The organism is Ensifer sp. ENS02 (assembly GCF_014851885.1).
GTDB classification, from domain to species: domain Bacteria; phylum Pseudomonadota; class Alphaproteobacteria; order Rhizobiales; family Rhizobiaceae; genus Ensifer; species Ensifer adhaerens.
Map to the genome: position 1 here is coordinate 230,687 of NZ_JACVAO010000004.1, position 55,330 is coordinate 286,016.

At 62.9% G+C, this 55,330-nt stretch carries 56 protein-coding genes and 1 pseudogene (2 of these 57 cut by a window edge); 29 read left to right on the forward strand and 28 right to left on the reverse strand.

Annotated features, from left to right (window positions below):
* Positions 1–491, forward strand: the 3' portion of a protein-coding gene (locus IB262_RS10660; RefSeq protein WP_034787950.1) for an aldehyde dehydrogenase family protein. It extends 925 nt beyond the left edge of the window; the window shows 491 of its 1,416 coding nt (coding positions 926–1,416); its start codon lies off the left edge, out of view; its stop codon occupies positions 489–491.
* Between the two features lie 133 nt (positions 492–624).
* On the opposite strand, the gene IB262_RS10665 is transcribed toward IB262_RS10660, so the two are convergent.
* Entirely contained in the window at positions 625–1,608 is a 984-nt protein-coding gene (locus tag IB262_RS10665) for a TerC family protein (protein WP_034787640.1), read from the reverse strand.
* A gap of 224 nt (positions 1,609–1,832) precedes the next feature.
* On the opposite strand from IB262_RS10665, the gene IB262_RS10670 reads away from it, so the two are divergent.
* From IB262_RS10670 to IB262_RS10680, 3 genes are all read left to right on the forward strand, one after another.
* Entirely contained in the window at positions 1,833–2,252 is a 420-nt protein-coding gene (locus IB262_RS10670) for a GNAT family N-acetyltransferase (protein WP_034787642.1), read from the forward strand.
* A 128-nt stretch (positions 2,253–2,380) separates the two neighbouring features.
* A complete protein-coding gene (gene yghU, locus IB262_RS10675; protein WP_034787644.1) occupies positions 2,381–3,295 on the forward strand; it encodes a glutathione-dependent disulfide-bond oxidoreductase in 915 nt (304 codons plus the stop codon).
* Positions 3,296–3,305: 10 nt separating this feature from the next.
* A complete protein-coding gene (locus tag IB262_RS10680; RefSeq protein ID WP_034787648.1) occupies positions 3,306–3,683 on the forward strand; it encodes a hypothetical protein in 378 nt (125 codons plus the stop codon).
* Between the two features lie 75 nt (positions 3,684–3,758).
* Here the strand turns inward: IB262_RS10680 and IB262_RS10685 are convergent, their stop codons facing one another.
* Positions 3,759–4,496, reverse strand: a complete 738-nt coding sequence (locus tag IB262_RS10685) for a glutathione S-transferase family protein (RefSeq protein WP_034787650.1) — start codon at positions 4,494–4,496, stop codon at positions 3,759–3,761.
* Between the two features lie 197 nt (positions 4,497–4,693).
* Positions 4,694–5,458 (reverse strand): SDR family NAD(P)-dependent oxidoreductase, encoded by a 765-nt coding sequence (locus IB262_RS10690; RefSeq protein ID WP_034787952.1) that lies wholly within the window; start codon positions 5,456–5,458, stop codon positions 4,694–4,696.
* 254 nt (positions 5,459–5,712) lie between these two features.
* Here IB262_RS10690 and IB262_RS10695 point away from each other — a divergent pair, with 254 nt between their 5' ends.
* The gene (locus IB262_RS10695) at positions 5,713–6,186 is read left to right on the forward strand and encodes a VOC family protein (RefSeq protein ID WP_034787653.1); all 474 of its coding nucleotides are present in this window, start codon (positions 5,713–5,715) and stop codon (positions 6,184–6,186) included.
* 241 nt (positions 6,187–6,427) lie between these two features.
* Here IB262_RS10695 and IB262_RS10700 read toward each other — a convergent pair whose 3' ends face one another.
* On the reverse strand, positions 6,428–7,123 hold the full coding sequence (locus IB262_RS10700; protein WP_034787656.1) for a type 1 glutamine amidotransferase domain-containing protein: 696 nt from the start codon (positions 7,121–7,123) through the stop codon (positions 6,428–6,430).
* A gap of 122 nt (positions 7,124–7,245) precedes the next feature.
* Here IB262_RS10700 and IB262_RS10705 point away from each other — a divergent pair, with 122 nt between their 5' ends.
* Together IB262_RS10705 and IB262_RS10710 are read left to right on the forward strand one after the other, a co-directional pair.
* Positions 7,246–8,139, forward strand: a complete 894-nt coding sequence (locus IB262_RS10705) for a LysR family transcriptional regulator (RefSeq protein WP_034787658.1) — start codon at positions 7,246–7,248, stop codon at positions 8,137–8,139.
* Between the two features lie 140 nt (positions 8,140–8,279).
* Positions 8,280–8,459: pseudogene (locus tag IB262_RS10710) on the forward strand (helix-turn-helix domain-containing protein); the annotation flags it as partial.
* Between the two features lie 19 nt (positions 8,460–8,478).
* Here the strand turns inward: IB262_RS10710 and IB262_RS10715 are convergent.
* Genes IB262_RS10715 through IB262_RS10725 form a run of 3 tightly spaced genes read right to left on the reverse strand, consistent with a single transcriptional unit; the run spans position 8,479 to position 9,467 of the window.
* Positions 8,479–8,694, reverse strand: coding sequence for a hypothetical protein (locus IB262_RS10715; protein WP_034787664.1), 216 nt, complete (start codon positions 8,692–8,694; stop codon positions 8,479–8,481).
* Positions 8,695–8,736: 42 nt separating this feature from the next.
* On the reverse strand, positions 8,737–9,147 hold the full coding sequence (locus tag IB262_RS10720; RefSeq protein WP_034787666.1) for an SRPBCC domain-containing protein: 411 nt from the start codon (positions 9,145–9,147) through the stop codon (positions 8,737–8,739).
* Positions 9,144–9,467 (reverse strand): metalloregulator ArsR/SmtB family transcription factor, encoded by a 324-nt coding sequence (locus IB262_RS10725; protein ID WP_034787670.1) that lies wholly within the window; start codon positions 9,465–9,467, stop codon positions 9,144–9,146. The genes IB262_RS10720 and IB262_RS10725 overlap by 4 nt, the downstream gene beginning before the upstream one ends.
* Positions 9,468–9,684: 217 nt before the next feature.
* Here IB262_RS10725 and IB262_RS10730 point away from each other — a divergent pair, with 217 nt between their 5' ends.
* Positions 9,685–10,263: a flavin reductase family protein gene (locus tag IB262_RS10730; protein WP_034787676.1), complete on the forward strand. Its 579-nt coding sequence runs from the start codon at positions 9,685–9,687 to the stop codon at positions 10,261–10,263.
* Positions 10,264–10,431: 168 nt separating this feature from the next.
* On the opposite strand, the gene IB262_RS10735 is transcribed toward IB262_RS10730, so the two are convergent.
* Both IB262_RS10735 and IB262_RS10740 read right to left on the reverse strand, forming a co-directional pair.
* A complete protein-coding gene (locus IB262_RS10735; protein WP_034787678.1) occupies positions 10,432–10,968 on the reverse strand; it encodes an invasion associated locus B family protein in 537 nt (178 codons plus the stop codon).
* Positions 10,968–14,018 (reverse strand): autotransporter domain-containing protein, encoded by a 3,051-nt coding sequence (locus IB262_RS10740; protein ID WP_167550708.1) that lies wholly within the window; start codon positions 14,016–14,018, stop codon positions 10,968–10,970. The genes IB262_RS10735 and IB262_RS10740 overlap by 1 nt, the downstream gene beginning before the upstream one ends.
* Before the next feature lie 256 nt (positions 14,019–14,274).
* On the opposite strand from IB262_RS10740, the gene IB262_RS10745 reads away from it, so the two are divergent.
* From IB262_RS10745 to IB262_RS10755, 3 genes are all read left to right on the forward strand, one after another.
* Positions 14,275–15,369, forward strand: a complete 1,095-nt coding sequence (locus IB262_RS10745) for a histidine kinase (RefSeq protein ID WP_210337622.1) — start codon at positions 14,275–14,277, stop codon at positions 15,367–15,369.
* A 119-nt stretch (positions 15,370–15,488) separates the two neighbouring features.
* On the forward strand, positions 15,489–16,577 hold the full coding sequence (locus tag IB262_RS10750; protein ID WP_051659116.1) for a histidine kinase: 1,089 nt from the start codon (positions 15,489–15,491) through the stop codon (positions 16,575–16,577).
* A complete protein-coding gene (locus IB262_RS10755) occupies positions 16,574–17,377 on the forward strand; it encodes a LytTR family DNA-binding domain-containing protein (RefSeq protein WP_034787682.1) in 804 nt (267 codons plus the stop codon). Before IB262_RS10750 ends, IB262_RS10755 begins: the two co-directional genes overlap by 4 nt.
* 10 nt (positions 17,378–17,387) lie before the next feature.
* Here IB262_RS10755 and IB262_RS10760 read toward each other — a convergent pair whose 3' ends face one another.
* Positions 17,388–18,281 carry a LysR family transcriptional regulator gene (locus tag IB262_RS10760; protein ID WP_192493551.1) on the reverse strand — a complete coding sequence of 298 codons (894 nt, stop codon included), beginning with the start codon at positions 18,279–18,281 and terminating at the stop codon, positions 17,388–17,390.
* 147 nt (positions 18,282–18,428) lie between these two features.
* Here IB262_RS10760 and IB262_RS10765 point away from each other — a divergent pair, with 147 nt between their 5' ends.
* The 3 genes from IB262_RS10765 to IB262_RS10775 all read left to right on the forward strand — a co-directional run bounded on the left by IB262_RS10765 (position 18,429) and on the right by IB262_RS10775 (position 22,455).
* Complete coding sequence (locus IB262_RS10765) at positions 18,429–19,040, forward strand: glutathione S-transferase (protein ID WP_034787691.1); 612 nt, start codon at positions 18,429–18,431, stop codon at positions 19,038–19,040.
* Between the two features lie 59 nt (positions 19,041–19,099).
* Positions 19,100–21,166, forward strand: coding sequence for a pyridoxamine 5'-phosphate oxidase family protein (locus IB262_RS10770; RefSeq protein WP_034787694.1), 2,067 nt, complete (start codon positions 19,100–19,102; stop codon positions 21,164–21,166).
* Between the two features lie 68 nt (positions 21,167–21,234).
* Positions 21,235–22,455, forward strand: coding sequence for an adenylate/guanylate cyclase domain-containing protein (locus IB262_RS10775; RefSeq protein ID WP_034787961.1), 1,221 nt, complete (start codon positions 21,235–21,237; stop codon positions 22,453–22,455).
* 10 nt (positions 22,456–22,465) lie between these two features.
* Here IB262_RS10775 and IB262_RS10780 read toward each other — a convergent pair whose 3' ends face one another.
* Positions 22,466–22,759: a DUF6074 family protein gene (locus IB262_RS10780; RefSeq protein WP_192493552.1), complete on the reverse strand. Its 294-nt coding sequence runs from the start codon at positions 22,757–22,759 to the stop codon at positions 22,466–22,468.
* A gap of 335 nt (positions 22,760–23,094) precedes the next feature.
* Between IB262_RS10780 and IB262_RS10785 the strand changes: the two genes are divergently transcribed.
* The 9 genes from IB262_RS10785 to IB262_RS10825 all read left to right on the forward strand — a co-directional run bounded on the left by IB262_RS10785 (position 23,095) and on the right by IB262_RS10825 (position 32,375).
* Positions 23,095–24,813: an ABC transporter ATP-binding protein gene (locus IB262_RS10785; RefSeq protein ID WP_034787702.1), complete on the forward strand. Its 1,719-nt coding sequence runs from the start codon at positions 23,095–23,097 to the stop codon at positions 24,811–24,813.
* 97 nt (positions 24,814–24,910) lie between these two features.
* On the forward strand, positions 24,911–26,473 hold the full coding sequence (locus tag IB262_RS10790) for a D-aminopeptidase (RefSeq protein ID WP_034787706.1): 1,563 nt from the start codon (positions 24,911–24,913) through the stop codon (positions 26,471–26,473).
* Between the two features lie 78 nt (positions 26,474–26,551).
* A complete protein-coding gene (locus tag IB262_RS10795; RefSeq protein WP_034787707.1) occupies positions 26,552–27,337 on the forward strand; it encodes a pseudouridine synthase in 786 nt (261 codons plus the stop codon).
* Positions 27,338–27,565: 228 nt separating this feature from the next.
* Positions 27,566–28,543: a tripartite tricarboxylate transporter substrate-binding protein gene (locus IB262_RS10800; protein WP_034787709.1), complete on the forward strand. Its 978-nt coding sequence runs from the start codon at positions 27,566–27,568 to the stop codon at positions 28,541–28,543.
* Between the two features lie 219 nt (positions 28,544–28,762).
* Positions 28,763–29,224 (forward strand): tripartite tricarboxylate transporter TctB family protein, encoded by a 462-nt coding sequence (locus IB262_RS10805; protein WP_034787711.1) that lies wholly within the window; start codon positions 28,763–28,765, stop codon positions 29,222–29,224.
* 10 nt (positions 29,225–29,234) lie between these two features.
* Positions 29,235–30,740, forward strand: a complete 1,506-nt coding sequence (locus IB262_RS10810; protein ID WP_034787722.1) for a tripartite tricarboxylate transporter permease — start codon at positions 29,235–29,237, stop codon at positions 30,738–30,740.
* A gap of 180 nt (positions 30,741–30,920) precedes the next feature.
* Positions 30,921–31,316, forward strand: a complete 396-nt coding sequence (locus tag IB262_RS10815) for a hypothetical protein (RefSeq protein ID WP_034787727.1) — start codon at positions 30,921–30,923, stop codon at positions 31,314–31,316.
* An 89-nt stretch (positions 31,317–31,405) separates the two neighbouring features.
* A complete protein-coding gene (locus tag IB262_RS10820) occupies positions 31,406–32,104 on the forward strand; it encodes a helix-turn-helix domain-containing protein (RefSeq protein WP_060582305.1) in 699 nt (232 codons plus the stop codon).
* Between the two features lie 55 nt (positions 32,105–32,159).
* Positions 32,160–32,375, forward strand: coding sequence for a hypothetical protein (locus IB262_RS10825; RefSeq protein ID WP_034787730.1), 216 nt, complete (start codon positions 32,160–32,162; stop codon positions 32,373–32,375).
* Positions 32,376–32,418: 43 nt separating this feature from the next.
* Here IB262_RS10825 and IB262_RS10830 read toward each other — a convergent pair whose 3' ends face one another.
* The 4 genes from IB262_RS10830 to repA form a co-directional block, all read right to left on the reverse strand.
* Positions 32,419–33,585, reverse strand: coding sequence for an RHE_PE00001 family protein (locus tag IB262_RS10830; RefSeq protein ID WP_060643619.1), 1,167 nt, complete (start codon positions 33,583–33,585; stop codon positions 32,419–32,421).
* A gap of 738 nt (positions 33,586–34,323) precedes the next feature.
* Positions 34,324–35,592 carry a plasmid replication protein RepC gene (repC, locus tag IB262_RS10835; RefSeq protein ID WP_060643620.1) on the reverse strand — a complete coding sequence of 423 codons (1,269 nt, stop codon included), beginning with the start codon at positions 35,590–35,592 and terminating at the stop codon, positions 34,324–34,326.
* A gap of 155 nt (positions 35,593–35,747) precedes the next feature.
* Positions 35,748–36,749 carry a plasmid partitioning protein RepB gene (repB, locus tag IB262_RS10840; protein WP_060582302.1) on the reverse strand — a complete coding sequence of 334 codons (1,002 nt, stop codon included), beginning with the start codon at positions 36,747–36,749 and terminating at the stop codon, positions 35,748–35,750.
* 3 nt (positions 36,750–36,752) lie between these two features.
* Entirely contained in the window at positions 36,753–37,952 is a 1,200-nt protein-coding gene (gene repA, locus IB262_RS10845) for a plasmid partitioning protein RepA (RefSeq protein ID WP_089043038.1), read from the reverse strand.
* Positions 37,953–38,236: 284 nt separating this feature from the next.
* On the opposite strand from repA, the gene IB262_RS10850 reads away from it, so the two are divergent.
* Both IB262_RS10850 and hutC read left to right on the forward strand, forming a co-directional pair.
* The gene (locus IB262_RS10850) at positions 38,237–38,428 is read left to right on the forward strand and encodes a hypothetical protein (RefSeq protein ID WP_034787749.1); all 192 of its coding nucleotides are present in this window, start codon (positions 38,237–38,239) and stop codon (positions 38,426–38,428) included.
* Positions 38,429–38,567: 139 nt separating this feature from the next.
* On the forward strand, positions 38,568–39,347 hold the full coding sequence (gene hutC, locus IB262_RS10855) for a histidine utilization repressor (protein ID WP_192493578.1): 780 nt from the start codon (positions 38,568–38,570) through the stop codon (positions 39,345–39,347).
* A gap of 64 nt (positions 39,348–39,411) precedes the next feature.
* Here the strand turns inward: hutC and IB262_RS10860 are convergent, their stop codons facing one another.
* On the reverse strand, positions 39,412–40,665 hold the full coding sequence (locus IB262_RS10860; protein ID WP_034787751.1) for an adenylate/guanylate cyclase domain-containing protein: 1,254 nt from the start codon (positions 40,663–40,665) through the stop codon (positions 39,412–39,414).
* Here IB262_RS10860 and IB262_RS36455 point away from each other — a divergent pair.
* On the forward strand, positions 40,653–40,778 hold the full coding sequence (locus IB262_RS36455) for a hypothetical protein (RefSeq protein ID WP_256385286.1): 126 nt from the start codon (positions 40,653–40,655) through the stop codon (positions 40,776–40,778). The two genes, IB262_RS10860 and IB262_RS36455, sit on opposite strands and share 13 nt — an antisense overlap.
* A gap of 30 nt (positions 40,779–40,808) precedes the next feature.
* Here the strand turns inward: IB262_RS36455 and IB262_RS10865 are convergent, their stop codons facing one another.
* The 6 genes from IB262_RS10865 to IB262_RS10890 all read right to left on the reverse strand — a co-directional run bounded on the left by IB262_RS10865 (position 40,809) and on the right by IB262_RS10890 (position 45,900).
* Positions 40,809–42,278 (reverse strand): HAMP domain-containing sensor histidine kinase, encoded by a 1,470-nt coding sequence (locus IB262_RS10865; protein WP_034787754.1) that lies wholly within the window; start codon positions 42,276–42,278, stop codon positions 40,809–40,811.
* Complete coding sequence (locus IB262_RS10870) at positions 42,275–42,949, reverse strand: response regulator transcription factor (protein WP_034787757.1); 675 nt, start codon at positions 42,947–42,949, stop codon at positions 42,275–42,277. Before IB262_RS10870 ends, IB262_RS10865 begins: the two co-directional genes overlap by 4 nt.
* 66 nt (positions 42,950–43,015) lie before the next feature.
* Complete coding sequence (locus tag IB262_RS10875) at positions 43,016–43,396, reverse strand: hypothetical protein (protein WP_034787758.1); 381 nt, start codon at positions 43,394–43,396, stop codon at positions 43,016–43,018.
* A gap of 244 nt (positions 43,397–43,640) precedes the next feature.
* The gene (locus IB262_RS10880) at positions 43,641–43,949 is read right to left on the reverse strand and encodes a hypothetical protein (RefSeq protein WP_051659110.1); all 309 of its coding nucleotides are present in this window, start codon (positions 43,947–43,949) and stop codon (positions 43,641–43,643) included.
* Positions 43,950–44,304: 355 nt separating this feature from the next.
* Positions 44,305–45,057, reverse strand: a complete 753-nt coding sequence (locus tag IB262_RS10885) for an EAL domain-containing protein (protein ID WP_234798792.1) — start codon at positions 45,055–45,057, stop codon at positions 44,305–44,307.
* Between the two features lie 90 nt (positions 45,058–45,147).
* The gene (locus IB262_RS10890; RefSeq protein WP_034787762.1) at positions 45,148–45,900 is read right to left on the reverse strand and encodes a hypothetical protein; all 753 of its coding nucleotides are present in this window, start codon (positions 45,898–45,900) and stop codon (positions 45,148–45,150) included.
* 278 nt (positions 45,901–46,178) lie between these two features.
* Here IB262_RS10890 and IB262_RS10895 point away from each other — a divergent pair, with 278 nt between their 5' ends.
* Both IB262_RS10895 and IB262_RS10900 read left to right on the forward strand, forming a co-directional pair.
* On the forward strand, positions 46,179–47,564 hold the full coding sequence (locus IB262_RS10895; RefSeq protein ID WP_034787765.1) for a sensor histidine kinase: 1,386 nt from the start codon (positions 46,179–46,181) through the stop codon (positions 47,562–47,564).
* Between the two features lie 5 nt (positions 47,565–47,569).
* Positions 47,570–48,211, forward strand: coding sequence for a response regulator transcription factor (locus tag IB262_RS10900; protein WP_034787767.1), 642 nt, complete (start codon positions 47,570–47,572; stop codon positions 48,209–48,211).
* Between the two features lie 53 nt (positions 48,212–48,264).
* Here the strand turns inward: IB262_RS10900 and IB262_RS10905 are convergent, their stop codons facing one another.
* Entirely contained in the window at positions 48,265–48,717 is a 453-nt protein-coding gene (locus IB262_RS10905) for a hypothetical protein (RefSeq protein WP_162727333.1), read from the reverse strand.
* A gap of 477 nt (positions 48,718–49,194) precedes the next feature.
* On the opposite strand from IB262_RS10905, the gene IB262_RS10910 reads away from it, so the two are divergent.
* A complete protein-coding gene (locus IB262_RS10910; protein ID WP_348646899.1) occupies positions 49,195–50,301 on the forward strand; it encodes a hypothetical protein in 1,107 nt (368 codons plus the stop codon).
* A gap of 40 nt (positions 50,302–50,341) precedes the next feature.
* Here IB262_RS10910 and ugpC read toward each other — a convergent pair whose 3' ends face one another.
* The 5 genes from ugpC to IB262_RS10935 form a co-directional block, all read right to left on the reverse strand.
* A complete protein-coding gene (gene ugpC / locus IB262_RS10915) occupies positions 50,342–51,424 on the reverse strand; it encodes a sn-glycerol-3-phosphate ABC transporter ATP-binding protein UgpC (protein ID WP_090426108.1) in 1,083 nt (360 codons plus the stop codon).
* Between the two features lie 3 nt (positions 51,425–51,427).
* Positions 51,428–52,474 carry an NAD(P)-dependent alcohol dehydrogenase gene (locus tag IB262_RS10920; protein ID WP_034787774.1) on the reverse strand — a complete coding sequence of 349 codons (1,047 nt, stop codon included), beginning with the start codon at positions 52,472–52,474 and terminating at the stop codon, positions 51,428–51,430.
* Between the two features lie 32 nt (positions 52,475–52,506).
* The gene (locus IB262_RS10925) at positions 52,507–53,328 is read right to left on the reverse strand and encodes a carbohydrate ABC transporter permease (protein ID WP_034787776.1); all 822 of its coding nucleotides are present in this window, start codon (positions 53,326–53,328) and stop codon (positions 52,507–52,509) included.
* Positions 53,328–54,188, reverse strand: a complete 861-nt coding sequence (locus tag IB262_RS10930) for a sugar ABC transporter permease (protein WP_034787778.1) — start codon at positions 54,186–54,188, stop codon at positions 53,328–53,330. The genes IB262_RS10925 and IB262_RS10930 overlap by 1 nt, the downstream gene beginning before the upstream one ends.
* A 90-nt stretch (positions 54,189–54,278) precedes the next feature.
* Positions 54,279–55,330: the 3' portion of a sugar ABC transporter substrate-binding protein gene (locus IB262_RS10935; protein WP_082936573.1), read on the reverse strand. 226 nt of this gene lie beyond the right edge of the window; 1,052 of the gene's 1,278 nt are visible here — the last part of the coding sequence; its start codon lies beyond the right edge, outside the window; its stop codon occupies positions 54,279–54,281.

Consider the following 55,330-nt stretch of genomic DNA (forward strand, 5'->3'; position numbering starts at 1 on the left):
CTTCGAGCGATCCGGCCTCCGACATCGGCCCGATGGTGAGCGCCCGGCAGTGGGAGCGTGTCCAGGCCTATATCCGCCTGGGGCAGGAAGAGGGTGCGACGCTTCTTGTCGGCGGCGAAGGCCGGCCGGAAGGGCTGCAACGGGGATGGTTCGTCCGCCCGACCGTCTTTTCCGGTGTGACCAACGACATGCGGATTGCGCGCGAGGAAGTCTTCGGCCCCGTGCTCAGCGTTCTTTCCTACGAAACGGAAGCGGAAGCGATCGCGATTGCCAACGACACGGAATACGGATTGCAGTCCTACGTTCTTGGCACCGACGCCGAACGTATGCGCAGCATCGCCCGACAATTGGAGGCGGGGCGCGTGGTGATCAACGAAACCCCGGCCGACGCTCAAGCGCCCTTCGGCGGGTTCAAGCAATCCGGCATCGGCCGCGAATTCGGTCCCTTCGGCCTCGACGCCTTCCTCGAACCGAAGGCGATCATCGGGTGATGCCTCGCCCGGACGGCTCGACCCGACGGGTCGTCCGGGCGAGGGTCAACCCCACGCTCGGCAAGGCCAAAAAGATCGCGGCCCCCTTTCGAAGGCCGCCGCGTTTCTCGTCACGGTCGGATGAGCCCGGGCGTTATGCCGGCAGTTGCTCTTCCTTGGTCTTGACCAGGCTCCAGACAACACCCGAAGCGATGATCGCGAAGGTGACACCGAGCGACAGGGCCGCGGGGAACTTCTCTAGCCCCAGGAGATCGGCGACGAAGATCTTCGAACCGATGAAGATCAGGACGACGGCCAGCGCCGGCTTCAGGTAGCGGAAGCGATGGATCATGGCAGCGAGCGCGAAGTAGAGGGCGCGCAGGCCGAGGATAGCGAAGATGTTCGAGGTGTAGACGATGAACGGGTCCGTGGTGATCGCGAAGATCGCGGGAACCGAGTCGACGGCGAAGATCACGTCGGCCACCTCGACCATGACGAGCGCCATGAAAAGAGGCGTGATGAACCAGGTCATCTTGCCGGTCTTCGGGTTGACGAGCTTCACGAAGAAGCGCTCGCCGTGATGTTCCTCGGTGACGTTGAAACGGCTGCGCATGAAGCGCACGAGCGCGTTGTCCGAAACGTTGGGCTCGGCCTCCTTCATCACCAGCATTTTGATGCCGGTAAAGACCAGGAACGCAGCGAAAATATAGAGAACCCAGGAGAATTCGGCGACGAGCGTCGCGCCGACGCCGATCATGATCGCGCGCAGCACGATAACGCCAAGGATACCCCAGAAGAGCACGCGGTGCTGGTAGATGCGCGGGACGGCGAAGAAGGAGAAGATGAGGGCGATGACGAAGACGTTGTCGAGCGCCAGGGTCTTTTCGACGACGAAGCCGGTCATATAGGCAAGGCCGGACTCGGCACCGAGATACCACCAGACGAAGCCGCCGAAGCTCAGGCCGAGGGCGATATAGAAGGCGGAAAGCTTGACGCTTTCGGCAACGTTGATCTCCTTGTTCTCCTTATGGAGAATACCAAGGTCGAACGACAGGATAGCGATCACGAGGGCGAAAAAGCTCGCCCACAGCCACAGTGGCGTTCCCAGCCACACTACAGACATGAAGGAAAAGTCCACAGACGGGTCCCCAATCGGCACATGTTGTCGGAATAAGGTCCGACATCGCAAGAGTGCCGAAGCTCTCGCCAGAGGGGCCCGGACCAGCGGGTTAGGCGGCAGATAGGAGCTCGGTTTTCCGGTATCAAGGGAGGCCCATGATTTTTTTCAAGAACTCGGCCGCGCTTGCTGGCAGCCGAGCCCTGGTGGTCAAAATCGATCCCGGCAAACTCTGAGGTTGAACCGTGACGGTAGAGAATCCGACTGAAGTACCCGCGTTCGCCTGGCGCGGCGCATTTGAAAACAAGGAACTGAATACCCTGCACGCCGAATGCTTCGAGCACGCCTTGACCGATGACGACTGGTGGAGCCAGGTCAACCGCTTCAGCCTCGGCTGGGTCACCATGCGGATCTCGGGCGCACTGACAGGCTTCGTTAATGTCGCCTGGGACGGTGGCGTGCATGCTTTCCTGCTCGATACGATGGTGACGCTACCGTTGAGGCGTAAGGGTTACGCCACGCTGCTCGTCGAAGAGGCCGTAACGCACGCCAAGGCCTCGGGCTGCGAATGGCTGCATGTAGACTTCGACCCGCATCTGCGCGAATTCTACGTCGACCGGTGCGGTTTCGTGCCGACGGATGCCGGTCTCATCCAACTTCGATAAAAAAATTCTCCAGCGTCTGGCCTTTGAGCATGGTCGTCCTCGCAGCCAAGTCGATGTGGTGGCTTGATAAACTTCCTATATAAGCGAACACGACGTTCGAGGTTTCCGCCAAGACAAGGACAGATTTGATGACCGAAAAATCCCCCGCTGACAATTTCCCCGCCGGCTATGACGTTCCCAAGGTCTGGACCTGGGACAAGGGCAATGGCGGCGCGTTTGCCAGCATTAACCGTCCGACCGCCGGCGCGACGCGCGATCAGGATCTGCCCGTCGGCAAGCATCCGTTGCAGCTTTACTCGCTGGCGACGCCGAACGGCGTGAAAGTCACGATCATGCTCGAAGAGCTGCTGGCGGCCGGCCATAAGGACGCCGAATACGATGCCTGGCCGATCCGGATCGGAGACGGCGACCAGTTCGGTTCTGGCTTCGTCGACGTCAACCCGAACTCCAAGATCCCGGCGCTGATGGACCATGCGCCCAAGGGCGGCGGCGCGCCGGTGCGCGTGTTCGAATCGGCCTCGATCCTCACCTATCTCGCCGAGAAATTCGGCGCCTTCTTGCCGAGCGAGCTTCGCGCCCGCACAGAGACCTTGAACTGGCTGTTCTGGCAGATGGGCTCGGCACCGTTCCTCGGCGGCGGCTTCGGCCATTTCTATGCCTATGCGCCGATGAAGATCAAATACGCCATCGACCGCTACGCGATGGAGGTGAAGCGCCAGCTCGACGTGCTCGATCGCCATCTCGCGGAGAACCGCTTCCTCGCCGGCTCGGAATACACCATTGCCGACATGGCCACCTGGCCCTGGTATGGCAATCTGGCGCTCGGGCAGGTATATGGCGATGCCGGTACTTTCCTCGAGGTTCAGAGCTACGAGCACGTCCAGCGCTGGACGGCCGAGATCGCCGCCCGGCCGGCCGTCAAGCGTGGCCGCATGGTCAACCGCTTGAGCGGCAACCCGTCCGAACAATTGCATGAGCGTCACGACGCTTCCGACTTCGATACGAAGACTGAGGACAAGATCGTCGAGAAGCAGACCGCCTAAGGAGAATAGAATGGCCAAGCTGGCTGATATGACGAAACACCGGGGTTTTCCCTACGCCATGCCGGGCACGGGCATCCAGTTCGTCATCCGTCGGGCCAACCCCAAGGGAGCAACGCCGATCAAGGCGTTGCCCCGCCATGCCCGGCCCGGCTCGGGGGCGCACCGCATCGATGCGGCCTTCCTCCACGCCCTCTGGCATCATTTCGGCGCGGAACCATTCGAGCGCGGCAATCTCGATGCCGCCCGGCTGAACCTCCTGTTCGGACGCGAGGTGCTGCCGGTCGACAAGGATTTCGATCCCGTGTCCTACGAAGCATTGCTCGTCATCAACGAGAAGGTTGCCCGGCAAAGCTTCCCGGAATCGTTCGTCGACGTATTCGAGGTGTGATGTCGGCGGCGGCTGGCCGCTCCAACTGTTTGAGGTGGCGCACCGCCTGCCGGTGCGCCACCTCACTTTCTTAAATCACGCGCGGAGTGCGCCCGTCATCCGCAACACATCCTCGAGCGGGACGAGGCCCTTCATCGCACCGCTGCCGGTAACAGGCTCGCCATCCTCGATCGCCACTGCGAAGCGGAAGGCCGGATCGGCCTCGATGCGCTGGCGCAGCGCATGGATGCGCGGATAGTTGCGCGCATAGTCCTTCGGATCGATCGCCTCATGGAAATCGACCCAGCGGGCCACGCCGGCAAAGACCGCATCGGCAAGCGTCGGCCGGTCGCCGATGAGGTAATCGCTGTCGCCCATCATCGCTTCGAGCTGCTTGTGACGCTTGGCGACGAATTCGCGGCCGAAGGCGCGCAAGGTTTCGCGGTATTCCTCCGTGGCGCCTTCGGATTCCAGCGCCACCCACATCGAGAAGAACGCGCCGGTAAAGCCGGTGTTGAGGAAGGCGATGAACTGGTGCATGCGGTCCGCCTCGAAAGTGCCCGGGGCGAAGCTGATGCGACGCTCCTGATCGCGCCCCTCCAGCCATAAGGCGATCGCCATGGTCTCGGTCAGCACGTCGCCCTTGTCGGTCACGAGAGCGGGCGTTTCGACCCGACCGTTGAAGCGCTCATAGGCGTCGGTGCGCATTTCCCCGAGCATGTCGACGCGGGTGAGGCGATAGGGCTGGCCGAGCCATTCCAAGGCGGTGACCAGGCCGGCGGAACTTCCGAGTGGAAAGCCTGAGGTGAAGATCGGTTCAGAGACACTGTGCATGATGTCGTTTCTCCATTGTTGATGTCATGGATATATCGACGTGGACGGCGCCTCTGTAGTCGGCCTAAATTGGACTTATCGTCTGCATATGTGGACGATCGAGATTGAAGGATCTCGGCGAACGATGCCTGATTTTCGCCGAACGCCATTGGGGCGTTCGGCAATGTATCGGATCGGTCTCTGACAGGCCCCCGCCGCTAGGCGGAGCGAGCCGGAGACGGATAGAGGCCGCCTTCGTCGGCATCGACGGTGATCGACAAGGTTACATGCCGCGGCCGCGTCAGCGCGAACAGCACTGCCTCGGCGATGTCCCGGTTCGTCGCCGCCTCGCCCTTCCGTCGACTGCCGGCCGCCTCCCATGCGCCATCAAGCGGCGAGATGTCCTCAATGTATGGCGGGTGGACGACGATCGAACGGACGGGGGTACCTGCAAGCTTCTGGCGCAGGCCATCGGCCAGGGCGGCCTGCGCCCGCTTGGCAGCATAAAAGGGCACGGACACGGTCTGGAGTGCGGCATTAGGCAGGCCGCTGATCGAGCCGATCGTGACGATATCCGGCCGGGGCGAGTGAGCGAACAAAGGCAGCAGCCCCTGGGTGAACAGGAAGGTCCCGGTAACCGCCGCGTTGACGACGCCGAGCACCGCGTCATCAGGATGATCCTCGTCACTGTCCTCGAGCCACATGGCGCCGTTGTTCACGAGGATATCGATGCGTCCGTTCTCGGCCTTGATGCCCTCGACTGCCGCAGCCACGCTTTTCGCATCCGCAAGATCGAGCGCAACGGTTTGTACCCGTCGCCCGAAAGCACGGACAATCGGTTCGGCCACGTCCGTGAGCGCGCTCTGGCTGCGCCCGCACAACACGAGAGCGCAGCCCGCTTCGGCCAATGCATAGGCCAGGGCCGCTCCGAGGCCGCGACCAGCACCTGTTACCACCGCAACAGTTCCATTCAGTTGTATCATCCGCATCCCCTAGGAGCGCGCGAAGAGAAGCCTCGCGCGCGTATCGAGGCTGCACAATTAGGTATCAGCGGTTGAATTTCCAACGGGAAAGCGCCGGATGCGACGACCCGGCGCACATGCCTTCGACGCGCGTTCCGTCGGGCAAAGGTAAGTGCGGGAAGATTTCAGGGTGGAGAAACGGGGGCACCGACCTATCTCGCAGAGCAGGTGGCGAAGGAAACGGCCCCTCCGGCTTCAAAACGAAAGGACGCGTCATGGCCAAGAATACGATCTGCCTCTGGTACGACAAGGAGGCCGAGACAGCCGCTCGCTTCTACGCCGAGATCTTTCCCGATAGCCGGGTCAGTGCCGTGCACCGCGCGCCCGGCGACTTTCCGTCGGGCAAGGCGGGAGACGTGCTGACGGTGGAGTTTACGGTCGCCGGAATTCCCTGCCTCGGCCTCAACGGCGGGCCGATGTTCAAGCACAACGAGGCCTTTTCGTTCCAGGTCGCCACCGACGACCAGGAGGAGACCGACCGCTACTGGAACGCCATTGTCGGCAATGGCGGACAGGAGAGCGCCTGCGGCTGGTGTAAGGACAAATGGGGCATTTCCTGGCAGATCACGCCAAGGGTCCTGACCGATGCCCTGGCGGCCGGCGGCGGCGAAGCAAAGCGCGCCTTCGAAGCGATGATGACCATGGGCAAGATCGACGTCGCTGCGATCGAGGCGGCGCGGCGCGGCTGAAGCCTCCGCTCCGACGGAACTTTCCGGCCCGAGACGGCTTACCCAATGGTGTGCGGGCAGTGTCAACCGGACGCGACAGGGATGGTGAACATGGCGGTTTTTCCGGTTTCCCGCCATGGCCAACGCAATGGCAGTCGAGCGCCCCACCTGTCCGGTTCGCCTCACGCTGTCGGCGACGCATCGCCGGCAGCACGATCGGGACAGACTTGCCGAACCTTTCCAAGTGCCCGGCTACGCGGGATCAGGCACTCAGGATATCGCGAAGCGCCTCGCCGACCCCAGTCGCCGACTGCGGGTTCTGGCCGGTGATCAGCCTGCCATCGACAACCACCTTCGATGTCCAGTCCGCGGCCGGATGGTGCGTCGCACCGCGCTCGACAAGCGTGCTTGCGAGCAGGAACGGGACCGTCTTGTCGAGGCCGACGGCGCGCTCTTCGGAATCGGTGAAGGCGCTGACGTTGCGGCCAGCAACCAGATAGCGGCCGTCGGAAAGCTTGACGTTTACGAGGGCTGCCGGTCCGTGGCAGACCGCCGCGACAGCACCGCCGGCCTCGAACACCGAACGCGTCACCCGGTCGACGGCGCGGCTTTGTGGCAGGTCCCACATGGCGCCATGACCGCCGGCGAAGAAAATGGCCGCGTAGCGGGCGGGATCGATATCATCGAGCCGAACCGTCGTGCGGATTGCGGCACGGAACCCTTCGTCGTTCCAGTAGCGGACATTGGTCCCGTCATTGAGGTCGAGCCCGTCGACCGGCGGCTCGCCGCCCTTGATCGAAGCAAACTCGACGGCAATGCCGGCCGCCTCGAGCACGGCAAGCGGGTGGGTGACCTCTCCAAGATAGAAGCCGGTGGGTTGGCCGCCCTCCCCCTTAGTGCCATGGCTGGTGAGCACAAAGAGCACAGGCTTTTTCGGAACGGATGTCGTCTCTGGCATCATTTTCTCCTGGTTGAAGCGAGCCTGACATTGCGGCTCTCAATTGATGCTGCTTATTTATTGCTTCCATCTGCGGCGATAAATGCGCCGCGCAGGAAATGATCTGGTCTTCAGAGGCAAAAATGCGTCGCTTCGATCACCTCGCCGATGTCGAGGCTTTCATCACCGTCATGGACAAGGGGTCGATGACCGCAGGAGCCGTCGCGCTGGCCACGACGCCTTCCGTGCTGAGCCGCGCCATCACCAGGCTCGAGACGAAACTCGGCACGCAGCTGGTGCGGCGGACGACGCGGCGCATCAGCCTCACCGACGCCGGGCGGGTCTACCTCGATCAGGTGCGAGCAGCCTTCGAGACAATCGATCAGGCCGAACGCGCCATTCAAGGCGACGGCGTTGTTGCCGGACGCGTTCGGCTCAGTGCGCCCACGACCTATGGCCATTTCCAGCTGCCGGAAAAGCTGACCCGCTTCGCGACGAGGCATCCATCCGTCACCGTCGAGCTGTCGATTGCCAACCGCAATGTCGATCTGGTCGCCGAGGGCTACGACCTTGCCATACGCCTCGGCCAGCTCCCCGACAGCGGCATGATCGGCAGAAGGCTCGAAGATGCGCCGTTGAGGCTGGTCGCCTCGCCCGATTACGTCGCGCGGCGTGGCATGCCGCGTTCTGTCGACGAGCTCGCAGCACATACCTGCCTGCCCTTCATCATGCCGAGCAGCGGGCGTCCGGCCCCATGGCTGTTGCGCGTCGCCGGAGCCGACCTCGACTGGATACCCCATGGCCCGATCCAGGTGGAGGACGACGTGCTCGGCACCGTCTCGTTGACGGAGGCAGGCCTCGGGATCTGCCAAACCTATGATTTCATCGCGCGCGACCGCCTGGCGCGCGGCAGCCTGGTCGAGCTTCTGCCGGAATTCGGTGGCCGGTCGCGCCCCTTCTCCCTCATTTATCCGCCGCACAGAAACCTACCGGCTGCGACCCGAGCATTGATCGACTGCCTCGTGGAGCAGGCCTGAGGGAAGCGCTCGTCAGTTCGCGCCGTGGCCGTGGTGCCACCGCGCGCAATCAGCGGATCCGCAGTATGACAATCAGCAGCGATTTTGCGCCCTATCTGTTTCGCTGGTCGCTTATGCCCGATGTTGGGCCGATCGTAGAAGCACGTGTCGCGGCGGCCAGGCGCCTGCTCGAGCAGGGGCAGGACGCCCCCAAGCAGGTCGCCGCCCGCTGCGGCTTTGCCGATGCCGATACGCTCCGGCGCGCCTTCATGCGCCATGTCGGCGTCACGCCGGCCGAATATCGCAAGCGCTTTGCCAGCCCGGCTCTGTCCGCGGATTGAGCCGGGCTGGCGCTATTCCCTACTCCGCCGCCTGCATCCTGCCCTCGGGCTTGCCCAGATAGGGCAGCACGAAAAGGTAAATGCCGGTCGGTAGCAGCACCGCCAACGGCGGCAGGGGCAGGTAGTAGACCCATTCGGGGAGCGTCATTACTGGCATGCCGGCAAAGATCGCGGCAACGGCCAGGGAGAAGAGCAGCGACGTCCAGCGATGGATTTTCCGGATCAGGGCGGTCATTCTGGCACCTTGGGTTTGAGCAACGGTCGTCAATGGCTGCGATCAGTCGAGTTTCGCGACGACGTCTTCCAGCTGGGTGAAGAAGCGTGGCCATCCGACCGTCGCGCCCTGGAAATAGGCCTTTTGGTCGGCTCTGAAGCCGCGCTGTTCCATGCGCAGGCTCGTGCCGCCCCTGGCGGGCGCGAGCGTCCAGGTGACGACACTGGTCAAGTCCTTGGTGTCCCAGCGATAGGCGAGCGAGCGGTTCGCCTCGATCGTCTGAACCTCGCAATCGACCTGGCCCCAATCGGCGGAAAGGGTAAAGCGACGGCCGACTTCGGGAATGAAATCGTTGCGCATCAGCCATTCGGCAATCAGATGCGGCTGCGTCAGCGCGCGCCAGATCTTCTCCGGCGGATAGGGAAAGTCGCGTTCGACGACGACAGAGCGGGTGGTTTCCGTTGTTTCGATCATTGGTCCATTCTCTTCAGGAGATCATCGAGATCGTCGAAGCGGTCCTGCCAGAAGCCGGCCATCTCCGTCGTCCAGTCAACCAGCGTCGCGAGCGCTTCGCGCCGGGCGCTGTAATAGGTGTAGCGGCCCTCATGCCGGTCGTGCACGAGCCCTGCAGCCTTCAGGATCTTGAGATGCTTGGACACGACCGGCTGCGAAACCCCGGCATCGGCCAACAAGCCGACGACCGTGGTATCCCCCTGGCGGCAAAGGTGTTCGAAGAGCCCACGGCGTGTGGGATCGGCGAGCGCCCGAAAAACCGCGTCCTGTAACTCAGTCATATCTCATACCCGTTTGGCTATGAAATAACGTATAGCCAAACGGGTATGCGTTTGTCAAATGCTTATGTTTCGTCGGCCCGCATCCCTTTCAAGTGCCTTAGCCGCTGCCGTACCGCCCCTCCGGCACCGCGAAAGGTTGCGCTTGTTGGCGAAATGCAGCGCCCCTATAGAAGAGGCATGATCGGTCAATGTCCGCCAATGGCGGTGAGGTAGTCTGATGGTTTCGCATATTCGTGCCGTTCCTCTCGAAAAGGCATACCGGCTGCTGAACCATGGCCCGACAGTCCTGGTTTCCGCCCGCCATGGCGGCGTTCAGGATGTGATGGCGGCAGCCTGGGCCTGCGCGCTCGATTACGATCCGCCCAAGCTGACGGTCGTGCTCGACAGCGCCACCCGTACCCGCAGCCTCGCGGAGGAAGCGGGCGTGTTCGTCATCCAGGTGCCGACCGCCGCCCAGGCGCTGCTGACCCATGCGGTGGGCACCACGAGCCTTCACGACGATCCCGACAAACTTCGCAACGCCGGCGTCAAACTGTTCGACATGCCGGACTATGATCTTCCGCTTGTTACCGGTTGCTCCGCCTGGCTCGCCTGCCGGCTGATCAGCGAGCCGTCGATCGAGAGCCGCTACGACCTGTTCATCGGCGAAGTCTTCGCGGCCTGGGCCGACGATCGCGTGTTTCGCGACGGGCATTGGATGTTCGAGACGGCCGATCCGGCCTTGCGCAGCCTGCACTATGTGGCGGGCGGGCATTTCTACGCCATCGGCGATGCGATCGACGTGTCCTCCCGATAGGCCGAAAGCGCCCACCAACGGTGGCGCGTCCGGATGGCGACACTCGGTTCCCCCCATGGAGAAGACCCGGCCGCGCTCTTTCGCACGACCGGGCCCGCCCCGGGAGGCTACGCACCTTAAAAAAACCGGCCAAAAGCCTGGCGGTGAAGCGAAGGCCGTGACGTTGCCTCAGCTCTTTCCGGACAGGGCGATCACCCGGTCGAGTGCTGCAGCGAAGCCCTTGAGCGAGACAGCGAACGCCACGTCCTTTTGGCTGTCGCTGGCGAACGCGCCGATCTTCAATGCCGTGCCGCTACGAAGCAGCGCAACCGTCGCTTCGGTGAAGGTCAAAGGCACGATGCAGCCGAGCGGCAAGCAGGTGCGGAAGCGGGTCGGCTTGCCGCCGGTCGCGTCGTCGACGCCAAGCGTCACGCCCTTGTCCAGATAAAGACCGAAGGGGAGCGCGAGGCTCCCCTCAAGCCCGGCTTCGGCCGCCGTGCGAAGCTCGATCGTCAGGACATGCTGACCGCTCTTGTGGAACTGGCGCTGCGAGAGGAGGCAATGTTTCTTTCCCTCGATCTCGGCGCAGGCGACGCTCCAGTCCTCGTAGGTCTCCGAAAGCTGGGAGGGCGCCGCGGGTTTGCCGGCGGCGTCTTCGCCATGAAGCGGCGTGATGGCGACGAACGTCGCCATCAGCATTGTCGAGAGCCAGACGAACCTGCGCATCAGAAGCGCACATCGAGCTTGGCGTCGACCGCGTTCTGCGTCGTGCCGGAGCCGAACTGGCCGGTATAGGTGATGCCGAGGCTCGCATTGCCGGTCAGCGCGAAGTCGATGCCGGCTTCGATGATCGCCGCATCCTCGGCGATCGGCGTACCGGCGACCGAGAAGGCGCTGCCCGTGCCGAACGCCATCGACGAGAACGGGGTCGTATCGCCGAAGGCATGCTGCCAGCCGAGCATGCCGCGCAGCTTCGCTTCGGTCGTGCCGAGGCTGAGCGGAGCCGAAGCGCGAAGACCGAGCGTCGTGAAGGTCGTATCCGTCGTGTTGCTCCGGCTCGAAAGGGCCGCCGCACCACCGCGCTCGGTGAAGCCGTCGGTGTGCAGGCTGACATAGGCGAGGTTGGCGAACGGCTCGAGCGCGACACTCGGCAGGTCGATGCGGTAGCCGACTTCACCGAAGGCCTGGAAGGTACCGGCGTCATAATCGGCCTTCAACTGATCGCTGAAGCCCGGGAAGGCGACATTGCGCGACGTGTTGATCGAATGCCAGGTATAGGCAAGGCCCGAGCGCAGTGCGACGTCGCCCCACCGGCTGCCGCTATAGACACCAAGGTGGTAATTGTCGCTGTTGCCGCTCGCCGAGCGGCTGTCGACGTCGAAGTTGGTCCGGCTGTAGCCGGCCATGATACCGACGAGCGCATTGTCCGAGATAGCCGCATCGAAACCGGTAACGAAACCGCCGGTCGACTGATCGAGCGCACCGGCGTTGCCGTTGCCGTCGGTGTTGGTCCAGGACCCGAACACCTGTCCCCAGCCGACCATGGCCGGCGGCGCCACCGGGACAGAGTTGACCGCCGCGACTGCGCCTGTCGTGATCTTGTCCTCCGGACCGTAGGCCAGAACCGGGACGTTTGCAGCGCCGACGTCGCCGAAAGCATCGCGGATGCGGTCGTTCGCCGCGTGGCGCAACAGGCTGCTGTCGTTGATCAACGCGGTCTGGGCCGACGCATGGACTTCGCCGGAGAGCTGATCGAAGGCACGGCGTGCCCCGGCGCCGTCGAGCAGTGTCAATGCATTGTAGAGGCCGACCGACGGGCCGCTCTGGGCAAGAGTGTTCAGCGCCAGTGCCGTCTGCCGTTGGTTGCCGGTGGCAGCCTCGCCTTCGAAGACACCAGGCTTGGGCTCTCCGCCCGGCTCGCCCGGTTTCGGCTCTCCACCCGGCTCACCCGGCTTACCCGGCTCTTCGCCGCCCGGCTTGCCGCCGTTCTTGACCTTGATCGTCAGATCGACCTGCTTTTCCTTCTGGTCGAGCGAGATTTCGAGGAACGCCGATTTCGAAATCGCCTCGGCGAACTTGCCTTCGATCGCACGATCGGCGGTCAGGATCGTGTAGGTCTGACCGGTCTTGTAGCTGGTGTTGGCGTCGAGTGCCGTCACCTGGACATTGGTACCGGTTCCGATCTTGGCGATACCGGTGTTGTCGTTGGTGCCTATGCTCTTGACAACGATCCGGTCGGAGCGGCCGTCGCCGGCGATATCGGCCTCATAGATCGAGCCAGAGGCCATATCCAGCCGGCCCATGATCGTCAGCGTTCCGGTCGAATTGTTGCCGGGCGAGATGATCGCATTCTTGTCGATAAACGTGTCGCCGACCGTGCCGGAGCCGCCGAGCCTGCCGAAAGCGGTCGAGTTCGGATTGCGAATGCGGTTCAACTCGCCGAGCACATTCACTTCATTGGTATAGAAACGATCGCCCTCAACACGTCCCGTTTCGCCATCGACGATCAGGGTGCCGCCGCTCACTTCGAAGCGGGTCTCGCTGAAGTCCACGGGACCGTTGTCCGGGTCGTTGTCGATCGTGTCGATATTGCCCTTCAGGACCAGCTTGCCGCCGGAGACATTCACCTTGCCGTAGAACTTCGACAGGTCGCCGCCAACGATGGTCTCGCCGGAGAAGTTGGTGATCGTGCCCTTGCCGACCATCGTGTTGGCGAACTCGTAGCCCGTGTTCGTATGGTTGAAGTTGACGTAGCCCTTGCGCGGTCCGAAATCGATTTTCGCCGAGGAATTGACCGTGCCTGCCGCCTGCGCCTGTTCGGCGATCGGTTCAGCGATGTTGTTGAGATTGACCTTGCCGCCAATCGTCAGGTTGCCCATGCCCTCGTTGTTGATGCCGCCGACGGCGGAGAGCACGATGTCACCGCCAACCGAGAGCTTGCCGCCGTTGGCGATCGAAAGGTTCGCCCGACCAGCCTCGCCGATCAGCAACCTGTCGGCGACCTTGAGTTCGCTGCCGGCGCCGTCGATAACGGCCTGGATGGTGTCGGTGCTCTCGTCCTCACGCAGGATCGCGGTGTTGGTGGAAACGACAGCGCCCTTTTCGACGGTAAAGCTGTCGCCGATCGTGAATTCACCGGTGTTGACCCAGCGCGTATTGTCGCCGGTGACGAGCACCGTGCCGTTTTCGAAGTAGGTCTTGTTGGTGTTGACGAGGCCGCCGTCCTCGATCCGAACTGTAGCGGTGTTGAGCGTCAGTGCACCGTAAGCGACCCCCAGGAACTCGGTGTTTAGCATGGAACCCGCGCCGCGCACCACGAGCGTTCCGTCGCCCTCCTGCAGGGCGCCGACATAGGTCTCCTTAGCCGAAACCTTGCCGCCGTTCTCGACGATCAGCGTGCCCTTGCCGCCATAGATACCGCCTTCGAAGCCGCCAACAAAGAGCATGCGGTCGCCGTTGGGATTGGCATCGACGATGTCCCAGGTCGAGCCCGGCCCGGAGACGACGACCGTGCCGACGCTGCCGCGACTGTCTGCGATGTAACCATCGGTACTCTCAACCTTGGCACCATTGTTGATCGTCAGTGTCGCGCCGCCCGGCCCGCCGCGGATAACGAGATTGCCGTTGATCGTATGGTCGCTGGACCACGTTGTGTCGTTTGGAACCAGCAATCCGGCCGCCTTTGCCGGCGACGGCACGAGTGGCACGGCGGCCAGAGCCAGTGAGAGCAGTCCGGCGCGACCGAGCGCCGTCGAACTCAGAAGGTTGATCCTCAAAACGTCCGCCTTCGCACAGGTATTCAATGTCTGCCCCTTTTCCTTTTCATTCGTGGGCGCACAAATCCCAGGCGAACGGATTCGCCGGGAAAGCACGGGTCATGGGGCGGCTATAGCAAGCCCGCAAAAAGCGAGAATTCGGCTTTCTGCAAACGGCAGATTGCGGCGTCGAAGGGCTGTGGGTTTCTGCAAACGGCTTGTTTTCGGCGACGAACGGCGGTCGACAACCATATGGACTTGAAGGATAAAACCTCGCATGGCGCGAGGACATGAGACGGTTTTGCCTGACGAGGCTGGATATGCCGCAAGCGTTCGGCGGGCGACGCTCTTCCTCGGGCTCCTCTACCAGTTCATGCAGTTCGTCATCAGCAGTACGCTCTGGGCTTTCCTTGGATATAACCCGATTGCGATCGCGCCGATCACCCTGATCCTGATGCTGAACGGGACACTCATGTCCTATGCGATGGCAGTGGCACTCTTTCGCTTCCGGGGCAGGTCCATCCTCTTCAAGCTTCTGCTCGGCTCCGCCCTGGCGCTCGTCGCCGCAGCGATCAATGCCAGCATCGATCTCCTCAGTCACGGCCTGATCGAGCATGGCGATCCGGGCCCAATCAACTGGACCAATGTCGGCTACACCCTCATCTATTGCATGGCGCTGTTTCACGGATGGGCGTTTCTCTACATCGCCCTTCTCGCCAATTCCGAACTGCGCGAGCGGGAACGCCGGCTTGCCGTGACACGGGAGGAAGCGCTGACGGCGCAGATGCGGGCGCTGCGCTACCAGGTCAATCCGCACTTCCTGTTCAACACCTTGAACTCGATTGCCGGGCTGATCGAAGAGGGCGCATCGACGACCGCCCGCCGCATGGTGCTCTCGCTCTCCTCCTTCCTGCGCACGACACTCGAGCTGGATCCGATGCAGGACGTTTGCCTTGCCGACGAGCTGGCCTTGCAGCTCGGCTATCTCAACATCGAGGGCGAACGCTTCTCCGACCGCATGCGGGTCAAGCTCGAGATTGCACCGGGCCTGGAGCAGGCGCTGGTCCCGAGCCTCATCCTTCAGCCATTGATCGAAAATGCGGCCAAGCACGGCGTGGGCGGTTCGATCGGCGTGGTCGAGATCGTGATCCGGGCGGCAAGGCAAGGCGAGACGCTGGAGCTTTCCGTAGAAAACGACATGGCGAACGAGCCGCCGCGCCCGGCGAACAAACCTGCCGGGACCGGCACCGGACTGAGGAATGTCGCCGACCGCATCAAGGCCCGGTTCCCCGAGGTCGGAGCCTTCATATCCGGCCTCGTGGCACCGCACCGTTTTCGGGCAGCGATCACCATGCCGCTGCGGCTGGTCTGATCGCCGCTCTCCGGCCAACGACGGCCGGTAGTCGAAAGTCCGGGCCTTTCTGCAAACCGCTCGATTTGGCCGACGAACGGCAATCGACATCGGCGGCCGGTTGAAGGATAAAAATGGCCATGAAACCTGAGGACGACGCAAGATCGGTGGACGAGAGCGCTTACATCGCCAGCGTGCGGCGCGCGACGCTCTGGCTCGGTTTACTCTACTGGTTCGTGGAATTCCTGATCAGCAGCATTCTTTGGGCGATCCTCGGGATCGACCCGATCATGTCCGCGCCAGGCAAGCTCCTGTTGATGTCCTGCGGCATGGTCTTTTCCTATGGCATCGCCGCTGCGATGTTCGGCGTCCGCCATCAACACATCGCGCTGAAGATCGTCGTCGGCTTTACGACCGCTCTGATGGCTGCGATCGCCAATACCGGCGTCGACTTTCTTCTCTATCTTTTCATCGTGCGTCCCGACCCGATCACGCCCGATTGGACCAGCATCGGCTACACGCTGGTCTACAGCATGGCGACCTTCGTCGGCTGGTCCTTCTTCTTCGTGGCATTGCTCTACAGCTTCGAACTGCGCGAGCGCGAGCGACGCCTGGCGATCACGCGCGAGGAGGCACTCGCCGCACAGATGCGAGCGCTGCGCTACCAGGTCAACCCGCATTTCCTGTTCAACACACTGAACTCCATCACCGGCCTGATCGAGGAGGGGCAGTCCCTTGCCGCGACGCGCATGGTGATGTCGCTGTCCAACTTTCTGCGCACGACGCTGGAGCTTGACCCGCTGCACGACGTGCGGCTTGCCGACGAACTCGCGCTCCAGGCCCGTTACCTGCATATCGAGGGCGAGCGCTATTGCGACCGCATGAGGCTCCGAATGGACATCGACACCGGTCTCGAGGAGGCCTTGGTGCCAAGCCTCATCCTGCAGCCGCTGATCGAAAATGCCGTCAAGCACGGGGTCAGCCGCTCGCCGGATCAGGTGGAAATCGTCATCAGCGCCGCCAAAGTGGGCCATGCGCTGGAAATCTCCGTCGAAAACGACATTGCGGCAGCACCCGAAACCGAGCGGAGGCCGGGCACGGGGATCGGCCTCAAGAATGTAGCCGATCGCGTCCAGGCTCGTTTTCCCGGCGTCGGCGCCTGCGTTTCGGGTCTCGTCACGCCCGGTCGTTTCAGAGCTGCAATCACAATGCCGCTGAGGCTTGCATGAATGAAATCCAGACTGTTCCGCTTTCGATCCTCGTCATCGACGACGAGCCGCTGGCGCGGCGGCGCCTTCTGCGCCTGCTCGGCGCCATGCCCGCCGTTGAGGTGGTGGGAACGGCCGGCAACGTGCAGCAAGCCTGCTCCATGGTTGCCGAGCTTTCGCCGGACGCGATCCTGCTCGACATCCAGATGCCGGGCGGCACCGGCTTCGATGTCCTGGAACGGCTGGGCGACCACGCACCCGCAGTCGTTTTCGTGACCGCCTTCGACCACTATGCGCTGCGCGCCTTCGAAGCCGCCGCGGTCGACTATGTCACCAAGCCGATCGAATCCAGCCGCCTGCGCACCGCGATCGAGCGAGCCCGCCTCGCAATCGCCGCACGCACGAGCGCCGAGCGGGTGCTCGAACTCAACGAAACCGTGACGGCGCTGCGCCAGGCGCTGCGCAAGCACGAAACCCAGACCGGCGACCTTTGGATCAAGGCCCGGGGAGAATTCGTGCGGATCGCGCTCGACCGGGTCGTGCGCTTTCAGGCGGAACGCGACTATGTCCGCATTCACGTCGAGGGCCGGTCCTATCTGCACCACGAAAGCCTCGCCTCGCTCGAGCGTCGCCTCGATCCCGCAGAATTCCTCAGGCTGCATCGCAGCTCGATCGTGCGCCGGGACTGTATCGTGGGGCTGAAGCAGGCCCCCTTCGCCGCGCTCATCGCCCTTCTCTCCGACGGCAGCGAGATCCGCGTCGGCCGAACCTACGCCCGACACATCCGCCCGACGACCGGCGAACGCAGCCAGCCGGACTAGCCGCCGCCCACTATCGCAGGACCGCGCGCAGCCGCGGGGCGGCGAAGTCGACGAAGGCCCGGAGCTTCATCGGCACCAGCCCCTGCGGAAGATAGACGAGCTGGACCGGCAGCGCCGGGTGCTCAAAGTCTTCCAGCAGCGGCACGAGCAGGCCGTCCGCCACTTGGCGCGCCACCTGATAGGAAAGCACCCGCGTCAATCCAAGACCGGATATCGCCGCGTCGACGGCGGATTCCGCCGTATTGACGATAAGCCGCGACCGGATCGGCGCGGCCAGCTCGCGCCCGCCGTCGAGGAAACGCCAGACATGGGCGGCCGTGACGTTTTCGAAGGTGATGCAATCGTGATCGGCAAGTTCGCTCGGGTGCCGGAGCACGCCATGCCGCGCGACATAATCGGGGCTTGCATAGACCACCCGGCGCACCGTGCCGATCTTCGTCGCCACGAGATTGCTGTCGGGCAGGTTGCCGATCCTCAGCGCCACGTCGATGTGATCGTCGACGAGATTGGCGAACCGGTCGCCCAAGGCGAGCCGCATATCGACCTCGGGATGGGCCTTGAGGAAATCGACCACGACGGGAAGCACATGCAGGCGTCCGAAGACGATGGGCGCAGAGACCGTCAGATCGCCCTTGATCGTGCTGTATTCGCCGGCTGCCACCCGTTCCGCCTCTTCGACGCGGGCAAGGATCTCCTTGGCAGCCTCGACATAGACGCGGCCCGCCTCGGTCAACTGGATCCTGCGGTTGGTCCTGGTGAGGAGTTGCGCGCCCAGATGCGTTTCAAGCTCGGAAACCTTCCGGCTGATCGTGGCCAACGGCACCTTGAGGTGCCGGGAGGCTGCCGACAGGCTGCCGTTTTCGATGACGGCGATCAGAACCCCCATGGCGTCGAGACGGTCCACTTTTATCCTTCCATAATTCGGAAATCAGACTATCGAAATCGCATTCTACTGCCGAAAATTGGAAAGTCATAGATTGATCTCGAAGGTGGTTCATTCCGAACCGCCGGAGGGCCGTGACGGTTCTCAAGCTCTTCGAGGACATCTCCCATGAAACTCTACCGCCATCCGCTCTCCGGCCACTCGCACAGGGCGCAGCTTTTCCTGTCGCTGCTCGGCGTGCCGCACGAGCTGATCGACGTCGACCTCAAGGCGCGGGCACACAAGGCGCCGGAATTCCTCGCGCTCAATCCCTTCGGTCAGGTTCCGGTGCTCGACGACGAAGGCACGGTCATCGCCGACAGCAACGCCATCCTCGTCTACCTCGCCAAGAAGCTCGGCCGCATCGACTGGCTGCCGGAAGATCCGGCCTCGGCGGCGAAGGTGCAGAAATGGCTCTCGGTTGCCGCTGGCGACATCGCCTTTGGTCCGGCAGCCGCGCGTCTCGTCACGGTCTTCGGCGCCAATCTGGATGCAGAAGGGGCTATCTCCAGGGCCCACCGGGTGCTTGCACAGATCGATGCGGAGCTTGCCGGCCACGACTTCCTCGTGGGCGCAAGGCCGACCATCGCCGACGTCGCCCTCTACAGCTACGTGTCGGCAGCACCGGAAGGCAATGTCGACCTTTCCGACTACGCCCATGTTCGTGCCTGGCTTTCGCGCATCGAGCGCCTGCCCGGCTTCGTCGGCTTTGAGAAGACCGCCGTCGGCCTCGCCGCCTGATCCAAGCTCCCCGGGGCGGCAGCGCTGCCCCGGCCCCCTTCCAACCGGGACACCCGACCATGCCGGACAACGCACAGCAGAAAAAGCCGGATTCGCCGTGGCACGAAGGCGAACTCGCCATCCAGCGCAGCCTCGGCGTCGCCGAGCGCATGGATGCGACCGGGCGCAATTTCGTGCGCAGCTTCATGCCGGAGCAGCACCAGCAATTCTTCCCGATGCTGCCCTTCGCCATGTTCGGAGCCGTCGACGCGAGCGGCGATGTCTGGGCGACGATGCGCGCGGCAGCCCCCGGCTTCATGCAGGCGCCGGACGCCTGGAATCTCGATATACGGTTGCCGCGTGACAGGGATGATCCGGCCGATGCCGGCATGGAGGACGCGCACTCCATCGGCATGCTCGGCATCCAGCTCGAAACCCGGCGCAGGAACCGGTTGAACGGCGCGATCCGGCGCGATGCCGACGACGGCTTCACGCTCCGCGTCCGGCAGAGCTTCGGCAACTGCCCGCAATATATCCAGCTTCGCCAGTTCGCCTTCGTTCGCGACCCGCACCAGCCGGCCTCGGTGCGCCCGGTGCATGGTCGCGTGCTCGACGCCCGCGCCCGGGCCATCATCGCCAAGGCCGACACCTTCTTCGTCGCGTCCTACGTCGATCGCGACAGCGGCGAGCGCCAGGTCGACGTCTCGCATCGCGGCGGCAAGGCGGGTTTCGTACAGATCGGCGAGGACGGCGTGCTGACGATTCCGGACTTCTCCGGAAACCTGTTCTTCAACACGCTCGGCAATTTCATGGTCAACCCGCGCGCAGGACTGCTGTTCGTCGATTTTGCGACCGGCGACATGCTGCAGATGACCGGCAGCGCCGAGGTGATCCTGTCTTCTCCGGAGGTCGCGGCATTTCAGGGCGCCGAACGCCTGTGGCGCTTCCGGCCGGAGAAGGTCATTTATCGCGAGGACGGCCTGCCGCTTCGCTGGGCCTTCGAGGAGGGCGGCTGGTCTCCCAGTCTCAATTCCACCGGCGACTGGGATCAGGCGAAGGTCCGGCTTGAGGCCGCGGCCCTTGCCGATGCGTGGCGCCCGTTCCGGATTGCCCGCGTTGAGGACGAGAGCACGACGATCCGCTCACTCTACCTCGCGCCGGACGATGGCGTCGGGCTCATGGCCCATCAGGCCGGCCAGCACCTGCCGATCCGCATCAACGTCGGAGACGGCGAAAGACCGCTCGTCAGGAGCTATACGCTGTCCTCGGCACCGACGGATGGTCTCTACCGCATCAGCGTCAAGAAGGACGGCGTGGCTTCCCGGCACTTGCACGGACTGAAGCCTGGAGACCGGATCGAGGCGCGGGCGCCTGCCGGCAGCTTCACGATCGATGGAACCGAGCGGCGGCCCGCCGTGCTGATCGGCGCCGGCGTCGGCATCACGCCGATCCTTGCCATGCTCAAGCACATTGTCGCCGAAAGCCGCCGCAAGCGGCGCACGCGCCCGACCTGGATCTTTCAGGCCGCCCGCTCGCCGGAAGAGCGCGCCTTCGATCGGGAGATCGCCGACCTGGTCGCGGAAGGCGAGGGCAATATTCGTCTGGTGCGGGCGCTGAGCCAGCCGGCAACGGCCATCGAAAGCCAGGACTATGACATTGCCGGTCGCATCGACCTCACCCATCTCAAGGCCACCCTGCCCTTCGACGACTACGATTTCTATCTCTGCGGCCCGGCCGCCTTCACCCAGTCGCTCTATGACGGCTTGCGGGCGCTCAACATCGCCGATGCCCGCATCCATGCGGAGGCCTTCGGGCTGTCGTCGCTGACCCGGCGACCGGACGGCGGTTCTGGCCCGGTGATGGTACCGGCGGCGAACGCCCCGGTTCACGTCGTCTTTGCCAAGTCGAGCAAGGAGGCGCGCTGGCAACCGGGCGAAGGCACGCTGCTTGATCTGGCGGAGGCGCGTGGCCTGAAGCCGGAATACGGCTGCCGCAACGGCAGTTGCGGCACCTGTCGGACGCCAGTGCTGGAGGGCAGGGTGACCTACCCCTCGCAGCCCTCCTTCCCGGTCGGCGAAGGCGAAGCGCTGATCTGTTGCGCCGTGCCGGCGGAGAGCGAAACGGGCAAACTGCATCTTTCGCTCTGAGCCCTGGTTCGGCTATGGATGATGCACCACATCATCAGGCAGTCGACCTCGGCCGAGCGGGATGCGCCATGAACGACCAACAGCTACGCGATATCGTGCTCTGGCTTTCAGAACAGGGCCTGAAGGGACTGGACGAGCCGGAGCTGTTTGCCGGCTTCTGCGAGCAATGTCGGGCAGCCGGTCTCGACCTTGCCCGCGCGCTCGGGTTGATCGACACGTTGCATCCCGAATTCGAGGGGCGCGCGTTCCAGTGGAACGACGAAAGCGAGATCACGCCGGAGGTCATCCAATACGGCTCGACGACCACGGGCGAGGCGCTGCTGAACTGGCAGAATTCGATCTTCTACCACATGCTTTGCGACCGAACCGCGGAGCGCCGCATCCGGCTTTCCTCCGACGAGGGCACCACCTACAACATATTGGACAAGCTGAAAGACGAAGGCCACACCGACTGCGTCAGCATGATCCACCACTTCACCGACCAGGGCCGCGTCGGCGAGATGGACTGTTTCTATTCCTATTGGACGACGCGGAACGACGGTGGCTTCAGCGACGATGACATCGCAGCACTCCGTATCCTGCTGCCAACGCTTGCGCTGGCGGTGAAGGCAGGCTCATGCGTGAGGATCATCAGCACGCTTGCGGACGTTTATCTCGGCGCCGATGCCGGCCAGCGCGTCGTCAAAGGCAGCATTGCCCGCGGTTCGGCCGAACGCATCGAAACGGTCATGTGGTTTTCCGACCTGCGCGGCTATACGCGCATCTCCGACACCGCAGCACCCGACGAGATCATCCCGCTTCTCAACGATTATTCAGGAACCGTGATCACCGCCATTCACGACCATGGCGGCAGCGTGCTGAAGCTGATCGGCGACGGTGTTCTGGCGATCTTCAATGCCGACGATCCGGGGACCGCCTGCGCCAACGCAATCGCCGCCGAACGGCAGCTGCGCCGCATGCTTGCGGAACTCGACACCCGCCGGCAGGCCGAAGGCAAGCCGACCACCGAGGTCTATCTCGGGCTCCATATTGGCGAAGTTTTCTATGGCAATATCGGCAGCCAGACCCGCCTCGATTTCACCGTGGTCGGCCCGGCGGTCAATGAGGTGAGCCGCATTTCCTCGATGTGCCGTTCCGTCGAGCGGCACATGATCATGTCGTCTGATTTCGTCGAAGCCTGCCCGCCGGATGAACGGGTCCACGCAGTCTCGCTCGGCCGCTTTGCGCTGCGCGGCATCGCGAGGGCCAAGGAGCTGTTTACCTGGGATCCGGAATTGCCGGTGGCCTGAGACGCAGCGGCTACTGGCTCATCGCGCCTGCAGAAAGACGCGAGAGGTGGCGATGCTGCAGCTCGATCTGCACCTCGTCCTGAAAAACCAGAACCTGATGGCGCACTTCCTCTTCCGAACATCCGCAGGCAAAGAGCTCATCCGCTAGAGCGCGGCAGCGGCGGCGCCAGAATTGCAGCGCTTCGGCACCGTGCAGATCTTCAAGCTCGGCGGCAGCACTGCGAATGGCATGCAATCTCCTGACCACCGGAAACGGAACAATGGTGTTGGTTTCCGTGGCTTCCACTGATTGATTGCTTGCCATCGTCTCGTTTGCCCCCTGGACTTCGTGCGTTGACGCGAACGCACAAAGACGCCCTACGCGTAGTGATATCGAGCAATGGCTCCGCTTCCGGTGTCCCCAACCGAAGGCGATTTGCTCTGCTGATTCCATTTCTACGAAGCCTATGGTTAACGTTTCCTTCCCACCGGTGCCGAAGTGAACCGATTGCGTCTCGCAGGTGCACGAGACATCGGTCGCGTCACGTGGCCGACACGCTTTCACGCTTTTCTGGGTTGGTTTCGATCCAAAAACATGACATTAAAAATCATCTTTCTATCAGCGCCCATGGCGCCCCCGCCCCCAGTGAGTGCACGTGCATGCTGAAGCGTTTCTTCGCGTTCTACCGCCCCTATCGCGGCCTGTTCATTCTCGACTTTTCCTGCGCCGTACTATCAGGCCTGCTCGAACTCGGCTTCCCGATTGCGGTGAAGCTGTTCGTCGACCAGCTCTTGCCGAGCCAGGAATGGACACTGATCCTGCTGTCCTCCGTGGGGCTGCTGATCGTCTACCTGCTCAACACCGGCCTGATGGCAACCGTCACCTATTGGGGCCACATGCTCGGCATCAATATCGAGACGGACATGCGGCGCATGGCCTTCGATCATCTGCAGAAGCTCTCTTTCTCGTTCTTCGACAACCAGAAGACCGGCCATCTCGTCGGCCGCCTCACCAAGGATCTGGAAGAAATCGGCGAGGTCGCGCATCACGGTCCGGAGGATCTGTTCATTGCCGTCATGACCTTCATCGGTGCGCTGATCCTGATGCTGATGGTGCATTGGCAGCTGGCGCTGATTACCGCCGCCGTCGTGCCGCTGACCGCCTGGGTGACCAGCCGCTACGGCGGGCGCATGACCCGGAATTTTCGCAATCTCTACGGCCGGATCGGAGACTTCAACGCCCGTATCGAGGAGAATGTCGGTGGCATGCGCGTGGTCCAGGCCTTCGCCAACGAGGCCCATGAGCGCAGCCTGTTCGAGACCGACAACCAGAACTATCGCCGCACCAAGCTTGAGGCCTACCGTATCATGGCGGCCAGCACGTCGCTGAGCTACATGAGCATGCGGCTGACGCAGCTGATCGTGATGATTACCGGGTGCTACTTCGTGTTGACGGGCGAGCTGACCAATGGCGGCTTCGTCAGCTTCCTGCTTCTGGTCGGCGTCTTCTTCCGGCCGGTCGAGAAGATTAATTCGGTGATCGAGACCTATCCGAAGGGCATCGCCGGCTTCAAGCGCTTCCTCGAACTGATGGAAACCGAGCCCGATATCGAGGATCGTCCCGGTGCGACCGACGTCGCTGATCTCAAGGGCGACATCACCTACAGCAACGTCTCCTTCGGCTACAGCGCCGAAAAGCCGATCATCCAGAATATCGACCTCACGATCCGCGCCGGCGAGACGATCGCCTTCGTCGGCCCGTCGGGCGCCGGCAAGACGACGATCTGCTCGCTTCTGCCGCGCTTCTACGAAGTGATGGAAGGCGCAATCACTGTCGACGGCACCGATATCCGCGACATCACCCTGTCGTCGCTGCGCGGCCAGATCGGTATCGTGCAGCAGGATGTCTTCCTCTTTGCCGGCACCATTCGCGACAACATCGCCTATGGCCGGCTCGGAGCAAACGAAGCCGACATCCTGGAAGCGGCGCGGCGCGCCCGGCTCGACGGCATGATCGCCGCCCTGCCCGACGGCATGGACACGGTGATCGGCGAACGCGGCGTCAAGCTTTCCGGCGGACAGAAACAGCGACTGGCGATCGCCCGCATGTTCCTGAAAAACCCGGCGATCCTCATTCTCGACGAGGCCACCTCGGCGCTCGACACGGAAACCGAGAGAGCAATCCAGCAGTCGCTCGCCGAGCTTTCCAAGGGGCGCACGACGCTGATCATCGCGCACCGGCTGGCAACGATCCGCGATGCCGACCGCATCGTCGTGGTCGACGGCAGCGGCATTCGCGAGCAGGGACCGCATGCAACGCTGCTGGCCGCCAAGGGCGCCTACAGCCGCCTCTATCACGCCCAGGCAGGCGCCGGCTGAGGAGAGCTGTCGGCGCGGCATTGCAAGTGCCGGGAGGGGACGGTACGAACGAAGGCAGACACCGCCCTGCCCTTCGTCGGACCGATCCTTCAGCGCCATGACCACTTCCGAACTTTCCACTCTCGAACGCGCCCTAAAAGCCCTGCCCCAACACTATCCCGGTCCCGGCGGCGTCGCCGGTGTGGTCCGGGATGGTCAGGTGATCCTCAGCCACCGCTGGGGCTACGCCGACCTGACCGCCCGCAGGCCGATGACGGCGACAACCCGCGTACCGATCTGCTCGATCACCAAGCAGATGACCTGCGCCGTGCTTCTGGACGCCGTCGGCGAACCGGCAAAGCTCGACCGCGCGCTCGACGCCTACCTGCCTCTGCTCGAAGGCAAGCGCCCGACCGTGGCCCATCTCTGTCACAACCAGTCGGGGCTGCGCGACTACTGGGCGCTGACCGTGCTGCAAGGCGCCAGGCACGACGGCGCCTTCCGCCGCGAGGACGCACGGCCCCTGCTCTCCTCCGCGCGGTCGACCCATTTCGAGCCGGGCACGCGCTACTCCTATTCGAACGGCAATTTCCGCATTCTCGCCGACCTCATCGAAGCGCATACCGGGCGCTCGATGGCCGAGCTCTATCAGCGTTCCGTGTTCGGCCCGGCCGACATGCAGACCGCTGCCCTCACCGCCGATACGAGCCTGCCCCCCGACGGTATCGTCGGCTACGAGGGCAATGAGACGGCTGGCTATTTCGAGGCGGCCAACAACATCTACTGGGCGGGCGATGCCGGTGTTTCCGCTTCGCTCGACGATATGCTCGCCTGGGAATGCTTCATCGACCGGACGCGGAATGACGAAAACAGTCTCTATCGCCGCCTGTCCGTACCGCAGACCTATGCCGATGGCCGCCCGGCCCATTATGGGTTCGGCCTTGCGCATGAAAAGATCGGCGACGTCGCCATCACCGGCCATGGCGGCGCGCTGCGCGGCTTCCGCAGCCGCAGGCTCTACGCGCCCGCTGAGCGCCTTTCGGTCGTGGTGATGTTCAACCATGAAGCCGACGCCCATGCGGCGGCGACCGCATTGATGAAGGTCGCCCTTGGCCACAGCGATGCCGAGCCCGCGACAGGCACCTGGGATGCCGACGGCACCGGCAGCTATCTGGATCCGGAAACGGGCCTCGCACTCGTTACCAGGCCCGCCGGCAAATCCCGCGTCGCGCTGAACTTCGCCACGGGTGCCGAAACGCTTGCGGTCGGTCCGGATGGCAGCGCGCAGTCAGCGGCCGTTACCCTTCGCGTGGAAGGCGCCTCGCTGCACATGGAGCGCCCGCGTGAGAACCTGACGGTTCACGCCGCGCGCATCTCTGGCGCCGCCAAGCCTGATATCGCCGGCCGCTACCATGCGGCAGAACTCGACGCCCATCTCGACATCGTCTCCACCAACGGCGTCTTCTATGGTGGTTTCGACGGTTCGCTTGGCAGAGGCGCCATGCACGCCCTGCGGCCGCTCGCCGACGATGTCTGGCTGCTGCGCTGCAAACGCTCGATGGACGCGCCGGCACCGGGAGACTGGACCGTAGTCGTTTCGCGTGACGCAGAAGGCAAGGTGACGGGGCTGACGATCGGCTGCTGGCTCGCCCGGCGGATCGACTATAGCAAGATCGGCTGATGTCGAGATTGTGCCGCCGGCGATGCTCGCAGGCGGGACCATGCTGCACAAGATGACCAGCAACCGGAAGACCAGAACGTGAAACAGAAGCGACCGACAGCCGCCCGAGATACCGGCCGCCGCCCCGCGGCCGATACGGGAAAACGCGTGACGGTCGCCCGCGCCCTTTCCAAGCTTGGTTACTGCTCGCGCACGCAGGCCGAAAAGCTGGTGCTTGAAGGCCGCGTCAGCATCAACGGGCGCAAGGCGACTGACCTCACCGCATGGGTCGATGTCGACATGGACCGTCTCGCCGTCGACGGTAAGGCCGTGCTTGCCCAAGAGAAGGTCTACCTGATGCTGAACAAGCCGCGCGGGCTGGTGACGACCAGGCATGACCCGGAGGGCCGGCCGACGGTCTTCGACTGCCTGAAGAACATCGACTCCACCCATCTGTCGCCGGTCGGACGCCTCGACAAGGCGAGCGAGGGCCTTCTGCTGTTCACCAACGACACGGTGCTTGCGCAGCGGCTGCTCGATCCGGAAACCCATGTCGGCAAGGTCTATCACGTGCAACTGACCGGGCAGATCGACGACGCGCAGCTTGCGCAAATGGTCGCCGGCATCGACGAAGGCGGCGAGATGTTGCGGGCCGCCAGGGCCGAACGCCTAAGGGTGGGCGGCCGCAACATGTGGATCGAGGTGGAACTCGAAGAGGGTCGAAACCGCCAGATTCGCCGCATGCTCGATGCGCTCGGCTTCGAAGTGCTGCGGCTGCTGCGAGTTTCGATCGGGACGATCGCTCTCGGTGATTTGCCGAAGGGTGCTGCGCGTAACCTCACCGCCGACGAAATCGCCGATCTGAAGCGGCGCACCGGCCTCTAGGCCCTTCCCGCGGCGCGCAGCCAAACGCGCGATGGGTGGAAATCCACCCACGCCAGCACCGCCATGTTTCCAAATCCACCCAAAGCCGATCCAGGCTCCTGACAAATGCGTCGGATCGTGCGGACAGCCCGTTGTCTGTGCTAAGATTGCGTCCGCAAATGGGGGCATCCAGCACCGGCGTGGGAGGAAACCTTGCCGGCTGGCCATATTTCATCCGGGAGGAAGAAGATGAAAACCCTCAACGCATTGCTCGGCGCCGTTGCCGCCCTTTCCATTTTTGCCGTTTCCGCCAACGCACAGACCTACCCCGAGCGTTCGATCACCATGGTCGTGCCCTTCTCCGCCGGTGGCCCGACGGATACGGTTGCGCGCCTGGTTGCTGAATCCATGTCGAAGGACCTCGGCCAGCAGATCATCGTCGAGAACGTCGGCGGCGCCGGCGGCACGCTTGGCGCCGGTCGCGTCGCCCAGGCCGATCCGGACGGCTACACCGTGCTGCTCCATCACATCGGCATGGCAACCAGCGCGACGCTCTACCGCAAACTCGCCTATGACACGCTGAACGCCTTCGAATATGTCGGCCTCGTCACCGAAGTGCCGATGACCATCGTCGCGCGCAAGGACCTCGAGCCGACCGACCTCAAGGGTCTCGTCGAATATGTGAAGGCGAACAAGGACACGGTCACCGTCGCCAACGCCGGCATCGGCGCCGCCTCGCACCTCTGCGGCATGATGTTCATGAGCGCCATCGAAACGCCGCTGACCACCGTTCCCTACAAGGGCACCGGTCCGGCGATGACCGATCTCCTCGGCGGTCAGGTCGACATCATGTGCGACCAGACGACCAACACCACCAAGCAGATTCAGGGCGGCACGATCAAGGCTTACGCCGTCACCTCGCCCGAACGCCTGAAGGTCTTCCCGGACTTGCCGACGACCACCGAAGGTGGTCTGCCGAACCTGCAGGTTGGTATCTGGCACGGCGTCTACGCGCCGAAGGGTACGCCGGCTGAAGTGACCGAACGCCTGTCGAAGTCGCTGCAGGTGGCGCTCAAGGATCCGAACGTGGTTGCCCGCTTCGGCGAACTCGGCACCGAGCCGTCTTCGGACGCCGACGCCACCCCGGCCGCGCTGAAGACCAAGCTCGAAGGCGAGATCGCCCGCTGGAAGCCGGTGATCGAAGCGGCCGGCCAGTACGCCGACTAATCCACCGCTCATCGCGCCGCGCTCTCGAGTCATCTCGGGGCGCGGCGGTTCTGACATGGGCATGTTCCCGACGGTGTCCGGACAGGCGCCGTCAACAGCGGTTGACAGCTGTCAACGCGACGTTGCCCAATGTGCGAACCCGGCGCGAGCCGGCAATGCCAATGCGGGAGGCCGTCGACGCCTCGGCCCGGCTACCCCGCGAAAACAAATGGGGACACGATGAAATCACTCTCCTTCGATAGCACCAATGCGCTCTGCGGCGGGATCCTGACCGCGGTCGGCCTGTTCTTCGCCTGGCAGGCCTTCAACCTAGAGCTCGGCACGGCCTTCCGCATGGGGCCTGGCTATTTCCCCCTCGTGCTCGCGATCATCCTGACGCTCCTCGGCATCGTGATCCTCGTACAGTCCACCCGCGTCCAGGGGGAGCCGATCGGCGCGATTGCGCTGCGTGGCATGCTCTTCATTTTGCCGGCGCCGGTTTTCTTCGGCCTCACGGTCCGCGGCCTCGGCTTCGTCCCGGCACTGTTCTTCACGGCACTCATCGCCTGCTTTGCCTCCGGCCGCATGACGCCGCTCATGGCTTTGGCGCTCTCCGCAGCGCTGACGGCCTTCTCCGTCGCCGTGTTCAGCTATGGTCTCGGCCTGCCCTTCCAGCGCTTCGGCCCCTGGGTCCAATTCTAGGAGACGCGCAATGGATCTTTTCAACAATCTCGCGCTCGGCTTTGTGACCGCCGGTTCCCCCGCCAACCTGCTCTTCTGCCTCATCGGCGTGCTTCTCGGCACCCTGATCGGGGTCCTTCCGGGCATCGGCGCAACGGCAACCATCGCCATGCTGCTGCCGATCACCTTCCAACTCGAGCCGGTCTCCTCGCTGATCATGCTCGCCGGCATCTATTACGGCGCGCAGTATGGCGGCTCGACCACGGCGATCCTGATCAACATGCCGGGCGAATCGTCGTCAGCCGTCACCGCGATCGACGGCTACCAGATGGCCCGCAAGGGTCGGGCCGGCGCCGCCCTGGCGATCGCTGCCCTCGGCTCATTCTTTGCCGGCACCGTCTCGACCTTCCTCGTCGCGGTCTTCGCACCGCCCCTGACCGAAATCGCCCTGAAGTTCGGCGCTGCCGAATACTTCTCGTTGATGATCGTCGGCCTCGTCTCCTCGATCGCACTCGCGCACGGGTCGATCGTCAAGGCGCTGGCCATGGTCGCCCTCGGCCTCCTGCTCGGCCTCGTCGGCACCGATATCTATTCCGGCACGCCGCGCTTTACCCTCGGCATCCGGGAATATGCCGACGGCCTGAACTTCGTAGCGCTCGCCGTCGGTGTCTTCGGCATCGCCGAGATCCTGCGCAACCTTGAAAACGAACGCACCCGCGAGGTGCTGATGGCCAAGGTCACCGACCTGATGCCGACCAGGGACGACTTCAAGCGCATGTTCGCGCCGGTCGTGCGCGGCACCATCATCGGTTCGGCGCTCGGCATTCTGCCCGGTGGCGGCGCAATCCTTGCGGCCTTCGCTTCCTACACCGTGGAGAAACGCGTCTCGGACCACCCCGAAGAGTTCGGCCACGGTGCGATTGCCGGCGTCGCCGGTCCGGAAAGCGCCAACAATGCGGGCGCGCAGACCTCGTTCATTCCGCTGCTCACCCTCGGCATTCCCGCCAATCCGGTGATGGCGCTGATGATCGGCGCGATGATCATCCAGGGCATCGTGCCCGGTCCGAACGTCGCAAGCGAACAGCCCGCCCTCTTCTGGGGCATCATCGCCTCCATGTGGATCGGCAATCTGATGCTCGTGGTCCTGAATCTGCCGTTGATCGGGCTCTGGGTGAAGCTGCTCAAGATCCCCTATTACGTGCTCTTCCCGATCATCATGGCGTTCTGCTCGATCGGGGTCTACAGCGTCAACTCCAATGTCTACGACCTCTATGCCGTCGCCTTCTTCGGCCTCGTCGGCTACCTGCTGTTGAAGCTGCGCTGCGAACCCGCTCCGTTGCTGCTCGGCTTCGTGCTCGGACCGCTGCTCGAAGAAAACCTCCGCCGCGCCATGATCCTGTCGCGCGGAGACCCGACGACATTCGTCACTCGACCGATCAGCGCCATCCTGCTTCTGATCGCAGCCCTGGTGCTCGTCGTCGTGTTCCTGCCGAGTGTGAATGCCAAGCGCCACGAGGTTTTTGTCGAGGAGGATTGATCCCTGCCCGCCAATTTCGCAACAATAACAATATAATTCAATAGGTTAATCGCCGCGCCCCAATCGGAGGCGCGGCGTTCTTCTGGCTGCGGCATTCTGCCCCTGCGCGGTTTGCCACATTGAGCTTTATCAAGCCGGTCGCCAATCTCTGCCCCATCGAAACAGGAACGAGCCGGGGCGATGACACGTCGCGAGAAGATCAGATGGAACAATGCCGTGCGCATGCTTTGCGCCGCGGCGCTGTTCCTGCTTGGTTTTGCCCATCTCGGCCCTGCCCTGGCCACTCGCCTGCCGGCGGCCGAACTGGCGCTCTATGCCCTGCCCGACGGGTCCCTGCCCGATTTTTGCCAGACCGGTTTGGGTGAAGACGGCAAAGACCAGCCCGGCCATAAACATGTTTGCAGCGCCTGTCGGTTCTTCTGGGCGCTGCTGACGCCGCCGGACGGTTCTCTCAGCGAGCGCCTGGAGGCAAACCGCACACCTGCGATCCGGGTTGCGGCAGTTCGACCGGTGCCACAAGTTCACGCACCCAATGCCCGTCCGCGAGGCCCGCCACAGGTCGTCATCCGGCTTTGACCTCCGTTGACAGCTGTCAACATCCTCCTTCGACGCCCGTCGGCATCGGGGCATCACGCCTCCTTGCGTCGGTCATGCGGACGTTTATCATGCCAGAAACCCTGATCACCACTGCCGCGCCAGCGGCTCCCCCTCGCGCGTCCTCGATAAGGCCGCCTCGCCCGGCCTCGCGTAGTCGTGTCGTCGGCGAAAACCTGACCCTGCTCTATGAGGGCGGACGCAACCGCGCGCTCTACCGTGTCGTTGACGGCTGCGTCGTGCTTTCGCAACTTCTCAACGACGGTCGCCGCCAGATCACCGACGTGCTCGGACCGGGCCGGCTCTTCGGCTTCACTATCGACGGCCGCAACATCGCCACCGCCGAAACGCTGAGTATCGCGCGCATCGAGCCTCTGGGTGACGCGGATCTCAACGCCACCAATCCGGCCGTCGCCAGCGAGTTGAAGACGACGCTTCACCGCATGCAGATCCATGCCACGCTGCTTGGTCGCAAGACCGCCAGCGAGAAAGTCGCCAGTGCGCTGGTGGAACTATCGCGCCTGTTCAATCGGACCGGCCGTAACGGCGCCCCTGCCCGGTTGAGCTTTCATCTCCATCTCACCCGCGCCGACCTTGCGGATTGGCTTGGCCTTACCGTCGAAACGGTCAGCCGCTGTCTCAACCGTTTCAAGCGCGAGGGCCTGATCGACTTCAGCCACCCGAAGACAATGCGTGTCCTCGATCCCGAACGCCTCGAAACGACCGCCGGCTTCACCCGACAACAGACCGGCGAGACGACACGCCCTTGAATAAAACCCGCGCCGCCTGTCCCCCCAATGCGGCCACCCACGCAAAGGAAAAACCATGATTGCGAGACTTGTCTACCACGTGCCGGTGTTCGGCTGGATGCTCAAGGAGGCCGTGCAAGGTTCACAGACGGCCAAGGTGCTGTTTCTGATCAACTGCGCGCTGCTCTGGCTGCTCGCCATCGTCGCCTTCGGCTACCCGGCGATCATCATTCCGGCATTGACGCTGGTGCCGGTGATCTTCGTTCTGTTGATCGTGATCACGATGGGCTGACGCCTATACGGTCCGGCGGCAAGCTTTCCGCGCTGCCGCCGGTTCAAAGCACGCCCCAGCCGCGGTAACGCCCGCGGCCGGTCATCTCGCGGATGCCAAGCTCTCGAACGAGGTTCAGCGCGCCGCGCGGCGTCACCCCGACATGCTTGGCGACCAAAGCTGCCGATACGATCGGCCGCGACAGAACCAGGTCGATCAAGGCCGGCAGACTGCTGTTGGAACGACGATCGCGAATGCGCATGTCCATCTGGGTCTTCGCAAGCGACAGACGGTCGAGTTCCTTGAGACCGAGATCCGCCGTCACCGTCATCGCCTCCAGAAAGGCGCTCCAACGGGTCAGTGCGTCCTGGGACCTCCGTCGCTCATAGCGGATGGTCTTTAGCCCGGTGTTGAACGACAGCAGGTGCGAGGTGACCTTGCCTCTGGAGCGCAGGTAAGCGCCGACCAACAATGACCCCAGCCAATGCTGACGGCGCAGAGGCTCCCTCCGCTCCCAGGCATCGAAGAGCAAGGCGGCTCCAAGACAGGGCGGCAGCTGATCAGCCGCTGCCACCATCTGGCGCCATTCGTCAAGACGCACTTCCTCATCCCACTCTTCGTCGAAGAGCAGGCCGAGCTGTCCCATCGGCTCGCGGGCTGTCGCTAACGCCGTCCGTTCTGCGACTTCCAGCGTGTCCTGGTCATGCGCATCGAGCAGGCGCTGCGAGCGAGCGATGGCGGCGTCGATGGCCGCGAATTCGGCCGCCATCGGATTGCTGTCGCCGTCGTCCTCCGGCTCGCCCCGCTCCGGCTCACGATCGACACCCGCCGCCTGCCGTGTTTCGGCCGGCGCAAGTGAAGGGATATCGAGCTCCAGGGCTGGGCTCTGTTCGCCGCTGAGTGTTGCAAGCCCCTGGGCAGAAAGGGCCCAACCAGGCTCGCCGAGCCAGATGCGGCGGCGGACTTTCAGGACCGAATGGGCGATGGTCAACTCGTGGGTCGGCGCTCGGGCGTCCATGTGCGCATCGTGCAGCACAAGATCCTCGACATGAACGAGTTCGCCCGCCACCCAAAGTGCTGCCGTCGCATCGAAGAAATGCCCGCGCTCGCGGTACCCGTCTTCGACGACATGACGGTTCGTGCGCTCATCGAGCCGCGCCAAGGCGTCTTCCGCCGAAATCATCAGCGGGATCAGCGTTGGATGGTAGGGATCGGGAGACTGGTATCGCATTTTGAAAATAAACGGTTCCTGCGGATGTGGAACGTAACATGAGAATCACTTCCCCCACAGGCAGGAGACGCTTTCTCCACCGCTTGAAGACCAGCAAGCTGCGCCGCCTGATTTCGCAAACGACGACGGGGCGAATATTTCTATTCAAACAGGACTTGCATGTGTCTCGGCGCACGCCAATGTGTTGACAGCTGTCAACCGTGTTGATGTCTCGTCTATCAACGCCAAACCCGGTCAGTGAGTTGAGTACCATACTCGCTGTTTCCCCCAGCCATACCGTGTTCGCAATCCACGCGGCAGTGAGATCCAACTATGCTTGGTGCTTTGTCGCTTTAGTTTACCCTTTCGCGACCCAGCTTTTTGGGGGGAGGGCGCTCGGCTTTAAACTAGCAACCTGTTGACAGCTGGCAACAGCCCGCGAGTTCGCCACCTGAACGGATTCTGCCGCTAGAACGGGCTCTAACAAGGGAGGACGCTCAATCATTCGGCTCGAGATCAAGAAATTCGAAGTCTTGTACGCTGAGTCCGCGCAACGGAACTGAACCGCCCCTTCCTTTCCAAAAGAAGGAGAAACAGCAATGTTTTCTGATGGGTGGCGAGGGTCTGAAAACAATCTCAGACGTAAGAATAACGTAGAGATGTCAACGAATCCCTGCACTTACAGTGTCCCGCATTTCAACGTCACAGACAAGCCAAAGCGTTTCCGCGAGAGGCGACGCTCATGCCCCCTGTCGCTGTTCATCCGCTCACGGCCACCACTCCGGCCTGGGCTCGCAAGCGCGCCGACAGCATCGCCGACACGGTGAATGTCTGGTTTCTCGCGCGGCGCGTCAGGTCCCGCAGATAGCCCCCAGCCGAATGAATGTGCTCGGATCGTTCAAGAAGGCAGGCGAGTACCGTTGCCGTCGTTTCGGGACCAAGCACCGTGCACGCCTCGTCGTAGGCCTCCGGGCTGACGCCGAGCATCGTCCTGACAACGGTTGCGGCTAGGAACATGTCCCGCCAGTTGCCAATTCGCCCGGCTGGTCCATAGTCACGGATCTGCGGGCAGGCTTTCAGCACCACCGGCAGCGCGCCGATATGATCGTGAAGGCGAGAAAGGCCGGGCGACTTTGCACTGCCTGCAACGGTATCATCATCCGCGGTGCATGACGTCTTGGTGCCAGCCAGATCCGAAAATGCCGCTTCAGGTCTTTCACAAGCGTTTTCAGATTCAGATTGATAATCGGATTCTGAACTCTGTATGTGCCGCTCATACTGGCGTTCATTGGCAGCCGTATTCTGCGTTTTCAGCAAGTTTTCCAGGTAATTAGTCAGATTGTCGCGGAGTGCCGACAAAACGGCGAGGGCGCGCTCCACTTCGGTGATCAGCGGCTTGCGCGACAGTGCCGTGTAGACCGCCTGGCACTGCGTTTCCGCTTCTTCCGCTTGGAGGACATCGGACTGGCGCAGGAGCTCGACGAGCTTGACGACGTCGCGCCGGCAAAGGCTCAGACGTTCGCGCATCACCTGCAGGTAGCGACGATCCGCTTCCAGCCGTGCCGCTTCCGCTGCGAACTCGGACGCCCGTGCAAGCATCGGGGCGAGATCGAAGCCAAAGGCCTGGCCGATCGCGCCCTTGCGGTCACGCCGGGCGTAACGCTTGCCGTTGGGACTGTCGCGCCTGAGGATGAGCCCAGCCTCGACAAGCGCCGTCAGATGCCGCCTCAGCGTCGTCTCGGCCATGCCGTGCGTACGGAGCGAAAGCTGCGCATTCGACGGAAACACGACGAGGCCGGCGGCCCGGTCGAGTTCGGCCTTTGGGTAAAAGGACAGCAGTGCGTTCAGCACCGCAAGCGAACGGTCGGAAACCCCAAGGCTTGTCTTGGCGGCACATACCGTTCGAAACAATTTCCATTTGTCGACGCTCCCGTCGTCGACGGCCGGAGCGCTGGAAAGTTGGTGTGCCAACATCCCAAGCGTCATCGACCGCCGCCCGAAGGGCGTCGTGACAATCCCACGATCCATTCTTCTTCACCTTTTCCAAGGCAAAAGAAATCCGTTCGCCGAAACGACGTTGAAAACTCTTGACACCGATTCGCGGAAATGGGATTCTCTAGTTGCTACACGAGAGAAGGGTTTCCGCAGCGCTAGTCGTTCGGAAGCCTTTTTCTTTTGCTCAGTTAGTCTCCTGTTTCCTCTTGATATTCGAGGTACAGAGATTTGAGCCTCTGCCTCACGAAATCTGCAAAGCCTGGTGCCGTCTTGCTGTTGAAGGCAAGCGTCGTCTCGACGTCCGTTTCACGGATACGCACCGGGATTGTGTTGTCTGGCGCCAGCCATGGGATAGGCCGGGCACGCGCCCTGGAGGCGCTTAAGAAGGTGCACAAGGCGTCGAAACGCTGATCGCTGCCGGCCTTCTGGAATTCTCGGCCTTGCGTGAAGGCGGCTGCGGCCTCCGGCTTGCCATCTTGTGCGAGAAGCTCAGCGAGTTCAAACCAACGGCGCCGTCCGATCGATGGTGCCGGTCCGATGGCCTCGATCAGCGCAATCGGTAGCCGGCGAACAACAGAAATCATCTTCGACAGGGCGGCTTTGTCGACACCCAGCGCCGACATGATGATCTCACGCGAAAACCCGCGATCCTCAAGGCGGCCGCCAAAGAGCGAGCGCTCGATGAAGGAGAGGTCGGAACGGGTGTTGTTTTCCTGTCCCTGCGAGACGACCAATTGCTCGTCATTGAGATTGCGAACGACCGCACGAACACTGCTACCGATGTCGCGGGCAGCAGCCAGGCGGCGATGGCCGTAGGCGACCTGGTATCGCCCCTCGATGGTTGGATGCGGCCGGACCAGGATGGGCACCTGTTGTCCGTGCTCTCGCATCTGTTCAGCGAGGCTCAGTTGCGCGTCGGCCGCAATCCCGAGGCGATCGACGATGAAGGATGCGTCGATGAGCGCCGGATCGAGTTCGACGACCGCTTGCCCTTCGGCAAGTTGCCGCTCGAGCTCCTGGGCGCGTTCGACCTTCTGCGTGATGTTCGACAGCGACCGGGTGATGCCACCGACAGCAGTCGGGGGGCGGGCACCGGCCATCAGCCCGGCGATCGGGCGGTCGTTGCCCGGTGCGCCGTTGGCATCGTCGACGCGTTCCTCCGATATCCCGATCAGGTTCTTACGGGCCATGGATTACTTCCTCCCCCAGACCTTGCGGACCAGGTCCTCGATCTCGCCATTGACGAGGTTGAGAGAGTCCATTGCGCGGTCGTAGGTGCCGCGGACAAACTGCGAGCGCTCGACTTCATAAAGCGTTTGCTTTGTTACGCCGGCGTCGGAGATAGCTGTCGACTTCACCATGGCGTTCTGCAGCATGCGATTGCCGAAAATGGCGCGCATGAAACCGGTCATCTGGCTTTGAGGGCCGTCGTTCGGCTCAAACCGTGTTCCGAGATAGCGCATCCAGTCATAGCTGGTGCGGCCACCGGCTTTTTCGACGACGCTCATCAACTCACTCGTCATCGACAGGAACTGCGACATCGACATGACGTCGAGCATCTGCGGATGCACGGTGATCAGGACGGACGTTGCGGCACAGAGCGCCGACATGGTGAGGAAGCCGAGCTGCGGGGGGCAATCGATGACGACGATGTCGTAGAAGCTCTCGATATCGGCGAGCACATCGCCGATGCGGGCGAAGAAAAGGGTTTCTGCAGCCCCGCCCGTCATCATCGCCTTCGGCGTTTCGTGCTCGAATTCCATGAGTTCGAGATTGCCGGGAATGAGATGCAGATTGGCGGTGTAGGTCGACCGCACGATATCGGCGATCGACCGCGGGGCGTCATAGCGGATCGCGCCGTAAAGCGTCTCGCCTTCTCCGACATCCAACTCCGGTTGATGGCCGAAGAGGGCGGAAAGCGAAGCCTGCGGATCGAGATCGATCGCGAGCGTGCGGTAGCCGCGAAGTGCCAGATATTGGGCGAGGTGGGCTGAGGTCGTCGTCTTAGCCGACCCGCCCTTGAAGTTCATCACAGACAGGACCTGCAGCTTTTCATCGCCGCGCCGGTGCGGGACATATTTGCCCGACTTGCCGCCATCGTCGAGAACGCGGCGAATGCGTTCGATGTCGGAAACGGCATACATGCGCCGACCGTTTGACAAGGGCGCTGGGCCGTGGCCCTCTGAGGCCACCTGCCTCAGATAGCCTTCGCCGATTCCGATGAAGGCTGCCGCTTCGGCAGGGCTGAAGAGACGCATCTGCTTTTGCGCTTGCGGGGGGAAGATTTTCTTTTGGTGCTGCTGCAGCTGATGGGCAAGCTCCAAAGCATCGGCAGCCAGAAGCGTCGGCAGATGCTCCTGTGCGTCCTGGCTTTGAATTTTTTGCTGCAACATTGATATCCCCGAAAACTGCGCAAAAATCGTCATATCCGGACAATATGCGCAGATGCACTATGCTCCGATTCGGCGCGGTTTTACAAATGCATAGCGTTTTGACGGAGGTGCTGCCCTTGCGGTGGAAAGCGAGCTTGTGAAGCGGCCGAGTTGTCCGCGGACAACTTCCCTTCGGGCACGTTCGCGCATCTCCAATTAGAGCATAGATTTAATAGACTATTGACAGCGGATCTGATTGTGTCAGGATTGTGTTCAGTTGGCGATTGGATGCATGGAGCTTCCTGATGTTCTATCTCGGTGGAATGACCCTTGGCTATCTTGAGCCGCCCCCGCCTGTGCCGAAGGCGATGAAGACAAAGCGGCAGGCGGAAGTGGATGTCGCCTCGACGACGCTCGACAAGGCGACGTGCGAAGAGTCCGATCGTAATCAGGAATGGGCGCGCGCGTTCCTGACGCCGTGGCACCTCCTTTACTGAGGAGTGAGGCGTGGCGCCGAACTGCGCCGCCCAAGCGTTGACAGCTGTCAACGTGAAAGCCGTTTCAGCCGCCGTGGAAAAGCGCAAATCGGCGAGGGAAGGGCTGTTTCGCGGCTGCGAATTGATTAAGTTCGCTGTCATGGACACCAAGCAAGATCGATCCGTTTCAAGTGACCCGCCTGGCGATGCGGCCGACAGTCAGGGGCAGGTGCTATCGCTGCACCAGCGCATCCTCGGTGACGTCGAAGGGCGCATTCTTTCCGGGGAGTGGCCACCCGGACACCGCATCCCGTTCGAGCACGAACTGACCGAGCAATATGACTGCTCGCGCATGACGGTGAACAAGGCCCTGACCGAACTCGTCAAGCGCGGGCTGATCAAGCGGCGGCGCAAGTCGGGAAGCTACGTTACCTTTCCGCAGGTCCAGTCCGCCGTCATGGAGATCCACGACGTTAAACTCGAAGTCCAGTCGCTGGGGCTCGATTACAGCTTCCGCGTGGATGAGCGAAAAGTGCGCAAGGTCGAAAGCCGGGATCGTGAACGCCTGGATCTCCCGAGCTCGGGCAAGCTGCTGGACGTAACGTGCCGGCATTTTGCCGGCTCGCGTCCCTTTTGCTTCGAGGAGAGGTTGATCAGCCTTTCTGCGGTTCCGGAGGCCGAAGAGGAAACATTCGAGACCGCGGCGCCCGGTTCGTGGCTGCTCGGCAAGGTACCGTGGAGCACGGCCGAACACCGCATTCGTGCCGTGGCGGCCAGCAAGTCGGCAGCGCAGGCGCTCGGTATCGCCACCGGCACAGCCTGCCTCGTCATCGAGCGGCGGACCTGGAGCGGACGGGCGCCGGTCACGCATGTGCGGCTCACCTATCCCGGCGACCGCCACGAACTCGTTGCGCAGTTCGCGCCCAGCCCCATCGGCTAGTCGAAGGATCGGTTGTCCGCGGACAACCGATGAAGCAGGCCCTCGATCGGCGGTTCCGCGCCGATTATCCTGCGGCGAGGCGCAGCTTCGGTGCCGGTTCGTTGCCGGAAAAAGCGAAGACCTCGATGGGTTCACCGATGCCCCTGACCGGGTAGGCGCCGAGATGCTCCATGCTCGAGGCGCAGCCGGCCAGCTCGACGAAGGCGCGCGACAACAGCACCGGGCGTTTGGTTTCCTTGGTCAGGCTCTCAAGCCTTGAGGCGATGTTGACGGCGGGGCCGATGACGGTGAAGTCGAGCCGGCGGCGCGAGCCGATATTGCCATACATCACGTCGCCGACATGCACGCCGATGCCGTAGCCGAGCGGCTCGCGACCTTTCGAGAGGTTGTCCTGGTTCAGGACGGCGATGGCTGCCTCCGCCTCCCGGATCGCCTGGAGCAGATTCTCCGCGGCGTCGGGGTTGCTTAGCGGAAAGATCGCCAGCAGCCCGTCACCCATGAATTTGAGGATCTCGCCTCCATGGCGCTCGATCGGTTCCGACATGGCGTCGAAATAGGCGTTCAGCAGTTCGATCACGTCGTCGCGCGGCCAGAGATCGGAAAGCTTTGTGAAATTGCGCAGGTCGCAGATCAGGATGGCGGCACCGACGGTGACGCCGCTGCCCCGTGTGGTGGCGCCGGCAAGGATCTGTTCGCTCGCGTGCGGGCCGACATAGGTTTCGAGCAGCGTTCGGACGAAACGGTTCTTCAGCCTGATTTCACTGACCAGCGCCAGCGCCGGCACGATCTTCGCGAGAAAGGCCAGATGTTCGTCTTCGAAGCCGCCCTTCCGGTCGCTGGCAAAGGTGACGATGTGGCGTTTGCCGAGCGTGTGCTCAAGCGGCCAGGCGATGTATTCGGTCAGGCCCTCGGCCCTGAGGTCAACATAGAGCGAGCTCTGTTCCTGCTCTTCCGTCAAGTCCTCGAGGTTGGTTCGAACCTCGGTGCCACCGTTATTGATCACGTAGAGCGGGCTGTTGAGGTAGAGAGCGGTGTTCTGGGTGCCATAGTCGTAGAGATCGATTTCGCCCTCGGCCAGCCCCTTGCGCCACAGGATGCGAGCGCCGAGCCATTGCGGATGGTTGATGCGGAAGTGCAACGTGGCGCGCGCAACCGGAATACCGGCGGCCTGCAGCCGTTCGCCCAACTCGACAAGGATATTGTCGATGAAGCGCTCGTTGCGCGTTTCGATGATCAGCCAGTCGAGCACGCCTTGGCGTCGAGCCGGAAAGCTGCCATCCTCGGGTGAAGGCGAGGGGGCCTCAGATGGGGTCTGCATTGCTGTTCTCCATGGCGCTCAAGCGGGTGAAGCCGCTTAAGCCGAACGATGTATCGCAGCAAATGTGGAGCATCGGCACCGCCTTGATAAGGGGCAACCTGAAAAGCTTTTGAGAAATCTGGGGCGGCATGCCGCCGCTTCTGTCAGACGATCGGGCGTGCCGGCGCGGCCGCAGGTCGGCTTCCGTCGATCAGCGGCAAGTGCAGGCGCACCCGCGTGCCACGCCATGGACCGGTGAGAATGTCGATACGGCCGTCGTGGAGCCGGGCGATCTCGCGCGCGAGATTGAGCCCCAGCCCGGCGCCGGTGGAGCGCGGACGCAAGCGATAGAAAGGTTCGAAGACGCGATCGCGCTCCTCTACCGGAATGCCGGGGCCTTCGTCGTGGATTTCGAGCCCGCCGGCGGCATCGACCAGAACGGTGATCGTGCCGGCACCGCCGCCATGTTCGATGGCGTTGCGCAGAAGGTTGGCGACAGCCTGCTCGATCTGCCGCGGCCGCGCGCTGACCAGGGCGCCCGGCGCTTCGGCTTCGAATGCCAGCTCGTAGCCGGCTTCGAACGCAAGCGGTGCGAAGTCCGCTGCCATGACCCTCCCGAGAGAAACGAGGTCGACCACCTCGAGCGGACCGCCGGCATGTTCGAGGACTTGCCGGTCGAGAAGCTGCTGGGCGAGATGCGACAGGCGCTCGATATCGAGCCTCAGGCGGGTGGTTTCGGGGTCTTCCTGCAGAAGCTCGGCGCGGGTCCGCAGGATCGCGATCGGGGTGCGCAATTCATGGGCCGCATCGGTCAGGAAGCGGTTGCGCTGGTCGTATCCCTCTCCCAGTCGCGCCAGGGCCCGGTTGAAGGCCCGCACCAAAGGGGCGATTTCGGTCGGCACTTCCTCGGTTTCGAGCTGCACCGCGCGGTTGTCGATGTCGATGCGCCCCGCCTGGTCGGCGGTCGAGACGAGGCTCGCGAGCGAACGGCGCACGACGGCCGGCGTCGTCAGCAGAGTGGAGACGCCCATGACCAAGACGATCGGCAAAAGGAAGCAAAGGACAACAAGCACGAGCGTCGGCATGACCTCCATCCACGCCGTCCTGCCGTCGAGGTCGCGCGCCATATCGACATTGATGCTGATCTGCACGTCCAACGGCTCATTGTCGCGGCGGGAGGAAACTGTCGCCGCGAGGATCTGGACCCGGCCGGCTTCGGTCTCGACATTGTGGAGGACAGCGTCCGGAAGCGTACCGCCTTCTTCGAAAAGCAATTTCGCCCCCTCCACCCGTTGCAGCAGGTCGCCACCGGCTTCTTCATAGGGGGCAGGGACGTTTCCGTAGCGCACGACCTGGCCGGCGGCGTCGCGGACGATGTACCAGAGATTGGGATAGGACTGGCGAAGCTCGCGCAGGTCCTCGGTCTCGTGCACGGCCAGCACGCCGTTCGCGTCGCGCCCGACGGCGCGGTCGAGCACATCCAAGGCGGCTTCGTTGTCGACGAGCAACCGTGGCTGGGCGATGAACACGCCCAGGAAAAGCAGGCCGATGAAGACGAACAACGTGGCCGCCTGCAGGAGGATCAGCCGACGGACGAGGACCCATTGCAGCGAGCGCGGACGAACCTTGATCATGTCGTCGCGCGCAGGAGATAGCCGAGATTGCGGATCGCCCGGATTTCGACGCCGGCGCCGACGTCGTCGAGCTTGCGGCGCAGGCGCGAAAGATGGGAGTCGAGCGCGTTGGATTCGATCTCGTCTTCCATGGCGTAGACCGATTCTTCCAACGTCGCCCTGAGCACGGTTCGGCCGGGCCGCCGCATCAGCGCTTCGAGCGCAAGCCGTTCCCGGCGCAGAAGGTCGAGAGGCTTGTCGTCCACGGCGGCCTCCCGGTGGCGGAAGTCGTAGATGAGCCGCCCGACCTTGGTCTGCTCCGATTTGAGCGTGACCGGACGGCGGGCAAGCGCGCGCAGCCGCGCCATCAGTTCCTCGACGGCAAAAGGCTTGGAAAGATAATCGTCGGCACCGGCATCGAGCCCGCTGACCCGGTCGTTGATCGATCCCAATGCCGTCAGCATCAGGATCGGCGCCTCGACGCCAAGGCTTCTGAGCTTCGGGATAAGATCCAGCCCCTCGCCATCCGGCACCCGGCGGTCAAGCACGACCACGTCATAGGGCCAGAGTTCGGCAACGGCCTCGGCGTCGGCGAGCGTCGAGACATGATCGACGATCACCTGGCGCCGCGCCAGGGCAGCCTTGAGGGCCGAGGCCATCTCCGGCTCGTCTTCCAGCAGCAAGATGCGCATGCCACTTTCCCTTCTGTGCCCGCATCTATGCGGGTCGCTGATCCGTCACGTCGACTGCCCGAGGCGTCACTCGCATTCCAGCTTCGGCTGGCGGAAGTTGGTGATGTACCAGCGGCCGTGCTGCATCCGGGCGTAGAAGCTATAGAAGCACTCCTGTTCCTCGACATAGCCCGGCGTCGAATACTCCTCGTAGCGCATTCCGCGCCGGGTGTCCCTGATTTCGCCGCTGGATGTGCCGGAGACGACATTCGTTGAGATCTTGCGCCATTGATAGGCGCGCTCGTTCCAGCCGAGATCGAGAACATTGGTGGGCGGACCATAGTCGATGATGACGGATTCGACCGGCTGGCCGATATAGGTCTTCATCGTATCGGATGCACAGCCGGCCAGCAGGGCGGCGGTGGCGGCGAACCAGGCGAGGGTGCAAAACCCCTTAATGGAGAGCATGACGGATCCCGGTTTTCCTGCAGCGCCAGTCGTCCACGGGACGCGCGAAGCCAGCAGTTGTCGTTGACGTGCCGCCCGTCCGGAACGACTGCGATCCGGAGCGATGCGACGGCTGACCGGGAGCTAAAGGGCCAAGATTACAGGGGCATTGCAGGGCCGGCGCGAAGCTGGCGAAAGCTGCGCCGACGAAGCCGGTGGCGGGGGCAACGGATGTCGTTACTGCCGAAGAAGCGCTGCATACTTCCTAGGCAGCGCGGTCTGTGTCACGTGTTTGCGCTACCTTGGGATCAGCCGCGTAAACCAGGCCCGGCTTGACGATCCACTCGCCCGTGCGAAGTGCCAGTACATCAAAGCCGCCGCTCACCAGGCGCGGTGCCACGCCGACGAAACGATAGACAAGGCCCTCTCCGTCGCGCACGGATTCCCGTATCGGACAACTGCCCAGAGAGCCGATAACGTCGCCCTCGAACGCGACATCCACCAGCATGAAATATTCCGTCGGCAGACGGCGGCTGGCTCTGGAGGAGAGTTTGAACCCGTTTGTGAATTTCATAGTCTTGCTCGTCTGTGACGCCTTCGGAACCGGACATGCCGGTACTGGCAAGCGTCTGCGCTGTTCTGTTGCTTTCGCGTCCGAAGCCGGGTGGGTTGCCGCCAACGCAAATCCGGCCGATCACAGGAAAGGTGAATGCTGCGGCACCGGGTGTTGCGGCGCGGCACGTCTCAAGCCATCCAAAAGCGGCACCAGCATGGCAGCATGCCTGAGGCAAAACGACCTACAGGCACATTGCCGCCCGCTCCTTCTATCGCGCAGATCGGCATAGGATTTCGCCTGGGAAGATGGGATGGAAAGATCAGGAAAGCATAAGGGGAGGGAGTGCAGTGCGCTTGAATGATTGCGCGCGACGCTAGCAGAGCATCGCGGTTTGAGCTGGACGCAACTCGCCGCCAAATAGTGGGCTGAGGGTCGGTTCGGAGAGCAGGAACCCTTGCACGTGCGTTGCGCCGGCGCCTTGCGCGGCCTCAAATTGTGCATAAGTTTCAACACCTTCGACCACAACGACGGGAGCGACGCAGGACGCCAGACCCACCATGTGCAGAAGGAACCGCTCCGCGTCGGGACGTCCGAGCCGCAGGAAGAAGCCGTCGATCTTCACGATGTCGACGGGCAAGGACAAAAGTGCCTCCGGCGTCGAAAATCCCGTTCCGAAGTCATCGACGGCGACCCGATATCCAAGCTCGCGTACGCTTCGAACGAAACACCCGGCCGTCGGGAGCGCTGAGATCGGTAGGCTTTCGGCGAGTTCGAGCACGAGGCGCGGTGCCAGCCCCCGATGGGTCGACAGCAGATCCAGGAGCAGCGTCCGGTTACGTTCATCGCAGATGCTTTCGACCGAGATGTTGCAGCCGAGGTCGCCGGTTGGATGATGCGCCAACCAGTCGAAGGCGAGCGTGAGCATGTGCCTGTCCAGCGCAGCAATGCGGCCGGCCGCCTCCAGATAGCGTATGAACTCGCTGGCGGTCATGACCTCGCCGTCGGGTCGGATGATCCTTCCCAGACACTCCGAATAGAGCACGGTGCCGACATCGGCGACGGCATTGACGTGTTGAAGTGAAAACCCGACGCGCCCTTCTTTTGCTGCGTGGTCGAAGATTTCCACAACACGGTCAAACATTTAAACTCCATTGGCTTGGACGCGGGTCCGGATGCAGCCACCGGCTCACCAAGTGAGCCGGTGGCCAGTTCCTCGTTATTGGGCGGTCTCCGGCTCCGGTTCGACAACAACCACCGTCTGCGGCGGCAGCGTGCCGCGGATTTCGTCGATCTTGCCAACGGCGGGGCCGACCCCGAGAATCCCCTTGGCTTCGTCGACCATGTCGTCGGTCACCACGCCATCCTTGGTGAAGCCCGCTAGCGCCTCGCGCAGCGCTTCGTCGCTCAGCGCAGGATCGGCTGGGATGGCGTCGACGCCATTTTCCGCCTCGAACTGCGCATAGGCGATTGCGTAAGCGGAAACGGCCGCCATCTTCGGATCGTTTGAATTGAGATAGGCGTGGTAGTTGCGGTTGAGCGAGTTGAACCCTCGCTTAGACTCGGGCGCCACAACGGGATCGACTACCGGATCGACCACCGGGTCCGATGCAACCACGACCGATTTGGCGGGTTTCTCGGCTTTTGCCGATTTGGCTGCCTTGGTCGCCTTGGTCTTGCTGCCGGAGGTCCCGGATTTGTGCTGCGATTTTCCACTGGACTTGCCAGTGCTCGTTTCCTTGCTTCCGCGGGAAGTGTCGGATTTGCTGTGGCCAGAACCGCCACCGTGGCTCCCGCCATTGCCACCACCGTTGCCCCCGCCGTTACCGCCGCCGCCACCATTGCCACCACCGCCGCCATTGCCGCCTTTGGCGTAGGCGGAATCGATCAGGCTCAGGGAACCGGCAGCCATTGGCGCGACTGCCAGCGTCAGCGCCATGATGCTCCGGGCGATCAGCTTCGTCACAGGCATAGATATCTCCTCATTTCCAACTGGTCGTTCTCATTTGCTTACGGATCGAGACACGACGTTCGATGTGAAGACGATATCTGCGCCTCCGAGACGGCGCCATCGGCCCCCGACCATTGCCTTTTCGCCTAGGACCTAGGTCCTATTCCGCAGCATCAAAGGTCCGAACAGTTCGGTCGCGATGGCTGCGCCATTGACCCTGTCATGAGAGTGGTTAGGTTGGCGCGGCCTTGCTACAATCGTCGCGCCGCACGAGCCGGCGGCCCGATCCGAGAGACCTGGTGCGCGTCCAACAGCTTATCACCCGCTGGAATTCTCAATCTCTAGCCACCCAGTTCCTGCTGATCGGAGGAGCGGTCGCCGCTTGTGCGATGGTTCTGGTCGGCGCCTTCGTATCGAACAGGATCGAAGACGCAGTCACCCGGAATTCCGCCGCAACGACGGCGCTTTACGTCGACAGCGTGATCGCGCCGTTGCTGCCCGATATGCAGACGAATGAAGTGCTCGATGAAACGGTTGCCCGTGCGCTGGACGAGACCCTTGGCCAGGGCGCGCTCGGCGAACGCCTCCTCTCGTTCCGCCTTTGGCGTGCGGATGGCACGCTTCTCTATTCGAGTGACCAGGCGGCCGTCGGCACCAAGGTGGAGCCAAGCGAGGAACTTCAGACGGCATTTTCAGGCAAAATGGTCGCCCGCTTCGACCAGGCCGGGGATGGGACGGCGGACAGGGCTACGGCCGAGCCGGCGCTTGCCATCTACAATCCGGTGCTCCAGCCCTGGTCCGGCCAGGTGGTGGCCGTGTCGGAATTTCATGAGGTGGCCAATGATTTCGAACAAAGCCTCAATCAGGCGCGCGCACACACCTGGTTGGCGGTCGCAGCCTTCACGCTTGCCTTCTTCGTCGTGCTGTCGGCGATCGTGCTTCGGGGCAGCAAGACGATCGAGAGCCAGCGGCATGCGCTCGCCCAGCGCGTCGACGAGCTTTCGGCATCGCTGGCGCAGAACGAAACGTTGCGCGGCCGGCTGCAGCGCGCATCGCAGCGCGCCACCGCGTTGAACGAAAGCTATCTGAGGCGCATCGGCGCGGACCTGCATGATGGCCCCGCCCAACTCGTCGCCTATGCTTCGCTAAGACTGGGCAGCGAGACCTTGAAGCGCGACGCGACGCCGGCGGCCACCCGTGCGCGCGAGATCGGCGCGATCAAGGCGAGCCTCGACGAGGCGATGCAGGAGATCCGCACAATCTGCGGCGGCCTGGTCCTGCCGCAGATCGAGACGGCCGGATTGGCAGAGATCCTGCAGCGTTGCGTGAAGGCCCATCAGCAGCGCACAGGGGCGGCGGTCGAGCTCGCCCTGGCCGATCCGCCGGACCGTCTGTCGCAGGCGGCAAAGATCTGCATCTACCGCTTCGTGCAGGAAACCCTCAACAACGGCTACCGGCATGCCGGCGGCGTGAGGCAGCAGGTATCGCAACGAACAGTCGGCGACCGTGTCACCATCGAGGTCGCCGATGGCGGACCCGGATTTGATCCGGACAAAGTTCCGCCCACAAGTCTTGGTCTTGCCGGCCTGCGCGAACGGATCGAAAGTCTCGGCGGAACGTTTGAGCTCATCATCGAGCCGACCGGCACCACCGTTCGCATGACGACCAGCGTCAAGGAGATCTGACAATCATGACGTCAAGGATACGCGTTGCCGTGGTCGACGACCACCCTCTGTTTCGCGAAGGCGTGACCCGGAGCCTGTCGGAGATCGAGGGGTTTGAGATCGTCGCCGAGGGCAGTTCGAAGGACGACGCGACCGGGATCGCGCAAAGCCTCGGACCGGATGTGATGCTCATGGATATCTCCATGCCGGGCGGCGGGCTGGAGGCGATACCGGCGATCCTGGAGGTCGCTCCGTCGCAGAAGATCATCATGCTCACGGTTTCCGAAGACGGAGATGACGTGACCACGGCGCTCGACCGGGGTGCCACCGGCTATGTGCTGAAGGGGGTCGGCGCCTCGGCGCTCGCCGAGGTCATTCGCACTGTCGCTTCGGGCGAGCGTTACGTGGCGCCGACCCTTTCGGCCAAGCTTTTGTCGACGAAGGGCCCGGCCCAGCCTGGAAAATCCGGTCTGGTCGCAACCCTGACGCCCCGCGAGAAAGAGGTTCTGCACCTGGTGGCCGCCGGCATGAGCAACAAGCATGTCGCCATCGAGCTGGACCTGCAGGAAAAGACCGTGAAGCATCACATGACGCAGATCATGACGAAGCTGGGGGTCGCAAACCGCACCGAAGCGGCAATGGTTCTGCGCGACGCGCGCGAGCTTTAGTCTCTAAGACCGACCGATACCGTCGCACCGCCGACGCCGATCGGCGGCGCGTGCTAATGCGCCAGGGTCTCCATGCGCTGCTTGTCGGCTGATGTCGCGCGGCGGTTGATGATCGTCCGTCCGCGGGCATCCTTCATGATGTAGCGCCCCTTCCTGACTTGCTCGGTTATGCCGCCCTTGTGACGGATACCGGTTTCGCCATCGTCGGTGGCGTCTTCATTGGCACGGGAGGCCTTGGAGTTTCCGCCGGAACGGGTTTCGTTGGAATTCCCGTTTCCATTGCCGTTGCCACCGCCATTGCCGCCACCGCCGTTCCCGTTCCCTCCGCCATTACCACCACCATTCCCACCGCCGTTGCCGCCGCCATTATTGCCGTTCTTGGCGAGGGCGACCGTCTCGGTCATCGACAGACCTGCGCGGGTCAGATCGAGCTTGTAGGGAAGGGTCGTCACCAACAGGATCGCGGGCCAGAAGAATGCAGCAAGAAAAATCCGGCGATTGGGCATTTCAGTCCTCTGGCGATGTCGCGGCACAGGGTGGGCACGCTCCGGCGGATACCGGCAAGTTCGACTTTGCTCATGGCCGGCATGGCCAGTCAACGCGCGTCTGCGCCGGTTACGCTTTCCCAGACCTTTCCCCGGCGACGGCCGGACAATCGTCGGATTCCCTTAGGACCAAAGTCGGGTTCCATGCGTCGTCGTTTGGCGGCTGTGGCCTGCGCTCTTGCCGAGCAGCGACCGTGGCGTGACGGGTAGTCAGGCGATGGCGCGATTGAAATTGTCATGCACGCCGTTGCATCGTTTCATTTGGCCATATTCTCGACATCGAGATCGTTGACGTCTCCGGCAGGCTGGGACCACCCGGCGCTCATCGAGCGCCCGCTCCTGCACCTCTTCGGAGGCCCGGGGACGGGCGTTTTGCGCCTTTTGAAAGATCAACACTTGTCACACGACAAATCGACCGGGCACGTCAAGAAACGCATCGTGCTGCATTTTCCGGGCTTCGAGCCGCTGGATGCCGTCAAGCATCAGGCGCGCTACAAGCGATCGGCGGTCAAGACGGCGAGACTTCAGGATTTCGATGTTCAGGTCGGGCAGGTGGAGAGCGAGGGACCCGGCCGCTATTTCGACGTGGATAGCCAGGGCGCCGACTGGCAGACGGCCAGCCGCGTCTACATCTTCGATCACGACGAGATCGTCCGACGCCTGAATGGCCGGGGCACGCTGCATCGAATGGTCGCGGGCTACCTGAGCGCCCTGCGCGTCGTCTGGGAAGGCGGCGCATTCGGCTACTTCCGGCATGCCTGGCGGTTCGGCCTGTTCTTTCTCTTTCCGTTCCTGCTGGTGGCAATTGGCGTCGCGGGGAGCGTGTTGATCGGCACCGCCCCCTACTGGCTTGCGCTTGAATCATCGCTTCTCGTCCTGAGCGCGATCGTCGCCTACCTGGTCTTTTTCAAGCTGTTTCTCCCCTGGTCGGAGCGGTGGCATACCCTGCATCTCTTTTCCGACTGGGAGCTGGCGGTTGCCGTTGCGCGTCTGGAAAAACCATATTTAAAGCAATGGGTTGAAGACAGCCTGGCATCCGTGCGGGCCGCGCTCAACGAACCGGCCGACGAGTACGTCATCAGCTCTCACAGCATGGGCTCCAGCATCGCCACCCAAGTGATCGGCGCCCTGGTGGAGCGGGAGCCAGGCCTCTTTGCCGGAAAACGCATCGTCTTCGTCACGCTCGGCGGCGCGATCCTGCAATGTGCGCTGCTGCGCTCAGCCGAAGTGTTGCGCGCGCGCGTCGGCGCCATCGCCCGGGTGAAGGATATCTTCTGGTTCGACGTCCAGTGCCTGACCGACGCGATCAATTTCTACAGATGCCAGGTGGTGGCGCTTGCCGGACACGGCGATGCGCCCCAGCCGCCCATCGTTTTCATCCGGCTCAAGCATATGCTGTCACCGGAGCGCTATGGCCGGATCAAGCGCGACTTCCTGCGTGTGCACCGCCAATACGTGCTCGATGCCGACGTTCGCGCGCCCTTCGATTTTACGATGATGACGGCCGGGCCGCTCCCGGCCGCCTCATTCGCCAACGCGGCCTGAAGGCAAACAGTCCTGTCGGGGCAGGGCTGTTGCTTGCCGCTCACGTACTCAGCACCGAGAGACCGCTCTCCCGGTCGAACAGGTGCAAGCCGTTTGGCTCGATTGTGAAGGATACGGCTTCCCCCGGCCTGGGGCAGCCGCTGGCCTTGACCAGTGCGCCAATTTCCTTGCCGGCAAACAGAAAGGTCACGAGCGCGTCGTTACCATGAAACTCGACCAGGTCGGCGATGCCCTCGATACGATTGAGCCCGCTTTCCGCCGGCGCCAGGTCGGCGGGACGTATGCCCAGCACTAGCGTCTGGCCATGGCGAAGCGTGAACCTGTCGTCCAAGATCGCGAAGCTGCCGCCCGCACTGCGCAACAGCCAGCCGCCTTCGGTCTTTTCGGCCGTCACGTCGATGAAATTCATGTTGGGTGTGCCGATAAAGCCGGCGACGAAGAGCGTGCGCGGGCGTTCGTATATCTCGGCGGGCGTCCCGACCTGCTCGATCGCGCCACCCTTCATCAGGACGATCCGGTCGGCAAGTGTCATCGCCTCCAACTGGTCGTGGGTCACATAGATCGTCGTGGTCTTTAGCTTCTGGTGCAGCCGGGCGATCTCGACCCGCATGTGATTGCGCAGCTTCGCGTCGAGATTGGAGAGCGGCTCGTCGAAGAGGAAGACCCGCGGCGTCTTGATCATCGCGCGGGCGATAGCGACGCGCTGTTGCTGCCCGCCGGACAGCTCGGTCGGCTTGCGGGCGAGATAGGGCTCGAGGCCGAGCGTTGCCGAAACAGCGCGAATCCGCGTATCGATCTCCGCCTTCGGCACCTTCATGCGCTTCAGTCCGAAAGCGATGTTGTCGTAGATCGTCATGTGTGGGTAGAGCGCATAGTTCTGGAAGACCATGGCGACGCCGCGGTCGCGAGGCGGCAGGTCGTTGACCGCCCGCCCGCCGATCGAGACAATGCCGCCGGATATGTCTTCGAGACCGGCAATCATGCGCAGCAGCGTGGACTTGCCGCAGCCGGATGGACCGAGAAACACGATGAATTCATGATCGGCGACATCGAGGTTGAAATCCTTGATGACATCAACGGCGCCGTATTGCTTGTCGACATTGGAGCAGACGATGTTCGCCATGGCTCAATCCTTCCCACTGTCCATGCGGATCTGTAGTTTGATATCAGTCGGTCGGGCGGATGCGGCCCGCTCGAATGCCCTGATGCTGTCTTCGAAGCGGAAGGTTTCAGTGATCAGCGGCTTCAGATCGACCTTGCCGGACGCGATCAATTGCAGGGCGCGGTCGAAGATGTTGGCGTAACGAAACACCGTTTCGATCCGGACTTCCTTGGAGATTGCGCCCGGAACGTCGAATTGTACCGGTTCGACCGGCAGGCCCACCAGAACCACGGCACCGCCCGGGCGGACCAGATCGAATATCCCGGAAAAGGCCTTGGCGCTGCCGCTCGCCTCGAAGACGAGATCGGCGCCCCAGCCGCCGGTTTCCGCGGCGATGACATCGGCAAAAGGCCGCTCGGCGATGTTGACCGGGATGATGCCTGGATACTGAGCGGCGATCGCCAGCTTCTCCGCGCTGAAATCGGAGATGAAGACACGGCTGCAGCCACTGGCAAGGGCTGCGAGCGCCACCATGATGCCGATCGGCCCGCAGCCGATCACCGCGGCGACATCGCCCGGTGCAATCCGCGCGCGGGCGGCTGCCTGCATGCCGATGGCGAACGGTTCGACCATCGCGCCTTCGGCAAAGGAGATGTTGTCGGGAAGCTTGTAGGTGAAGGCGGCGGGATGGACTGCGAAGGGAGCGAGCACGCCATGAACCGGCGGCGTTGCCCAGAACCGCACCTTGGGATCGACATTGTAGATGCCGAGTTTGGAAGCCCGGGAGGTCAGTTCTGGAACACCCGGCTCCATGCAGACCCGGTCGCCGACGTCGAGCGTTTCGACATTGCTTCCGACCGCGACGACGGTGCCGGCCGCCTCATGACCGAGCACCATCGGTTCGCGCACCACATAGGGGCCGATGGCGCCGTGGGTGTAGTAGTGCACGTCGCTGCCGCAGACGCCGACCGTGTCGATGGCGATCTTGACATCATCGGGACCAAGTTCCAGCGGGAGATCGATCTCCCGGATTGCGAGCTTGCCTTTTTGCTCGAGGACCAACGCTTGCATGAAGGATTTCCTTGTTTTTCCAGTCTTGGGATTCATTGGGTCTTGCGCTTGAAGGCGCTGTTGAGCATGCCACTTAGAACCCCGATGAAGAGCAGCGGCGGGATGGAGAGCAGCACGACGGAGGCGTTGAGGATGCCCCAGGGCACGTCGCGACCGAGTTGCGTCAGCTCCGAGGCGACGATCGGCAACGTCTTGGCGTCGGACGTCGTCAGCATCAGCGCAATCAGGAATTCGTTCCAGACGAGCACGAAGGCAAAGGCGACCGCTCCGATCAGCGACCGAAGGGCAATCGGCAGCGCGATAAGGAAGAAGATCGCATAAGGACCGTAGCCATCGACGCGGGCAGCCTCCTCGACTTCCTTCGGCACTCGCGCAAAGGCCGGGACGCTCAGCCAGATGATGGTCGCGAGCGTCAGCAGCGAATAGGTGACGATCATCGACAGGCGGGTGTCATAGAGGCCGAAATCGAGCCAGATCACCATCAGCGGAATGGCGATCGCGACCGGCGGCAGGAAGCGCAGCGACAGAACGAAGAACTGAATGTCGCGGGACCAGCGGTTGGGATAGCGCGCGATCGCATAGGCGGCGGGCAGGCCGAGAGTGGCACCGATCAGCACCGCAGCGCCCGATATCAGCAGCGAATTGACGAGGCCGGCAAAGACGCTTTCGCGGCCGAGCACATAGGCGAAGTTGTCGAGCGTCGGCTCGAAGAAGAAGAGCGGGGTCGGTGTCACGATGTCGACCCGGTTCTTGAAGGCATTGAGCGCGGTCCAGAACATTGGAAACACGGCAGAGAAGGCGGCGGCGGCAAGGATGAGCCGGCCAATGAAGCGGCCAAGGGCGTGGGCGGTCATCACTGAACCCTCTTCCAGATGAAGGTGAAGGCGATCGAGGTGGCGATCATCATCAGAACCGCCATGCTGGAGGCGTAGGAAATCCGGCCGGACTCGATGAAGCCTTGCGAGAAGGCGTACATGTCGAGCGTTTCGGTCGCGATGCCGGGGCCGCCGCGGGTCATGACGTAGATCAGGTCGAAGGCGCGCAGCGACTCGATCATCTTGACGAAGGCAAGCGAGATCAGCGGCGCCTTCAGCATCGGCAGCGCGATGAAGGCATAGATCTCCCATGTGCGGGCATGGTCGAGCTTTGCTGCCTCGAAGGGTTGCGGTGGCAGCGTTTCCAGGAGCTTCAGCACGATGACGGCGAAGAACAGGCCCCATTGCCAGACATCGACCAATGCGACTGTCGCAAGTGCAGTCGCCGGATTGGACAGGAGATCGAGTGGCTGACCGATGATTGCCTTGTAGGGATAGGTGGCGATGCCATAGAGCGGATGGAAGGCGAACTTCCAGACGAAGGCGGCCGAAACGCGTGGCAGGATCACCGGTACCAGAAACAGGAGCGCCAGCAGGTTGCGCGTTCGCGGCGAGACGCATTCGAACAGCAGAATGCCAAGGCCGACGGCGATGGCGAGCGTCATGCCGACGGTCACGGCTTCCCAGGTCAGGGAGACGCCGATCGCATTGATGAAGCGGCGGTCCGAGAAAAGGTCGATATAATTGGCGAAACCGACGAAGCTGCCGTCCGGACGGCTGAGTTCCCGGTTTTGGAACGATATGTAGATCGCATAGGCCGTCGGCACGAGGGCGAGAACGGCAAGGATGCCCATGGCCGGGGTGAGGAACACCGCCGGCAGGCTGTTTTTCTGCTTCATGTGATCAGTCCTACGGCTGGGCTTTGAACGCCCCCGATGGTGCGGGCCACCGGCGGCTTTGCCGGCCGATGGCCCTTGGGAGGAACCGGCTTACTGGCTGCGGGCAACCAGGTCTTGGGCGAAGCCGTCGAGTTCGTCGAGGCCTTCCTTGATGTCGGTGCGCGTTCCGGTGATCAGCTCCTCGAGGATGATGCCCCAGCGGTCGCCAAGATCAGGCCATTGCGGGTTCTGCCAGAAGTTGACGGCGGTGACCTTGCCGGTATCAGCAAGCGCCTGGCCGAGATCGGGGCCGTAGAGCTCGGCGAATTTCGGGCTGGTCATGATGCTGGTGCGATTGAGTTCGCTGAACTGTCCGGCTTCGAGCCGCCGGGCCTCGTTTTCCTTCGAGGTCGCCCAAGCTACGAACAGACCGGCGCAGGCCTTGGAGGCCTCATCCTTGTTGGCCTTCATGCCGATTGCCAGACCATGGCCGTAGCCGCCGCCCGTCAACGGTGCCGGAGGCGGCAGGTAGCCGACCTTGCCGGCCACCTTCGAGGACTTCGGATCGATCGCCATGCCGACGAGCGGGGTGGATTCGATCAGCATCGCCACCTGGCCGGAGGTAAAAGCACCAACCGCCTCGTCCCAGCCGCCGGTCTGGCTGCCCGGTGCCGAGTACTTGAAGAGTTCGAGATAGGTCTCGGTCGCCTTGACCGCCTGTTCGCCGTCAAAGACCGGCGTCTTGCCGTCGAACCAGTTGCCGCCGAAGCCCTTGAAGAATGGCATCCAGCGCCAGACATTGGCGCCCGAGCCGCGCTGGCCGCGAAGGGCTGTGCCGTAGATACCCTGGTCGGGCTGATTGAGCTTCTTCACTGCGGCAACATATTCGTCGAGCGTCTTCGGCGGCGTAATGCCGGCCGCCTCAAGCAGGTCCTTGCGGTAGACCATGAGGTCCCCGCCGCCAGTGACCGGCGCAAACCAGACCTTGCCGTCATAGGTCGCGACCTTCTGGCGGCCCGGATCGAAATCGGCGTAGTCGTAGTCGGCAGGATAATAGTCCATCAGCGGCGCGACCCAGCCGGCCGACGCAAATAGCGCCACATTTGCCTCGTCGATGTAATAGACGTTGTACTTGCCGATGGTCGAGGCGTCCGCCTTGGTCT

What these genes read in the sequence shown, in the direction of transcription:
- yghU (WP_034787644.1), top strand. Translation starts at nt 2,381, where the DNA reads ATGACCGAAAAATCCCCCGCTGACAATTTCCCCGCCGGCTATGACGTT.
- IB262_RS10680 (WP_034787648.1), top strand. Translation starts at nt 3,306, where the DNA reads ATGGCCAAGCTGGCTGATATGACGAAACACCGGGGTTTTCCCTACGCC.
- IB262_RS10685 (WP_034787650.1), bottom strand. Translation starts at nt 4,496, where the DNA reads ATGCACAGTGTCTCTGAACCGATCTTCACCTCAGGCTTTCCACTCGGA.
- IB262_RS10690 (WP_034787952.1), bottom strand. Translation starts at nt 5,458, where the DNA reads ATGATACAACTGAATGGAACTGTTGCGGTGGTAACAGGTGCTGGTCGC.
- IB262_RS10695 (WP_034787653.1), top strand. Translation starts at nt 5,713, where the DNA reads ATGGCCAAGAATACGATCTGCCTCTGGTACGACAAGGAGGCCGAGACA.
- IB262_RS10700 (WP_034787656.1), bottom strand. Translation starts at nt 7,123, where the DNA reads ATGCCAGAGACGACATCCGTTCCGAAAAAGCCTGTGCTCTTTGTGCTC.
- IB262_RS10705 (WP_034787658.1), top strand. Translation starts at nt 7,246, where the DNA reads ATGCGTCGCTTCGATCACCTCGCCGATGTCGAGGCTTTCATCACCGTC.
- IB262_RS10715 (WP_034787664.1), bottom strand. Translation starts at nt 8,694, where the DNA reads ATGACCGCCCTGATCCGGAAAATCCATCGCTGGACGTCGCTGCTCTTC.
- IB262_RS10720 (WP_034787666.1), bottom strand. Translation starts at nt 9,147, where the DNA reads ATGATCGAAACAACGGAAACCACCCGCTCTGTCGTCGTCGAACGCGAC.
- IB262_RS10725 (WP_034787670.1), bottom strand. Translation starts at nt 9,467, where the DNA reads ATGACTGAGTTACAGGACGCGGTTTTTCGGGCGCTCGCCGATCCCACA.
- IB262_RS10730 (WP_034787676.1), top strand. Translation starts at nt 9,685, where the DNA reads ATGGTTTCGCATATTCGTGCCGTTCCTCTCGAAAAGGCATACCGGCTG.
- IB262_RS10735 (WP_034787678.1), bottom strand. Translation starts at nt 10,968, where the DNA reads ATGCGCAGGTTCGTCTGGCTCTCGACAATGCTGATGGCGACGTTCGTC.
- IB262_RS10745 (WP_210337622.1), top strand. Translation starts at nt 14,275, where the DNA reads ATGGCGCGAGGACATGAGACGGTTTTGCCTGACGAGGCTGGATATGCC.
- IB262_RS10750 (WP_051659116.1), top strand. Translation starts at nt 15,489, where the DNA reads ATGAAACCTGAGGACGACGCAAGATCGGTGGACGAGAGCGCTTACATC.
- IB262_RS10755 (WP_034787682.1), top strand. Translation starts at nt 16,574, where the DNA reads ATGAATGAAATCCAGACTGTTCCGCTTTCGATCCTCGTCATCGACGAC.
- IB262_RS10765 (WP_034787691.1), top strand. Translation starts at nt 18,429, where the DNA reads ATGAAACTCTACCGCCATCCGCTCTCCGGCCACTCGCACAGGGCGCAG.
- IB262_RS10770 (WP_034787694.1), top strand. Translation starts at nt 19,100, where the DNA reads ATGCCGGACAACGCACAGCAGAAAAAGCCGGATTCGCCGTGGCACGAA.
- IB262_RS10775 (WP_034787961.1), top strand. Translation starts at nt 21,235, where the DNA reads ATGAACGACCAACAGCTACGCGATATCGTGCTCTGGCTTTCAGAACAG.
- IB262_RS10780 (WP_192493552.1), bottom strand. Translation starts at nt 22,759, where the DNA reads ATGGCAAGCAATCAATCAGTGGAAGCCACGGAAACCAACACCATTGTT.
- IB262_RS10785 (WP_034787702.1), top strand. Translation starts at nt 23,095, where the DNA reads ATGCTGAAGCGTTTCTTCGCGTTCTACCGCCCCTATCGCGGCCTGTTC.
- IB262_RS10790 (WP_034787706.1), top strand. Translation starts at nt 24,911, where the DNA reads ATGACCACTTCCGAACTTTCCACTCTCGAACGCGCCCTAAAAGCCCTG.
- IB262_RS10800 (WP_034787709.1), top strand. Translation starts at nt 27,566, where the DNA reads ATGAAAACCCTCAACGCATTGCTCGGCGCCGTTGCCGCCCTTTCCATT.
- IB262_RS10805 (WP_034787711.1), top strand. Translation starts at nt 28,763, where the DNA reads ATGAAATCACTCTCCTTCGATAGCACCAATGCGCTCTGCGGCGGGATC.
- IB262_RS10810 (WP_034787722.1), top strand. Translation starts at nt 29,235, where the DNA reads ATGGATCTTTTCAACAATCTCGCGCTCGGCTTTGTGACCGCCGGTTCC.
- IB262_RS10815 (WP_034787727.1), top strand. Translation starts at nt 30,921, where the DNA reads ATGACACGTCGCGAGAAGATCAGATGGAACAATGCCGTGCGCATGCTT.
- IB262_RS10820 (WP_060582305.1), top strand. Translation starts at nt 31,406, where the DNA reads ATGCCAGAAACCCTGATCACCACTGCCGCGCCAGCGGCTCCCCCTCGC.
- IB262_RS10825 (WP_034787730.1), top strand. Translation starts at nt 32,160, where the DNA reads ATGATTGCGAGACTTGTCTACCACGTGCCGGTGTTCGGCTGGATGCTC.
- IB262_RS10830 (WP_060643619.1), bottom strand. Translation starts at nt 33,585, where the DNA reads ATGCGATACCAGTCTCCCGATCCCTACCATCCAACGCTGATCCCGCTG.
- repC (WP_060643620.1), bottom strand. Translation starts at nt 35,592, where the DNA reads ATGGATCGTGGGATTGTCACGACGCCCTTCGGGCGGCGGTCGATGACG.
- repB (WP_060582302.1), bottom strand. Translation starts at nt 36,749, where the DNA reads ATGGCCCGTAAGAACCTGATCGGGATATCGGAGGAACGCGTCGACGAT.
- repA (WP_089043038.1), bottom strand. Translation starts at nt 37,952, where the DNA reads ATGTTGCAGCAAAAAATTCAAAGCCAGGACGCACAGGAGCATCTGCCG.
- IB262_RS10850 (WP_034787749.1), top strand. Translation starts at nt 38,237, where the DNA reads ATGTTCTATCTCGGTGGAATGACCCTTGGCTATCTTGAGCCGCCCCCG.
- hutC (WP_192493578.1), top strand. Translation starts at nt 38,568, where the DNA reads ATGGACACCAAGCAAGATCGATCCGTTTCAAGTGACCCGCCTGGCGAT.
- IB262_RS36455 (WP_256385286.1), top strand. Translation starts at nt 40,653, where the DNA reads ATGGGGTCTGCATTGCTGTTCTCCATGGCGCTCAAGCGGGTGAAGCCG.
- IB262_RS10860 (WP_034787751.1), bottom strand. Translation starts at nt 40,665, where the DNA reads ATGCAGACCCCATCTGAGGCCCCCTCGCCTTCACCCGAGGATGGCAGC.
- IB262_RS10865 (WP_034787754.1), bottom strand. Translation starts at nt 42,278, where the DNA reads ATGATCAAGGTTCGTCCGCGCTCGCTGCAATGGGTCCTCGTCCGTCGG.
- IB262_RS10870 (WP_034787757.1), bottom strand. Translation starts at nt 42,949, where the DNA reads ATGCGCATCTTGCTGCTGGAAGACGAGCCGGAGATGGCCTCGGCCCTC.
- IB262_RS10875 (WP_034787758.1), bottom strand. Translation starts at nt 43,396, where the DNA reads ATGCTCTCCATTAAGGGGTTTTGCACCCTCGCCTGGTTCGCCGCCACC.
- IB262_RS10880 (WP_051659110.1), bottom strand. Translation starts at nt 43,949, where the DNA reads ATGAAATTCACAAACGGGTTCAAACTCTCCTCCAGAGCCAGCCGCCGT.
- IB262_RS10890 (WP_034787762.1), bottom strand. Translation starts at nt 45,900, where the DNA reads ATGCCTGTGACGAAGCTGATCGCCCGGAGCATCATGGCGCTGACGCTG.
- IB262_RS10900 (WP_034787767.1), top strand. Translation starts at nt 47,570, where the DNA reads ATGACGTCAAGGATACGCGTTGCCGTGGTCGACGACCACCCTCTGTTT.
- IB262_RS10905 (WP_162727333.1), bottom strand. Translation starts at nt 48,717, where the DNA reads ATGCCCAATCGCCGGATTTTTCTTGCTGCATTCTTCTGGCCCGCGATC.
- ugpC (WP_090426108.1), bottom strand. Translation starts at nt 51,424, where the DNA reads ATGGCGAACATCGTCTGCTCCAATGTCGACAAGCAATACGGCGCCGTT.
- IB262_RS10920 (WP_034787774.1), bottom strand. Translation starts at nt 52,474, where the DNA reads ATGCAAGCGTTGGTCCTCGAGCAAAAAGGCAAGCTCGCAATCCGGGAG.
- IB262_RS10925 (WP_034787776.1), bottom strand. Translation starts at nt 53,328, where the DNA reads ATGACCGCCCACGCCCTTGGCCGCTTCATTGGCCGGCTCATCCTTGCC.
- IB262_RS10930 (WP_034787778.1), bottom strand. Translation starts at nt 54,188, where the DNA reads ATGAAGCAGAAAAACAGCCTGCCGGCGGTGTTCCTCACCCCGGCCATG.